We start from the raw sequence: 57,671 nt of genomic DNA, 5'->3' as shown, positions 1-57,671 counted from the left end.
GTCTATGCATTGATGCAAGACAGTGAAGATTACGGTATAGCCGCTGAAAATATTACATTACAATTTGCCAAAGTACAGGCTCGCAAACAAGGTATTGTCGATCAATTGCATCAAGGCGTACAGTATTTGATGCGTAAAAATAAAATCAAAGTGGTACAAGGTAAAGGGCGCGTTATAGGCCCATCGATCTTTTCTCCGCAAAGTGGGGCAGTGGCTGTGGAATATGAAGATGGCGAAATGGAAACGGTCGTTTCCAAAAATCTGATTATCGCTACAGGATCACGTCCTCGTGTACTTCCAGGTCTAGAAGCAGATGGTCAATTGATCCTCAATAGTGATCATGCACTTCAATTGGAATCTTTACCTGAATCCATGCTGATTGTTGGCGGTGGTGTGATCGGAATGGAATGGGCTTCGATGTTAAATGATTTTGGCGTGAAGATTACAGTGGTTGAAGCCGCTCCTCAAATTCTGCCTGCGGAAGATCAAGAAGTCGCTCGCGAATTACGCAAATTGTTAGAACAACGTGGTGTAACGATCTATACGGATGCCACCCTGTTAACAGATACATATGCGCCAGCAGCGGATCAACAGGAGCTATCGATTACGATTCGTCATCAAGAACAAGAGCATGTGTTAACGGTATCCAAAGTATTCGTATCGATCGGTCGTCAAGCGAATGCTGAAAGTATCGGACTTGCGAATACCGATGTACAGATTGTGAACGGATTTATCAAAGTAAACAGCAAAATGCAAACGACAGAATCTCATATTTATGCAATCGGTGATGTGATTGGAGGACTGCAATTGGCTCATGCTGCAAGTCATGAAGGAATTGCCGCAGTCAATCATATCTGCGGAGAAGAAGTCCATTATAATCCGCTTCAAGTGTCTCGTTGCGTGTATACACGTCCAGAAGTCGCAAGTACAGGCATCACAGAACAAGAAGCTACCGCTCAAGGAATCGACGTCAAAGTAGGCAAGTTTCCTTTCAAAGCGATCGGTAAAGCATTGGTCTACGGAGAAAGTGACGGTTTTGTGAAAGTCATTGCAGATCGCAATACCGATGATTTATTAGGTGTTCAGATTATTGGACCACAAGCCACAGACTTGATCAGTGAAGCGGCATTAGCACAATTCCTGAATGCAACGCCGTGGGAAGTGGCTCAGACTGTACATGCTCATCCAACACTTGCTGAAATTTTAGGCGAAGCAATGTTAGCTGTAGATGGCAAAGCGCTCGGAATGTAGTCTGATTTTTACTCTTTTTGACCCTATATACAACGATGCATAAGCGAAGATGGAGAAATCCGTCTTTTCTTTTTGCCCGGGATGTGATTATAATAGGTTTAGGCTCAAGTCTTAGTACCAGGTTTTAAGACAAGCACTAACCTGTACTTGAAGCTTCATTATCCGATTGTTGAATAATCTGTTCCAGTAGCTTAAAATAACTGATCAAGGTTGTTGTAGTGACGGATGCATGTTGTACAATCTTCTATTTTTATCAAAATGACAAGCCATCTCTAATACAGAGCTTGTCTAATTTTAAGGAGGTACCTGCTATGAAAGCGGAAGGTACTATTGACCAACAAACTAGACATGAACAAATTGGATTGACCGACGCTCAAGCGATCGAGATGTACAAATATATGCTTTTAGCACGTAAGTTCGACGAACGTTGTCATTTACTACAACGTGCAGGTAAGATCAATTTCCACGTATCCGGTGTTGGACACGAAGCAGCGCAAGTCGGTGCTGCATTTGCTCTTGATCGGGAAGAAGATTATTTTTTACCGTATTATCGTGATTATGGATTCGTTCTGTCTGTCGGTATGACAGCACGCGAATTGATGTTGTCTGCATTTGCCAAAGCGGAAGATCCGAATAGTGGTGGACGACAAATGCCAGGTCACTTTGGTAGCAAACGTCTACGTATTGTGACAGGTTCCAGCCCGGTAACCACGCAAGTTCCTCATGCGGTCGGCGTAGCACTTGCCGCCAAAATGAAAAAGAAAAAGTTGGTTTCTTTTGTCACGTTTGGCGAAGGTTCAAGTAACCAAGGTGATTTCCATGAAGGTTGTAACTTTGCTGGCGTACATAAATTGCCAGTGATTATGATGTGTCAAAATAACCAGTACGCGATCTCTGTACCTGCACATAAGCAGATCAGTGGTAAAATTAGTGATCGTGCACTGGGTTACGGATTCCCGGGTGTCCAAGTGGATGGTAATGATGTGTTAGAAGTGTACCGTGTAACTAAAGAAGCGCGTGAGCGTGCGATCAACGGTGAAGGTCCTACATTGATTGAAGCGATGTTATATCGCCTTTCTCCACACTCTACATCAGATAATGATCTAGCTTATCGTACTCAAGAAGAAGTCGATGAGAATTGGAAAAAAGATAGCTTGCCTCGTTATAAAAAATACCTGATCGACTGCGGTATTTGGAGTGAAGAGCAAGATGCAGAACTAAGCAAAGAATACGTTCAAATCATGAAAGAAGCTACGGAATATGCGGACAATGCCCCTTATCCGCGTGCTGAAGATACATTACTGCATGTGTTTGCAGGCGATGAGGAGGGTAATCAGTAATGGCGATGATGGAATATATTGATGCCATTCGTCTAGCGATGAAAGAAGAAATGGCGCTGGATGATAATGTATTTGTTTTGGGAGAAGATGTAGGGCTTAAAGGTGGAGTATTTACCACGACCAAAGGGTTACAAGAACAATTTGGCGAAGATCGTGTATTGGATACCCCGCTTGCAGAATCTGCGATTGCAGGGGTTGCGATTGGAGCGGCAATGTACGGCATGAAACCTATTGCTGAAATGCAGTATTCAGACTTTATGTTGCCAGCAACCAATCAAATTATTAGTGAAGCAGCGAAGATTCGTTACCGTTCTAACAATGACTGGAGTTGTCCGATCGTTGTCCGTGCCCCTATTGGTGGCGGTGTATTCGGTGGTCTGTATCATTCACAATGTATGGAGTCGGTATTTTTTGGTACAGCAGGTTTGAAGATTGTAGCCCCTTATTCAGCGTATGATGCTAAAGGTCTACTGAAAGCCGCTGTCCGCGATCCTGATCCAGTACTCTTTTTTGAAAATAAAAAATGCTACAAATTGATCAAAGGTGATGTACCTGATGATGATTATGTGGTGCCGATCGGTGAAGCGAATCTGCTACGTTCAGGCGATGATATTACCGTCATCAGCTATAGCTTACCGTTACACTTTATTATGCAAGCGGCAGAAGAGTTAGAACAAGAAGAAGGCATTACTAGCCATGTTCTGGATCTACGTACGATTCAGCCATTGGATCGCCAAGCGATTATTGATGCAGCTCGTCATACAGGTAAAGTATTGATCGTGCATGAAGATAATTTGACAGGCGGTGTAGGCGGAGAAGTAGCAGCGATTATTGCGGAAGAATGTCTATTCGATCTGGATGCGCCGATTCGTCGCCTTGCAGGGCCAGATACACCACCGATGCCAATTAACCCACCTCAAGAAAAGTTCTTTATGCTCAACAAAGATAAAGTCAAAGTCGCTATGCGTGATCTTGCTTTATTTTAAAATAAACAACGATAGCGCGGATTGATATCTAGCGTATCTATACAAAATGTGAAAAGATGTTTGCCTAGCAAAATATCTAATCCTTTAGGAGTGAAATCATATGTCTGCAAAAGGAAATCCGACAGATGTGGTTATGCCACAACTTGCGGAATCTCTCGTATCTGCAACGATTGCCAAATGGCTCAAACAGCCTGGTGAATCTGTAGATCAATATGAACCGATCTGTGAAGTCATTACCGATAAAGTAAATGCTGAGATTCCTTCTGTATTAGAAGGAATTATGGGCGATATTATAGCATTAGAAGGTCAAGAAGTAGCAGTGGGCGAAGTGATCTGTCAGATCATTACCGAACAAGCTCCATCAGCAGATACCGACCATATTGCACCCGCTTCACCAGAAATCACAGTGCATGATGATCTACCTGCTGAGACAGTAGCTACACCTGCTATGACACCATCTTCGTCACCTGTAGCATCAACACGTCCTGCTGGTTCTGCTCCACGTTCTGCTGAATCTGGAAATGGATCGATGAGTGGACGCTATTCACCTGCTGTACAGTCTCTTGCTGCTGAACATGGAGTGAATCTATCTGGTATTCAAGGTACAGGCGCAGGTGGACGTGTGACTCGTCGTGATGTACTCAAAGCATTAGAAAATGGAACTGCTCATGCTCCTGTAGCATCAGCATCCAATAATAGCAATGCAGCCCAACAAGCACCATCAACACCAAGTAATACGACTGCACCGACAGCGGCAAGTATGCCTGCGGCTTCCACAGAATATCAAGTGCGTCATTCAGGTATTCATTTATCAGAGACACCAGCTATTGCTAAGATCGTGATGGAAGAAGATCAGGCGAATCAATTAGGTCAAAGTGAACATTTGATCAATGTCACGCCACTTCGTAATGCAATTGCACGTAATATGCGTCAAAGTGTATCCGAGATTCCTCATGCATGGACAATGATTGAAGTCGATGTAACGAACCTCGTGATGCTGCGCAACAAAGTAAAAGATGAGTTCAAGCGTAAAGAAGGTATTAACTTAACGTATCTATCGTTCTTGCTCAAAGCCGTTGTGAACGCAATTAAAGATTATCCGATTATGAACTCTGTCTGGGCAGTGGATAAAATTATCGTCAAACGCGATATCAATATTGCGCTTGCTGTAGGTACAGAAGATTCAGTCATGACACCGGTTATTCACAAAGCGGATCAAAAAAATATCGCAGGTCTTGCGCATGAAGTAGAAGATTTGGCACGCCGTACTCGTGATGGCAAGCTCAAATTGGACGATATGCAAGGTGGTACATTTACGGTTAATAATACAGGTTCATTTGGTTCGATTCTGTCGTATCCGATTATTAACTATCCACAAGCGGCGATTTTGACCTTTGAATCGATTGTCAAAAAACCAGTTGTGATTAACGATATGATTGCTGTTCGCTCGATGGCTAATCTATGTCTGTCTTTAGATCATCGTATTCTCGATGGTGTCATCTGTGGACGTTTCTTACAACGTGTTAAAGATAATTTGGAAAGTTATAATACCGATACAAAGTTGTATTAAGAACTTGAATACGGTAAATTAAGATAAAAGGTACACAACAATAGAATAGTCATCAGGGAAGGGACGTGTCTGCATATGAGTAAATTCATTCAAGTCTCCTATACGCCCTCGATGGATTACGCGCAAGCGTGGGAGAAGCAGAAGGAGATTGTTCGCGGGGTTGATACCGGTGAGCAAGAGGAACACCTTCTGCTTCTTCAGCATCCACCGACGTATACTATTGGCTCTCAGCGTCATCCAGAGCATTTGTTATGGAACGAAGAAGAGCTGGCAAAGCGAGGCATTACACTGTTTCAGATTGATCGAGGCGGTGATATTACATACCATGGACCCGGACAGTTAGTCGGTTATCCGATTCTGTTACTGGATGCCGCCAAAGGCATAGATCCACACCGATATCTGAGAACATTGGAACAGGTGATTATTGATTATTTAGCAGAACAAGGCATTGAAGCCGGACGCAAAGAAGAATATACAGGCGTATGGATTGGTGATCTCAAAATCGCGGCGATAGGCATTAAATTTAACAAATGTCGTCATCGTAAAGGGTTTGTTACCAGTCATGGATTTGCGTTTAATATTTCTTCGGGGATTCAAAATGAAGGGTTTAGCGGTATTGTTCCTTGTGGCATTGAACAATATGGAGTGACTTCGCTTGAAGATATTACCGGCCGTACTTTTACCGTTGAGCAAGTGGCACAGGAGATATTGCTACATTTTATGCGCCATTTTGAGTATGCACAGCCGGAAGAACCATTATCCTTATAAAAACGGTTGAATGACCATCAGTAAAGTAGAACCGACCATTGCAATCAACATGATATAAATAAAGACTTTGAACCATTTTTTCTTTTCCATAAGTGTACTCCTTTATGTCTATAAAATAGGGATCGGTCAACAGAACCCATTCTCTTCATCATACCGATTATAAGGCTATTTTGCAAAAGGACTCACTGCAATATGTGTATATTTACGTAAACTCAAAGGAGCGAATATTGTGATATCTGAATCCCGTTTAATTGAAGAATTTAAAGAACTTGTACAAATAGATAGTGAAACCAAACAAGAGCGTGCAATCGCAGATCGTTTGACAGAAAAGCTAATTGCACTTGGATTTACCGTTATTGAAGACGAATCAGCTGCCAAAACAGGACATGCCGCAGGTAACTTGATTGCGACACTACCGGCTAATACCGATAAATCTATTCCTAAATTATTTTTTACTTCTCATATGGATACGGTAAAACCGGGTATTGGAATCGTGCCTGTGATGGATGCAGAAGGTTATATTACCAGCTCAACGGATACTATTTTAGGAGCAGATGACAAAGCAGGCATCGCTGCTCTTTTTGAAATGATTCGAGTGTTAAAAGAACAAAATATAGAGCATGGTCAGATTCAGTTGATTATTACCGCAGGTGAAGAATCCGGTCTGATGGGTGCACGTTCTATGGATTCCTCTCTCGTAGATGCAGATTTCGGTTATGCACTGGATTCTAACGGAACAGTGGGAACGATTGCGGTTGCTGCGCCTACACAAGCACGTATCGTGATGGAGATTTTCGGCAAATCAGCTCATGCAGGTGTCAATCCTGAAGATGGCATTAGTGCGATTCAAGTGGCAGGCAAAGCGATTTCACGAATGAAATTAGGACGAATCGATCACGAGACGACTGCGAATATTGGCAAATTCGAAGGCGGCGAAGCGACCAATGTTATCTGCGACTATGCACGCTTGGAAGCAGAAGCACGCAGTCTGGTGCACGAAAAAGTAGTAGTACAGTTAGCAGCGATGAAAGCATCGCTTGAAAATACATGTGCAGATTTTGGCGCTACAGGTAAATTTCAAAGTGTGATTGTATATCCGGGCTTCAAATTTACAGAAGATGATGCTGTTGTTCAATTGGCGCAACGTGCCGCAAGTAAATTAGGTGTACCGAATGATATTTTCCATACCGGTGGAGGCAGTGACGCTAATATCTTCAATAGCTTTGGAATTCCAACAGCCAATCTAGCGGTCGGTTATGAATTTATTCATACAACAGATGAGCGTATTCATAAAGACGAATTAGTACGTGCGGCACATCTAGTAACTGAAATTGTACGTGAAACATCCCAGTTAACGAAGTGGAAATAAGACGACATAGCATTCAACGATAAATGATACGTGGAGGAATTGAGATGACAGCGAATAAAGCTTTAGACGAGATTACACTATCCACCGAATCGATTTTTGAAGGGAAAGTCATATCTTTACAAGTGGATACTGTAGAACTTCCAAATGGAAATACGAGTAAGCGCGAGATCGTTCGCCATCCAGGAGCGGTAGCAGTACTGGCTATTCATAACGATCGTATGCTTGTAGTAGAGCAGTATCGTCAAGCACTCGGTCGTACCGAAGTGGAAGTTCCTGCTGGCAAATTGGAAAAAGGGGAACAGCCAGAGGAAGCCATCAAGCGTGAACTGGAAGAAGAAACAGGATATCGCTGTGAGCAAGTGACTTTGTTGAACTCTTTTTATACATCGCCCGGCTTTGCGGATGAGATTATCCATCTCTATCTTGCTGAAAATCTACAAGCAGGTGAGCTAAATCCAGATGACGATGAATTTCTAGAAGTGACCGAGATTACACTCGAAGAAGCATATGAACAGATTCGTGAAGGACGTATTAGCGATGCGAAGACGATTATGGCGGTACAAGCTTGGCATCTGATCAAAGTTACAGGAAAACCTAGTCTGTGAGTGAATTGCAATCGATCTATGCTGATCTTCATATTCATATCGGTAGAAGTGAAGATGGACAACCGGTGAAGATCAGTGGTAGCCGTAATCTGACTTTTGCTAATATCGCCAAAGAATCTTCAGAACGCAAAGGAATCGGATTAACAGGAATTATCGATTGTCATTCACCTGGAGTACAACAAGATATTCGTAACTATATTGCCAGCGGTGAAATGGTTGAAATCGCTGGTGGTGGCATTCGTTATCAAGATACTACCATTCTACTCGGTTCAGAAATCGAGATACGTGAGCCGGGTTATCACGAAGCTCATGTGTTGGTTTATTTTCGCGATCTAGCCACAATCACGGACTTTAGTCAATGGATGAGCAAGCATATGAAAAATGTTCAATTAAGCTCTCAACGTCTACATGTGTCTTTTCAGGAACTACAAAAGCAGGTCAAACAACGAAATGGTATTTTTATGCCTGCTCATATGTTTACTCCGCATAAAGGCATCTATGGAAGTACCGTAGCGCAGATGAGTGAAGTATTGGACTTGAATAGCATCGATGGTGGAGAATTGGGACTAAGTGCAGATACGACAATGTCCAGTTATATTAGTGAACTTGATCCGTATCCGTTACTTACCAATTCAGATGCTCACTCGCTTGGCAAAATTGGACGTGAATACAACCTTTTTGCGATGCGTGAAGCAAGCTTTGATGAATGGGTAGCTGTACTTCGAGGAGAAAACGGGCGCCATATTATGGCTAATTACGGACTTGATCCTAGACTTGGTAAATACCATCGTACGTATTGTACCAACTGTAACAGTATTATAGATGATGCTTCTCCTGCAATTGAGCGTTGTCCTTATTGCGGTAGTACCAAGCTTACTATAGGTGTGATGGATCGGATTCTACAGATTGCCGATCGTGAGCAACCTGTTGTGAATGCTCATCGTCCACCGTATCATTATCAGGTGCCATTGTCGTTTATTCCAGGGCTAGGGCCTGCTAAGATGAACCGTTTGCTTGCAGAATACGGTACAGAGATGAATATCTTACATCAGACTTCTATAGAGCAATTAACAGATATCGTAGGTGCTGAAATTGCTTTGTTGATTGTACAAGCAAGAAACGGAGAACTACAGTTAAGCTCAGGTGGCGGCGGAACATATGGCAAAGTTATGGCGAAGCCAGAGAACAGAATATAGACGTTACAAAATCAGGGATTTGCTTTGAATTGGAAGCAAACACACGTGTTCTAAAAAGTTTGACTTTGTCAAAGAATTCCCCCTATAATAATAGAAGTGAGCATTTACACGATGCAGTGATTTCCACAGGGGGAGGTATAGAATGGAAGCACGGATCGATAAGATTAAACAGCAATTACAATCCAAAGGTTATAAATTAACGCCCCAGCGGGAAGCCACCGTTCGAGTGCTTCTTGAGAATGAAGAAGATCATCTAAGTGCAGAGGATGTCTTCATGTTAGTGAAGCAGAAAGCTCCCGAAATCGGTCTTGCCACTGTTTACCGTACCCTTGAACTTCTGAGTGAACTGCATGTCGTGGAAAAAATCAACTTCGGTGACGGTGTAGCGCGTTATGATTTGCGTACCGACACCAGCAAGCACCATCATCATCATCTTATATGCGTGCAATGCGGAAGTATGGATGAGATCCGCGAAGATTGGCTAGGACCACTAGAAGAACGATTGGATAAAGAATTCGATTTCACGGTTCTGGACCACAGACTCGATTTTTACGGAATTTGTTATCGTTGTAAAGACAAAAACGATATCAACAAAGACGAAAAACCTGACAACTAAAATGGATACCAGAGACTCTCGCCCGATATTTGGCTGTTCGGGAGAGAGTCTTTTTGCCGTAACCATTCCTATGAAGGGACCTGATTTCTGATGAATGAACATTTAGAGACATTTATCCGCTATTTGACGGAAGAAAAAGCATTATCTCGAAATACATTAGAATCGTATCGACGAGATTTGAATCAATTTCTGGAATTTGCTAGACAACGTGATTTGCAATTACCCGATCAAATTCGTAAAACACATATCGCCCTTTTCCTAGGAGAAATGAGACAGATGGGCAAAGCATCATCCACGATTACAAGGATGACTGTTTCGATCCGTTCATTCTGCCAGTATCTGGTGAGACAGGGCATGATTCAGCAAGATCCTTCAATACATATGGAAGCGCCCAAAGCAGAAAAGCGTCTACCGAATGTGATGACGATTGAACAAGTCGGACATTTGATTGATGCACCTGATCGCCAGTCACCGCAAGGTCGACGTGATCGTGCGATGCTGGAATTGTTATATGCTACAGGGATACGCGTTTCTGAACTGATTTCGATCAATGTGGACGATGTGCGTCTGGATTTGAAGTTTTTACGCTGTGCGAATAATGCAGGCAAAGAACGGATTATTCCGATTACAGGAGTCACCGTGAAGCGTGTAGGTGAATATATAGAACAGGGCCGTCAGCAACTCATTCGTAATCATCCTGAAGAACTGGCACTCTTTGTGAATCAGCTTGGCACAAGACTTACACGACAAGGCTTTTGGAAAATGATCAAAAAGTATGCTCGTGAAGCTGGGATTGAGGCAGATATTACACCTCATACATTGCGTCATTCTTTTGCGACCCATCTGTTAGAGAGTGGAGCCGATTTGCGTTCGGTACAAGAAATGTTAGGACATGCTGATATTTCCACAACTCAGATTTACACACAGGTATCCAAGAAGAATATGAAAGATGTGTATGAAGCTCATCATCCGCGTGCCAATGTAACCTGATTCATCATCGAATAAGGAGGCATTGATCATGACACAATCAGACACACGTTTTAAACGAATTAGCGTTATCGTGATGGATAGCGTAGGAATTGGCGAATTACCTGATGCATCGAAGTTTGGTGATAAAGGTGCACATACATTAGGTCATATTTTGGAACAAGTTCCAGAGATCCAGATTCCTCATTTGCAACAATTGGGGCTGGCGAATATTACGTCTTTGGCACCCCTTGAGCCAGCAGAACACCCACAAGCTTCTTATGGTAAACTGGCACAGACCTCTATTGGCAAAGATACGATGACAGGTCATTGGGAAATGATGGGTTTGCAAATCAGTTCTCCTTTTAATACGTATCCACACGGGTTCCCTCAGGATCTCATCACTGAGCTAGAGAAACTTACCGGTAGACGTGTAATCGGTAACAAATCAGGTGCAGGGTTAGATATGATTGAACAATACGGGGAAGAACAGATGAAGAGTGGAGCATGGATCATTTATACCTCTGCTGACAGTGTGATGCAGATTGCGGCTCATGAAGATATTATTCCACTGAATAAACTGTATGAAGCATGTAAGATAGCACGTCAACTTACGATGTCGCCTGAACATTCGGTAGCACGTATTATTGCACGTCCTTATCGCGGAGCGCCCGGGCAATTTGTACGGACAGCGAACCGTCGTGACTTTGCTGTCAATCCACCTGAACCTACGGTATTGAATACATTGCAGAATTTTGGATACGATGTTATTTCTGTAGGCAAAATCAATGATATTTTCTCAGGGCATGGGATTACAGCTACCCATCCTACCCGTGGTAATGAAAATGGAATTCAAGTGATGATGGACGTGTTACGCCAAGATTTTAACGGATTATTGTTCACCAATCTGATTGATTTTGATTCGTTATATGGACATCGTCGTGATCCACTAGGATATGCCAAAGCACTGGAACAATTCGATCAAGCGTTACCTGATATATTATCTACTATCGGTGAACAAGATTTGCTGATTATTACCGCAGATCATGGGAATGATCCGGTACACAAAGGAACCGATCATACACGCGAGTATGTCCCTTTGTTAGTCTACAGTCCATCACTACAACAGTCTGTTGATCTAGGCATCCGGACAACGTACAGTGATATCGGTGCAACGATCGCAGATAATTTTAGAACAGGTGGTCCATTGCACGGTGAAAGCTTTTTAGATAAATTAAAGTAAGATTGATCTGACTACGGATTTAAGATATTCATTTTATATAGCATAGATATTCAAGGAGGATACTTTAATGACAACTATTACACAAGCAACGATTCAAGAAGCAGCTGCTTATATTCGCAGTCAAAGTGATATCAAACCAGAGATCGGACTTATTTTGGGATCAGGATTAGGTGTGTTGGCGGATTTGATCGAAGATAGCGTAGCGATTGACTATCATCATATTCCACATTTTCCTGTATCGACTGTAGAAGGTCATGAAGGCGAATTATTGCTAGGTACGATTCAAGGTCGTCCTGTTGTTATGATGAAAGGTCGCTTCCATATGTACGAAGGATACGGCCCTGAAGTAACGGCATTCCCTGTACGTGTGATGAAAGAATTGGGTATTTCTACATTGCTGGTAACCAACGCAGCTGGCGGAGTAAATACTTCGTATGAGCCAGGTGATTTGATGGTATTGAGCGATCATTTGAATATGACAGGTCGCAATCCATTGATCGGACCTAACGATTCGGCTCTAGGTGTACGTTTCCCTGATATGTCAGAAGCGTATAGCCGTCGTCTACGTGCGGTGTTCAAAGAAACAGCTGCACAACAAGGATTAAAAATTCAAGAAGGTGTCTATGCTGGATTGCTTGGCCCAACGTATGAGACGCCTGCTGAGATCGTTATGCTACGTACATTAGGCGCAGACGCAGTAGGTATGTCTACCGTGTCAGAAACGATTGTAGCGCGTCATGCAGGGATTGAAGTTCTCGGTATTTCTTGTATTACCAATATGGCAGCAGGTATTCTGGATCAACCGTTATCTCATGATGAAGTTATGGAGACAGCAGACCGTGTTCGAGATCAGTTTTTGAAATTGGTATTGGCGATTATTCCTCAAATGTAATTGAATGTGGTTGGGTTGAAGATGGCTGTGCTGGGGAGTTAGACCGCTATAGGAAAAGAATTATTCTTGCCGTCGCTGGTGAAATGGAATCCCTTGATTGGACTGCTAGGCAGTCGGGATTCCACTTCAAAGGCGACTTTCAGAACAATTATTTTCCTTTCGCTCCGAGGTGGGAGCACAGTCATAAGATAAACGCCAACTTTTTGGTGGGTTGGCAGGTAGTGCGGTGGGAGTAAATAAACGATATGGTCATGTGAAAAAGCTTCTGAATCCTATAGTATAGGATCGGAAGCTTTTTTCGTTATTGGATGATATGGAAAGGGTGTAGTATTTGAGAGAGTTTGAGTTAGATGGAGAAAATACTGATAAACTTATGATTCTTCTACATCAGGGTCAGGGGCTACGGTGGGTTGATTGGGTACGGACTCTGGTGTAGGTGTTGGAGAAGGGTTGGAATTTTCTGTTGTTATTTCTGTTGCTGGTGATGGAGCGGCAGTGTCTGGACTGGTTAGTGTTAAGGTGTCGTCTTTGTCATTAATATTAACGGCTACGCCTGTAAGCTGACTGATTAATGATGTTGGGACATATACGGTTCCGTCTAGATTTATTGGTGTGCCTTGAAGAGTTGACGATACGCCGTTGATCTCAGCTGCTTTTTGATTCAATGTAAATGTGGCTGTACCGGAAGCGCTGGATGTTGCTGTAATGGTCTGGTTCGCTTGATCCCAGAAAAAAGCAAATCCGTATGGAGTCAGCAAAGGTTTGTATGAGATATACGTGACTTTATTTTGGATAAAAGCAGGGATTTCTTTTTTGACATTGACTCCATCTAAAGTCACATTTAAAGATCGGCGTGACGGATTAGATGGTGGTTGCGTTGGTGTTGTCGGTGAAGCAGGTGTATTTGGATTCTTTTTCAACCAGAGTGAATAGCCTTCTTGCGCAATCCAAAGCCCTACTTTTTTATTGCGTCGCCACTCTTCGTTAAAAGCAGATAGGGGCAAGTTGGTTTCACCTGTTTTGATACCAATTTCCGGTGTAAAAGCAGGTCTACCAAATGTAGTGATAAACCAATCGGTATATCCGCCACCCGAAGGATTATTATTTGGGCGTACTTGGCGATAACCTGTAAACGTAGTAAATATATTAGCCAAACGTTTATCTCGACTTAGATTCTGCGGAAGCGTATGGAAGTTCCAGTACAGAATACGACCGGCTGAATGATACGATACAGCAATTTCAGGATCAATATCGTAGGTGAATGAAGTGGTTGCTTGATTTTCAGCAGTCTGTACAGCAGTGGTTCCTTTATGATTTTTCCAAAATGGATATGGAATATTATCTTCAATCGTGCTCCAATATGCATCATATTGACGATTCGGATCAATACCTTGTGCATTGGCTTTCCAGCGTTTGAAGTTGGTACTACCCCCATTCATTTTGACTAAAGCTTGTCGAACCGAAGCCGGAAAAGCACTTGTTCCTTGTTGTTGCAAAGTTACTCCATCAGGATTAACCATCGGTACAAACCAAATGGTGGTTCGATCTAAAATTTGGCGAGTATTATATCCTTCAAAAGGTCGATTGGCGGTATACGCTATCGCATATTGTTCTAACATGTACATATTGATTGTCGTTGTCATCCATTCACGAGCATGATGAGAACCGTTAATAAATACGGTTGCTTGTCCATGCCCAAGTCCAACTGCCCAGATATCACGACCATACTTGGTTTTACCAATAGATTTGTACTGAATCAAGTCAGGATATTTCTGAGCCAATGACTGAATATGTCGGGTCATGGCTGCATATGTATACGTGACAGACGGGTTAACTACCGTGCTACTTGCTGCTTCAGCTTGGCTTTGGAACAGCAGAGTAGGGACAAATAGTATAAATGCAAGCATAAGACATCCAATCTTTTTCAATGCCATCCTCCTCTAGAAAAATGATATACAATTGTTAGTACCCTAAATGTTTAAAATCCTTGATTTAACGGTATATTAGAGTGTCTCTATCAAGAATAGTAGCATCTTATTTGAAGTAACGTAAATGCTTATTTTTTCCATATGTAAGTACATTAATAAGCGAATCCATTCATTGGAATCTCACATAAAACACAAATGTTCAGCAAAATAGTCCATTCTGCTATAATATGCACAATGGTTATACTGACTATACACTTCAAGTGAATGAACGGAGGACAACAGATGTATTTACATGGAACAAGTCAAATTAATGATCAAGGTCATCTTGTGATCGGTGGTTGTGATACCGTTCAACTTAAAGAACAATATGGTACGCCTTTATATATTATGGATGAGCATTTAATTCGTAGTCGTTGTCAGGAGTATATGCAAGCTTTTCAAGCATCAGGGTTAACTTTTCAAGTGGCGTATGCTAGCAAAGCATTCTGCACGATGGCAATGTGCCGGATTGTAGAAGAAGAAGGATTGTCGATGGATGTAGTATCTGAAGGAGAACTGTATACAGCAATGCAAGCAGGATTTCCTGTTGAACGCATTCATTTTCACGGAAATAACAAAACGCCAGATGAGTTAGAAATGGCTTTGGATGCAGGGATCGGTTGCTTTGTTGTCGATAACTTTGTGGAGTTACAAGTGTTAAATGCGATTGCTGCTTCTAAAAAAATGATGCCTAATATTCTGTTACGGGTGACTCCGGGTGTAGAAGCACATACTCATGAATACATTTCAACCGGTCAAGAAGATTCCAAATTCGGATTCGACGTCGGGAACGGAACAGCTTATCAAGCGGTGAAAGAAGCTCATTCACTGGAACATGTCAAATTACTAGGGATTCATTCTCATATCGGATCACAGATTTTTGAAGTGGATGGTTTTCAAGTAGCCGTTGAACGTGTAGCTGCATTTGCACTTGAAGTACAGCAACAAGAAAGCATTTCATTTACAGTCATTAATCTGGGTGGTGGATTCGGTATTCGCTATACATCCGAAGATACGCCGCTTCAAGTATCTGAATATGTAGAAGCGATCACCACAGCAGTGAAAGAACACTTTTCCAAATTAGAAGGAGCATTACCGCAAATCTGGGTAGAGCCCGGTCGTAGTATCGTTGGGGATGCAGGAACAACGTTATACACAGTAGGTTCTAACAAAGATATTCCCAATGTACGCAAATATGTATCGGTTGATGGCGGTATGACAGACAATCCACGTCTGGCTCTGTATGAAGCGAAATATGAAGCTGTGATTGCCAATCGTGCCACTGATGAAGCAACAGAATTGGTATCGGTCGCTGGTAAATGTTGTGAAAGTGGAGATATGCTCATCTGGGATATTGAACTGGCTTCACCTGTAGCAGGCGATCTGTTAGCAGTGGCGTGTACAGGGGCTTATAATTATTCTATGGCAAGCAATTACAATCGGATTCGTCGCCCGGCAGTCGTATTAGTTAAAGACGGCAAAAGTGATGTGATTGTAGAGCGGGAAACATTTGAAGATATTACAAGCAATGATGTGATTCCAGCTCGTCTAACTCGTACAACAATCACTACGTAGAGACTGAATCTTATTTATATGATTAGTATCTAATGTATGAAAATGTTCATCATGATTGTACAGATGATGACTCTATATATCGGTATCATGAACGGAATACAGCGAAAAAGAAGTGAACATGCCTTTGCGCAGAATCGCTTTTCATAGTAAACTAAAGAGGATGCTGTCCTACAGATCTATTTCTCGCTTAATCGTACTCTGGTGAAGTAGAGGCATGCGTCCTAATTTCTGTTTTTAATTGAGAGGAGATTTATTATATTATGTCTAAACAAGCGAACATCAAACTTGCAAACGGTGGAGAGATCGTTATCGACCTGTTTGATCAAGATGCACCGAATACGGTTGCTAACTTTGAAAAATTAGCAAATGATGGTTTCTACAACGGATTAACATTTCACCGTGTAATCCCTGGTTTCGTAGCTCAAGGTGGATGCCCTAACGGTACAGGTACTGGTGGACCAGGCTACACAATCAACTGCGAAATCAACCCGAACAAACACGAGCGCGGTTCTTTGGCTATGGCTCATGCAGGACGCAACACAGGCGGAAGCCAGTTCTACATCTGCTACCAACCACAACCACACTTGGATGGACAACATACTGTGTTTGGTAAAGTAGTTAAAGGTTTGGAATATGTTGATGCTCTTAAAGGCAGCGACAAAATGGAAACTGTTGCAATTGTAGAAGCGTAAGCTTTTTTCAATAACAATAGCTTCACTTTTTTATCAACAAGAACTTGTTCTCTTTAGAGAGCAGGTTCTTTTTTTATTCATTTTGACTTTATTCCCTTTGATGTGAATAATGGTATGTATCGAAACAATTGGATAAAAAAGGAAGGCGAGCCGATGAATATTAATCATGCTGAACATCCTGTACAGCTTTTAATAGCATGCGATACCGAGGAGAAGCAATCTCAAATCGATCTCAAACTTTTTGTCGTTCGCAAAGAGAAAGAAGCTGACCATTATTACCGGAGCAAAGTGATTACATTAGCAGAAGAAGTCACCAGCTGGTTAAAAGATCAGTTAATTCGTTCTTTTAAAAGCTTTCAGCAACCAGAAGGTGACGAATCTAAGTTTGCGGTCAGTGATTATCATTTGGAAGTACAAAAAAATGAGCAACTGGCTAAGCTAGTGATCCAAGAACAACATAGTACATTGAATGCTCGCAAAAACGGTCTACTGCATGCATTAACAGAAACAGATCAAAGTATTGAAGAACGGGATACCCATTTTCAAATCATACGATTAGATATAGAACAACATAAAGTATATTGTTGTTTTTATCGTAAACCCAAAGTAGGAACCAAAAAGAGAAGATTAGCGATAAAAGACTCCAATGTGTTTCATTTTGTCAGCGATGATTTGTTAGAGTTAGGTGGGAAGATAGATTTTTTTATCTTTAATAATGAGATTTATATTTCAAATCTGTTATCTTTTGAAAATATGTTTGATTATCGTGATCATATTAACGAAGCTAGAGATTATAATCTGCATCAAATTGTGAATCTTCCTTTTTTTGCCGCAGAAGAGTCCAATAAAGACATATTTGAGCAACATTGCAAGCAACATGTGTATTCTAGAAGTCTGGCACAATTGAGCGCAGACAATATAGCAGCGTTAGAGGATAATTTTGAAGAACGATGTGATGAGCTGAAATTAATTAGAAAAAGGTTACCTCGAAATGCTCAAAAAGCAGAAGAATATAGAAAAAAATATGCCGCGATCTGGGACTTATATTCATTTCTGGATCTGGAACATTACAAAATCAAATATGAACCTGATCAAAAACCAACCACTTTAATTCATTTTTTTGCTGATAAAATAAAACAATCTTTTTTAACTAAAAATTTTAGTATTGCTGTAGATATAGATCCATTAGAGAATGATTCATAATTTACAAATTGGAGAAGGAGACTGATAATGTGGTCTAAAAAAGAGCAACTTATTTTATGGATAACCGCTTATTTTCCACTTCTATTTTTAATTGTCGCTGGATTCTTATATGAGAATGATCTTTTACCCTCATGGCTTCAGAAGAAAAATGTAGCGCTATGGTTTGCTCATCAATGGACAGGTGAAGCACTGTTTATCATCATTGTATTGGTGTTGTCTATTGTATTGTACCGGATTGTGATTGTATGGTTGCTGGCTGGTATAGAACAAAAGTTATTGTCTAAAAAGGTCGGAAATCAATATGCTGTGCGCCACTTTGAGAAATTATCGGCTAGCGAATATTCTTTCTTTTTGATCACATTATTATTGCCTCGTATTGCATTAGATTATTCATCGATCATGAATGTAGCTCTTTCTTTATTAGTGATTATTTTTATTATTTCTGTGTATGTCAAAACAGATACGATCTCTTCATGCCCTTTATTTTTTGTATCAGGCAGACAGGTGCTAAAAGGCATCATTTCAGAGCATACATTAGAAGAAGAACGTGAACATCCCGAGTATCGTAAACATGTGATCTGTCTTGTAAAAGAAAAAGATTTGGATTTGTCGACTTCATATAGAGGGCAACATCTAGTGAGCAATATGTATATGATTGCTAAAGAAAACTCTATCAAGTACATTAAATAAATAGATCTATGAAATAAAGGAGAATGATTAATGGCAGGCACATTATTTACACATGGAACATTTGCATTTAGTACTCATCTTCAACCCGATGCAGATGCAATCTACATAGACAATGGCATTATTCAAGCGGTTGGTACCACTTCAGAATTATCACTACAGTTGTCTGGCAAAGACTATCACCAAGTGGATTGGGATGGTGCTCATGTATTGCCCGGATTAACCGATTCTCATATGCACTTGTCGATGCACGGAATGAAGTTATCGATGCTCGATTTCTCAGAAGTGACATCCAAAGAAGAAATGATCAGCCTGATTCGTCAGCGTGTAGCTATGACACCAGCAGGGCAATGGATTGTAGGCTTGAACTGGAATGAAAATAACTTTAACCCACCGATTCCACCTTTACGAATAGAGCTAGATGAGATTACGACGGAGCATCCTATTTACCTGACGAGAACGTGTTTTCATGCTTTTCTAGGCAACAGTCTAGCCTTTGCCAGAGCAGGGGTGACCTCTTCTTCAGCAGATCCTGAAGCAGGCTCCTATGGTCGTGATGAAGCAGGAGAATTAAATGGCTGGATTTATGAAGAAGCTTCAGCGGCTTTTACCGCAGTACAACCAGAACCTGATTATAATACCAAAAAAGAAGCGATTCGGCGCGCTTGTCAGGATGCGCTTCGATTGGGATTAACAGCGTCACATACGGAAGATTTACGGTTTTTGGGAAGTATAGAGACCATGTTGCAGATTTATCGTGAATTGCATGCAGAAGGGCTACATTTCCGAACACATCAATTGATTTTTTATACTCATTTACAAGAAGCGCAAGCATTGGGCTTACGAGCAGGGGACGGAGATGAATGGTTGCGCATTGGAGCAGCCAAATTGTTCTCAGACGGAGCGATTGGTGGACGTACGGCGCTACTCCAACAACCGTATAGCGATGCACCTCACACACGAGGAATGGCAATTCATACAACTGCTCAATTGAATGAAATTACATCGTATGCACGTTCGCTTGGTTATCCGATTGCGGTACATGCGATTGGGGATGGAGCAGCTGACCTTACTTTATCGGCGATGGAAGCTCATCCACTGCAAGGCATTTCCCATTTACCAGATCGATTTATTCATGCTCAAGTATTGGATCAATCATTGCTAAAGCGTATGACTCAATTGCCACTGATTGCAGATATTCAGCCTCGATTTGTAGCCAGTGATTTCCCATGGGTGATGGAACGTGTGGGTGCAGAGCGTACAGATTATTTGTATGCTTGGAAAAAGTTAATAGACGCAGGCGTAATCTGTGCTGGTGGAAGTGATGCACCGATCGAGCCACTTGATCCGATGCTTGGTATTCATGCGGCTGTCACTCGTCGCAAACCTCATAGTGCAGAGCCTGTAGAAGGCTATTTACCACAGGAGCGACTGACTATAGCGGAAGCTGTACATTTATTTACAGTCGGTAGTGCACAAGCGGCAGGCGAAGAACAAGAGCGAGGTAGTATTCAAGTTGGCAAAGCTGCTGATTTTACAGTACTGGATCGAGATATCTCAACAGATTCAGAGTCTTTGTTACAGACTCGAGTTAAGATGACCATTGTTAATGGACATATCGCTTATCAAGCCTAGTAAACTGTAGTTATTCTATTTAGCACATCATGAACTCAAAAAACACCTATACATGATCTGCTTTTTTGGACAGAGCTTATGCATAGGTATTTTTTTATATTGGATTAACGAATAATATAGTGTTGCAAAAAATCTAAAAAGTCTTGTTGCATGGTGCCGAGTGACAAGATTTTTTTGATGATTCGAAACCGCCAGCGTTGACCGTTACTTTGAAATGACCATAAAGCATCCAGCAAACTGCCTGTATTATAATTCTGCTCCTGTAGATCAGTCACTGGAATCTCTAGGGTATGTATGACTTTTGATGAGAAAAAATTAAGAAATAAAATGATTAGCTTATCGTGATTTAGGAGCAATATCGTTTTACTAGAATAGGAGGCAAAACTTTGAGACTGGGCATAACAGATCTGCGTATTGGCTTCTATGTACGGTGTAGTCAGTTTGCGAATAAGCGTTTTGTGGATAAATAGCATCATCAAGCACCTTTCTATGTGAATAATAAAGAACTTACAATGGGCGACAACATACATTATCTAACTATAAAAAAGTCAATTTATTATACAATATTAGTAATAGACAAGTCATGCGATAAGTCATTTTCAAAAGAATAATATTCATAATGACTCTCTACAAAAAAGGTGAAAATGGAGCTTTCTTGATTTTTAATTGTTTCGATGATATGATTTCAGCATCACAGCAAAATCGTGATTATAATTTCATACGTTATCCTTCGGGGCGGGGCGCAATTCCCCACCGGCGGTGTTGAGATCAAGTTTGTATAGGTCTCTAAGTCCGTGACCCGGCTATGTGTTGTATAATCATAGACGGTGGATCTGGTGAGAATCCGGAGCCGACAGTATAGTCTGGATGGGAGAGGGATACAGAAGTCGCTTGCATAGCGATTTCTGAATTAAGATGCACTTATTTGAGTGTATAGTTTACTATTTTCAGGAAGCAATAATCTGTGGATAACAGGTTTATTTGGTCTCTGATGATAGTCTATATATTGAAAATATGTTGATATTGGATCAGTGGATCAAGCTGAGATGATAGTAGATATACAGTTTTGTGCTGTGCATTTACAGACATACGATCGCCATCAAATAAGCACATTCCATTCTTACTCCTATACATGAAGATGTTAAGCCCTGTAAACATTCGGATATTATTCCGGTTTACAGGGCTTTTTGCTTGTCATTGTATCATTTTAACCTTTATAATTTAGTTATTAAATTATGAATAGTAACTAAATATGAGGATACGAATATGTGAAATCATTACCGTATAGATGATCTATTGCATGGTGCGGTATGAAAGACCTATTGTATCGAAGGAGCCCTTAATCATGAACGTAATCAATGATGAATTTTACATGACACTAGCGCTAGATTTAGCAGAAAAGGCTCAAGGGCAGACAGATATCAATCCTGTTGTCGGTTGCGTAGTCGTCAAAGACGGCAGAATTGTAGGGATGGGAGCCCATTTACAACGTGGAACCGGACATGCTGAAGTCCATGCGCTCAATATGGCAGGAGATCAAGCAGAAGGTGCAACAGCGTATGTGACACTAGAGCCATGCAGTCATTATGGCAAAACGCCTCCTTGTAGTGATCGTCTGATCAAAGAAAAAGTGAAGCGAGTTGTGGTGGCAGCAGTAGATCCAAATCCACAGGTAGCTGGTTCAGGTATCGAAAAGCTACGCAGTCATGGGATTGAAGTGGTGACAGGAGTACTGGCTAAGCGATCGGAACGACTGAACGAAACATTTAACAAATATATTACAACAGGGCTACCTTTCGTAACGCTCAAAACAGCTAGTACGTTAGACGGTCGTCTGGCTTCTCGCACAGGAGATAGTAAATGGATATCCAATAGCGATGCTCGTGCGATCGTTCATACGATGCGTCATCGTCATCAAGGCATTATGGTAGGCATTGGTACAGTATTGGCTGATGATCCTGAGCTGACCACACGTACAGAAGTGACAGGTGTTCAGCCGACTCGAATTGTGATTGACTCGCAACTTCGTATTCCTTATACCGCTAAGTTATTAAATACGGAAGTGGCTCCTACGATTATTGTCACAACATATCAAGCGAATCGAGATCGTATCCATGAACTACAAGAACGTGGAATCACAGTCATTATCTGTGGTAGCGGCCCGTATGTGGATCTTCCTTTTGCAATGAAAAAGCTTGGCAAACTGGAGATATCTTCGATTCTGTTAGAAGGTGGAGGTACGCTGAACGGTTCGATGCTTGAAGCTGGATTGATCGATCGAATCACTTTATTTTTTGCTCCCAAAATTATCGGGGGTACATTATCCACTTTTGCATTTGATGGATTTGAAAAAATGAATCAAGCAGTCACTTTAGATGAACTCGAAATAGAGACGTTAGAGGACAATGTCTATATCAGTGGATTACCACGTTATCATCATCTATAACCTTGAAGCAGATCAGCTTTATCGAAAGGAGGATGTCTATCTATGTTCACCGGATTGATCGAAGAAATAGGAACACTGAGACAAAATGGACGACGTGGCGAAACGATGGTATTGGGTATTAACGCATCACGTATTATGGACGGGCTTCAAATTGGAGACAGCGTAGCATGTAACGGGGTCTGCTTAACAGTAACCACGATTGCAGGTTCGATGTTTACAGTAGACGTAATGCCAGAGACCTATCGGTCGTCCAGTCTTAAAGAACTGACGACAGGCAGTCCGATTAATTTAGAGCGGGCGATGATCGCTAACGGACGCTTTGGAGGGCATATTGTACAAGGCCATGTCGATGGAACAGCGCATATTGAGCAGATACAGAGCAACCAGAATGCTGTGATTTTCCAGATTGCACCGACAGATCATGATTTATTTCGTTATATCATTCCCAAAGGATCAATCACAGTCGATGGAATCAGCTTAACGGTAGTATCGGTAACCAGCACTTCGTTTACAATCTCGATTATTCCTCATACTCTTAAAGAAACAGTGCTTGCTTACCGCAAAGCAGGCGACATGGTCAATATTGAATGTGATGTGCTTGGTAAATATGTCGAACATTTATTACAGTACCAATCGAATACAGCTAATGATGCAACCCATCAGAAAAAGCCATCAATCACCAGTCAATTTTTGCAGGAAAATGGATATATGTAAGCGCTTGGCAGTATAAGCGCGAAAGAGTTCAATAAAAAAATGATTTTTGCAAAGCAAAATATCTTACAGTAAGCGCTTGGCAGTATAAGCGCGAAAGAGTTCAATAAAAAAATGATTTTTGCAAAGCAAAATATCTTACAGTAAGCGCTTGGCAGTATAAGCGCGAAAGAGTTCAATAAAAAAATGATTTTTGCAAAGCAAAATATCTTACAGTAAGCGCTTGGCAGTATAAGCGCGAAAGAGTTCAATAAAAAATGATTTTTGCAAAGCAAAATATCTTACAGTAAGCGATTGGCAGTAAAAGCGCGAAAGAGTTCAAAAGGAGGTTATATCAATGAATCATGCATCTACCCACTTACATTCTATCGAAGAAGCGTTAGAAGATTTGAAGCAAGGAAAAGTGATTATCGTAGTTGATGATGAAGATCGGGAAAATGAAGGCGACTTTATCGCTTTAGCTGATCGTGCGACTCCTGAAGTCATCAATTTTATGGTCACTGAAGGTCGTGGTCTGGTATGTGCTCCGATCACGAGTGAGCGTGCGACAGAGCTAGAACTGATTCCTATGGTTGCGCAAAATACCGATTATCATGGCACGGCTTTTACAGTATCTGTAGATCATATCAGTACATCTACAGGAATCTCTGCACAAGAGCGATCCATGACCGTCATCGGTCTGACCGATCCAGAAGCAACAGCATCTCATTTTCGCCGTCCAGGTCATATGTTTCCATTGATTGCGAGTGAAGGCGGTGTATGGCAACGTGCAGGACATACAGAAGCCGCTATTGATTTGGCTCGTTTATGTGATGCTCCACCTGCCGGTGTGATCTGTGAAATTATGAATACCGATGGTACGATGGCACGTTTGCCAGAATTACAGAAGATCGCAACACAACATCAGCTCAAATTGATCAGCATTCAAGCGTTAATTACCTATTTGGAACAGACATCTCCAACGCTTCATACTAACTAATTTATCGAAAAGAGGATGAACACTATGGCTAATATTTTTGAAGGACATTTAATCGCGCAGGATCTTAAATTTGGTATTGTTGTTGGACGTTTTAATGAATTTATTACGACCAAACTTCTAGGCGGAGCACTGGATGCACTCAAACGTCACGGAACCGCTGAAAATGATATTGATGTGGCATGGGTGCCAGGAGCATTTGAAATTCCTTTGATTGCACAAAAGATGGCTGAAAGTGGAAAATACGATGCAGTCATTACACTGGGTACTGTGATTCGTGGTTCTACTACCCATTATGATTATGTATGTAATGAAGTCGCCAAAGGCGTATCTGCTATTAATTTAAAAACAGGTGTACCTGTTATTTTCGGAATTGTAACGACTGAAAGTATCGAGCAAGCGATTGAACGTGCAGGAACCAAAGCAGGCAACAAAGGCTGGGATTCCGCAAATGCAGCTATCGAAATGGCGAATTTAACGAAAATGATGAAATAAGATGTACTGTATAATAATCAAATAGAAAGCAAAAAAAGGGCAGAAACAGGATTTGCCCTTTTTTTGCTGAATATATACTGTGAAAAGTGCGCGATTGAGATACAATAAGAGATGAGAATCTATTGATTAAGAGGAGTGGTCCAGTGACGACTGTACTGTACAAACTGGAAACGTTTGAAGGGCCGCTCGATTTGTTGCTTCATTTAATTGATGAATCCGAAATTAATATCCAGGATATTCCGATCAGCAAAATTACAGATCAATATCTGGAATATCTTCATAGCATGAAAGAATTGGAACTTGAAGTGACCAGTGAATTTCTAGTGATGGCAGCGACATTATTGTCGATCAAAAGCAAGTTGCTATTGCCACGTCCGCCTGTGATAGAGATGGATGATTTTGATTATTATGAGGAAGACGATCTGGACCCGCGTGCAGAGTTGGTACGCAAGCTGGTAGAATACCGTAAGTACAAGGGAATTGCAGTGCATTTACGGGAAATGGAAACCGAGCGTAGTCTGATTTTCACAAAAGAACCGGAAGACTTAACTGCTTTTATGCCGAAAGATGATGTGAATCCAGTAGAAGGACTGCACACGTTAGACTTGATGGAAGCTTTTCGCAAAGCGCTTCGTAAAGTCGTTCGTCGTACACAAGTCACAAGGATTCAGCGCGATGAGATTTCGGTCAAAGATCGGATACGTGAAGTCTCTACCCGTTTTCAAGGATTAGGTAAAGGAGAAAGCTTGTTGTTTTCCAAACTGCTACACCAGGAAATGTATCGTCATGAGATCGTGGTGACTTTTTTGGCTGTGCTGGAATTAATGAAAATGAAGCAAATTTCCTGCTACCAAAGCCGGCTTTTTGACGATATCGTGATGGAGTGGAGAGGTGAAATAAGTAACAATGAAGTCCCAGAAATTGAAGTCGATTATTGAAGGTATGTTATTTCTGGCTGGAGAAGAAGGATTGAATGCGAAGCAAATTTCAGAAGTAACCGATCAACCCGTACAAACGGTACAGATCGCTATCGAAGAATTGCAAGCTGATCTGAAGAAAGCAAGACGGGGGATTCAAGTCGTTAATATTGCAGGAGGGTATCAGTTATCAACGATACGTGCCCATGCGGAATATTATGAACGATTGGCATATTCGCCTTCCCGTTCTTCATTATCTCAAGCCGCACTTGAAACGTTATCTATCGTAGCGTATCGCCAGCCGATTACACGTATCGAGATTGAAGAGATTCGTGGTGTCAAATCAGAGCGTGCGATCTATACGTTAGTGAACAAAGATTTGATTCAAGAAACAGGACGGGCTGAAGCGATTGGACGACCTATTTTATACGGTACAACCAAATCGTTTTTGGATTACTTTGGTCTTGGTAATATTCGTGAACTCCCTGATGCGTCTGCTTTTGAAAATGCAGATGATTTAGAAGGGGAAACGCAGTTATTATTCGATCGTTTGGAAGAGAAAGTGCATAGTGAAGATATAGTAGAGTTAGAAGAATTAGGTGAAGAACTAACTGAAATTGCAGAAGATATTCTTTCAGAATCCATTTCGAGTACAGAGCAATCATCATCAAAAGAGACTACACTACCATCATCCACGTCTTCCAAAGATACATCGATCGAAGACTAAATCGTATATCCTCATAAAAGGATACGATCCGAGCAATATCATCTCATAAACGAAAAAAGCAAAAACGATTTCGAGAATATCCGAAATGGTTTTTGCTTTTTTTTGTTAGGATCTACTTTTTCAATAGCAAATACAGAAAATAAGGAGCTCCGATTAAGGCTACAACGATCCCCGCGGGCAACCCATCAGGATCAGACAGGTTGCGACCGATCGTATCTGCAACCAGTAATAACCATCCACCGATCAGAATAGCTACAGGCACAAACAATTGATGACGTGGCCCGACAAGCGCTCTAGCGATATGAGGAGCCATCAGTCCAATAAAAGCAATACCGCCTGTTACAGATACGGCAGACGCAGCAAGCGCCACAGCAGCTAACATAAGTAAAATACGATCTTTTTGAATCGGTACACCCGCACCAATCGCAGTACCTTCATTTAGCGCTAACAGATTCAGAGAGCGACATTTATACAGTATAAAGGGAGTCAGAATAATCAGCCACGGTAATAGAGCGATGACAAACGGCCAATCGGTTCCCCATACATTGCCAGCTAACCATCTTGAAATAAAATCGACTTTTACCCGATCTACCGAGGAGATCAATACGATCATTACACCGGATAAGGCGAGAGAAAATCCAACACCTGTAATAATAAACTTCATCGGTTGCATGCCTTCTACACGGTTATACGAAAATAGATAAATGAATAACGCTGTAATCAATGCCCCTAAAAAAGCCACGATAGGTAATATGTAGACAAACGTCCCCACTTCAAGCGGTGCAAATAAGAAAAATACAGTAACCCCTAGACCTGCTCCTGCATTAATCCCGATAATACCCGGATCAGCAAGTTCATTACGGGTGACTCCCTGCAATACACAACCAGACAAAGCCAGTGCCATTCCTGCAAGTAAAGTCACCAACATACGGGGTAATCGAATAGAAAAGAGTACAAACTCATCTACAAAAGTACCTTGTCCAAGCAATGTTGGAATCAGCCGATCATACGATACCGAAGAAGACCCAACACTCAAAGCTATTACCATCGTAATCAAAATAACAACGGTGAATACAACAAGAATCATTTTTTGGTAACGGGCAGGTTGTAATTGTTTTATCATAATGATCGCACTCCTTTACGTACAATCAGTAGAAAGAAAGGTAGACCTATAATCGCGACAATCGCTGCTAATGGTGTCTCAAAAGGAGCATTGATCATGCGTGCAAATGTATCTGCAAATACCATAAATGTTGCGCCTGCAATCGCAGATAGTGGCAAAATTGTTCGATAATCGGTACCTGCAATCATACGTACCAGATGAGGAATCATTAGCCCGATAAAAGCTAGATTTCCAACCAATGCGACGGATGCACCTGCAAGTAATGTAATTAATACAAACAACACCATTTTGATCTGTTGCGTTTGCAGTCCTAATCCCACAGCAGTACTTTCATTCAAGCTAAGGATAGTGAGTTGTCTTGAACATAGAATAGCAATCACAATACAGATCACTATAACAGGTGTAATACTTTGAATCTGTCCCCATGTTGTACCGATCAATCCGCCAGATGTCCACATCGTGACACTTTTCGAAATTTTGAATTGTAGACTAACTCCTTCAGCCACAGCAGATAATAAAGCTGAAACGGCTGCTCCTGCTAGCACCATACGTAGCGGTGACATGTTGCGTTTACGAATAGCGGTTAATCCAAATACGAGAAGCATACCTACCGCTGCTCCGATAAAACAAGCGATCATAATACCAAAATATCCAATCGAAGGTAAAAAAACTAAAGCAATAGCAAGTGCTGCATTCGCACCGGAACTTAATCCAAGCAACCCGGGATCAGCCAAAGGATTACGAGTTAATCCTTGCATAATCGCTCCAGCCACAGCAAGTGCTGCTCCTACCAAGACACCTGCAACTTCGCGTGGAAGACGAAGTTCACGAATAATAGAGATATCTCCACCGGTCACTTGAGGATGAAATATCGCATTCCAGATATCAGATAGTGAAATACTTTTAGCACCCACCATAATAGCGATGACGAACACAACAACAAATAACAATATCATCAGTACCAATTTGATAAGAAAAGAACGGAAATGTTTTGCAGTCATATCATTTTTCATTATACGGATCGTTTCCTTCTCTGTATTTAGAAAAGAAGGAACGCTAGGCGCCCCTTCTTTTCATTTGTAATTTAAATTTAAGACTGACCTAGCAACGATTTCGTAATAAAGTCTAACTGATAATCTAAAGATGCCGCATCATTGAAATAGAATCCACGTGCATCGACTTCAAATACATGTTTGTTTTTAACCGCTGGAATATTTTTGTACGTATCTGTATTCTGGAATGAAGCATCTACGCTCGGGTCTTTACTATAGAATACATAATCGCCTAGATATTCAGGTAATACTTCAAGCGATAGATCATAATATCCTTTTTCAGAGGTCATTTCTTTCACTTTATCAGGCATTTTGAGACCCATTGCTTGATAAATGATCTCAGTACCACGTCCCCAAGCACTACCGAATATATAGAGTTGCTTGGAATCGCCTTCCATCACGGTTACAGTAGCATCATCACCAATTTTAGCTTTGATTTCTGTACCTGCTTTTTGTGCACGTTCTTTAAAATCAGCGATCCATGCAGCGCCTTTATCTGCTTGGTTCACCGCTTTAGCGATTTCTTCAACCTGTTTCAAATAATCGACTTTGTTATACGTATAAGCAACAACTGGAGCAATTTTTTTTAATTTATCCATGTTTTTAGTATCGCTTGCAGCAATAATCAAATCAGGTTTGAGTTCAATCATTTTTTCTATATTTTCATCTGATACTTCAGCGACATCTTTTAATTGTTCTGCAAAGTTAGGATCAGCTTTGGTCCATGAATCCACACCAACCAGTGGAACACCAAGAGCAATCAAGTTGCCTGCATAACCTGCTAAAGCAATAACACGTTGTGGGTTAGCTGGAACTTCTACAGGGCCTGTCTCAGATTGATATGTAATGGTACCTGTAGCTGCTGGAGTAGAAATGTTTGTTTCTGAAGAACTTGTATTGCCTGTAGTTGCCTGCTTTTCCGACGCATTACCACATGCGCTTAATACCAACACAATCACCATCATTAATGGTAACAACAATTTTTTCATACGTTAATTCCCCTTTTAGATAGAATGAAATTGATAATCATTATCATACAATGACTCTCAAACTTTAAATCCAAGCGTTTTTTTTGTCAATATTTATTTTAATTATGATCCTAAAATAACGCTTAAATATGGTAAATACTACAGATGAAATACAGATAGCCAAATAGATTGGATAAGCTAGTATATAAAATAGCAAAACGGTGTATTCTATTGCAAACTGCCGTATTTAGTAATGAAATACCGCAACATAGACGTTATAGCATATCAGCCGATTTGCTTCTTAAATCTAGTCGTAGTAAGGTGTACTCATAACCTAATATTGGAAGGATGAATTTGTCTTATGACTAATTTGCAAGCGCTACAATTTCGTCAATCGTTAAAGCAATGGACTTTCAAAGCTATCGATGAATCAGAGTGGTTACCAGCTACTGTGCCAGGGACAGTGCATACTGATTTATTAGATAATGGTAAAATTTCGAACCCTTTTTATGGTACCAATGAGAAAGACGTGCAATGGATTGATAAAAAGGACTGGGAGTACATAACAACAATTGATGTGGAAGAAAATGTGATGAATCATTCGCATATTGAACTTGTTTTTGCAGGTCTGGACACTTATGCAGAAGTATATGTAAATGAACAACATGTATTGTCAGCCGATAATATGTTCCGTACATGGCGTGCAGATGTGAAGCCTTACATCCAATTAGGTGCCAATCATATTCGTATTCATTTCCGTTCCCCGATTATGGAAGACTTACCGAAGCTTGAAGCTTTAGGTTACGGATTACCGGCAACCAATGATCAATCTGAAGTCGGCGAGCTAGGAGACAAAAGAGTTAGCGTTTTTGCTCGTAAAGCGCCTTATCATTATGGATGGGATTGGGGTCCACGTTTTGTTACGAGTGGAATCTGGCGTGAAGCCGAATTAGTGGCATGGTCAGATGTGCGTATCGAAAATGTATATATTCGTCAAAATCAAGTGCATGCTGAATCTGCCGATCTAACAGCAGTTGTGCAAATTTATTCCGAACAAGAACGTCAGGTTAATTTGCGTGTCTATGCTGACGGACAAAATTGGGAGCAGATTGTAACTTTGGCTGAAGGCACAGATGCTGTACAGATTCCTTTAACGTTAAATAATCCTAAATTGTGGTGGTCTAGAGGACTCGGCGATGCTTATCTGTATACGTTTACAGTGGAAGTGTTAGAGCAGAATCAGACACTAGCTGTCAAATCAGAACGCACAGGTATTCGCGCTATTCGTCTGGTTACCGAACCACATCCTGATTATCCAGGAACTTCGTTTTATTTTGAACTGAACGGTGTACCGGTATTTGCCAAAGGAGCTAACCATATTCCAAATGACAGCTTTTCACCACGAGTGACATTAGAGCGCTATCGTCATGAGATTGTGACTGCTGTGGAATCGAATATGAATATGCTGCGTGTATGGGGCGGCGGTATTTATGAAAATGATGAGTTTTATGACCTCTGTGATGAGTACGGTATTCTGGTATGGCAAGACTTTATGTTTGCTTGTAGTATGTACCCGGGGGATGAAGAGTTCTTAGATAGTGTGCAAGCGGAAGCAGAAGATAATATTCGTCGTCTACGCAATCATCCAAGTATTGTGCTTTGGTGTGGTAATAATGAGATTGATTCTGCTTGGTCTCAATATGTTGAAGATGGCGGTTGGGGTTGGAAAAAAGATTATAATGCAGAACAACGTACTCAAATCTGGGCAGATTATGAAGCACTGTTCCATGAGTTATTACCAGAAGTCGTGCAAACCGAACATCCAGGGATCTCGTATTGGCCTTCTTCACCTATAGTTGCAGTGACAAATAACGAAAAACAGCATACCCATGGTATTACAGATTCTGGAGATATTCATTATTGGGGAGTATGGCATAACAGCGAACCATTTGAGCGGTACAATACGTATATTGGACGCTTTATGAGTGAGTACGGTTTTCAATCGTTCCCAGAGTACAAGTCTGTTCGTACGTATGCTGAAGAATCAGATTTGGAATTGGAATCTGAAGTAATGCTACGTCATCAGAAAAATGGTGCAGGTAATCGACTAATCAAAGAATATATGGATAAATATTTACCAGCACCTAAAGAATTCCCTTCCTTCTTATATATGAGTCAAGTTCTGCAAGCCGAAGCGATGAAAACAGCGATTGAAGCTCATCGTCGTCGTAAACCTTATTGCATGGGAACATTATACTGGCAAATGAATGATTGCTGGCCTGTAGCATCATGGTCAAGTATGGATTACTATGGTCGCTGGAAAGCAGTTCAATATTATGCCAAACGTAGCTTTGAAGATATTTTGATCTCGATTGATCAATCGGTCTCAGGCAAAGTTGATATTCATCTAGTTTCGGATCTGATTGCACCCAAGTCACTCACTGTACGCGTGAAAGTACTTGGACTGGATGGAACGTTGTACAAAGAAATGCCGCAATCTCTTACACTTGCAGGTGGAGAAGCGATCAAAGTATTGTCTGTGACGACAGAACAGTTACTTGGAGATGTTCATCCAGCTGAAGCGATACTGGTAGCCGAATTGGAGCATGAAGATCAATTGATTCATGCAGAGATCGCTTACTTTGTGTCTGCGCCTGAGCTATCATTGCAACAGCCACATCTTCAGATCGTAGAAACAGAAGTCGATGGTGTGGTTGCCTATCAATTGACTACTGATGTATTAGCACGTCAGGTCTGGTTATCTAGCGAAAATGAAGGAATCTTTAGTGATAACTTCTTTGATCTGATTCCTGGCGTGACGAAGACTGTTCAATTCAAGAAGTTACAGACACTACAAGAAGTGGAAGAAGCCGCTCATAGCCATGTGGAGTCTAATATTGTGCAGAAACCTGTACCTCATTTACCTCATTTTGTTCCTGCTAAGCCAGAAGGTTTGAAGATTCAATCGATGGCAGATTTTATTCATCTTTCATAAGAAGCGATCTATATGGATTGAATCGACAGTTTTACTTTTAAATATATCCTTTCAAAATCACATGAAACTCCCTAAAATCACAATAAACTTGGGGAGTGTCTTGTGATTTTGTGCATAGATGAGTATCATTAGTGTGAGGTGAATTAACTATTATGGAACGATTGCAAAAAATATTAGCACAAGCAGGTATAGCTTCCCGACGCAAATGTGAAGAGTTAATTGTTGCGGGTAAGGTAACTCTGAACGGCGAAGTAGTAACTGAGCTTGGAACCAAAGCAGATCCAACAGTGGATGAGATTATTGTCAACGGACGATCAATTGCTGCGGAGAAAAAAGTATACATTATGTTCAACAAACCTAAAGGTGTAATTACAAGTGCTTCTGATCCAGAAGGACGTAAAATTGTAGGCGATTATCTTAAAGGTGTTCGTGAGCGTGTATATCCTGTAGGACGACTGGATTATGATTCAGAAGGTCTTTTGATTTTGACCAATGATGGGGAATTAGCTAATCGCTTAACTCATCCAAGACATCATGTACCCAAAACGTATCATGTAACCGTAGAAGGCGTACCACACGGTACAGCACTAGAGAAATTCCGTCAAGGGATTCAATTGGAAGACGGTATGACTCAACCTGCTGAAGCAGATTACTATGATATCGATACAGAGAAGAAACAAGCTACGATACGTGTAACGATTCATGAAGGTAGAAACCGTCAGATTCGTCGTATGTTTGAAGCGTTATCTCATAAAGTAGTGCGTTTGAAACGTATTTCTTTTGGCGAGTTACTGATCGGTAATTTGAAGCGTGGTCTTTATCGCCATTTGACCAAAGAAGAAATTGATAAGTTAAAAAGCAGCGGTAAAGCATAATATAGAGATCATTTATATCCATTGATGACAGCTAGGAGGCTTTAGTGAATGAGTGACCAGATGAATCGCATTTTAGTGGTAGATGACGAAGAACGTATTCGCCGTTTACTACGCATGTATTTGGAAAAAGAAGGTTATGAAATTGATGAAGCGGAAGACGGTGAAGCCGCTTTACGCAAAGCAGTCGCAGAAGATTATGGATTAATTATGCTTGATTTGATGCTTCCCGGCATAGATGGTATTGAAGTATGTAGTCGTTTACGCCAAGTGAAATCAACACCGGTATTGATGCTGACCGCCAAAGGCGAAGAAGTGAACCGTGTGCAAGGATTTGAAGTCGGTGCAGATGATTATGTGGTCAAACCATTTAGCCCGCGCGAAGTGATCTATCGGGTCAAAGCGATTATGCGTCGTTCTTCAGCAACCGCTTATCTGTCTCAAGAAAACAATTCAAGTAATAATATTGTATTCCCGAATTTGATTATTGAGCATGATGCGCATCGTGTCACTGCAAGTGGGCATGAGATTAGCTTGACTCCGAAAGAATATGAATTGCTACATTTTCTAGCGGTATCACCGGATAAAGTCTTTTCACGTGAAGAATTGCTCAAAGATGTTTGGAATTATGAATTTTTTGGTGATTTGCGTACTGTAGATACCCATGTAAAACGGTTGCGTGAAAAACTAAATAAAGTATCACCTGAATCAGCCGCAATGATCACTACGGTATGGGGCGTTGGTTACAAGTTAGAGGTTCCAAAGTAAGTGGACTTCTGGAGAACGCTTGTCGGTAAGTTGTGGCTGACGATTAGCGCATTAGTGGCTTGTGTACTTTTAACACTGGGTTTATTTTTGTTGCCTTATATTGATAGCACATTTACCAATTCCGGTTCAATCAAACGTTTATTTACCTATGTTTCTATCGTAGGATTCTCGATGACTACCTTTTTCGCTCTTTTTTTATTGACCAAAATTACACAACCGATGCAGCAATTAATTCAAGCCGCAGACGGGATTCGCAAAGGAAAGTACAATACACGTGTTTCTTTGCAAACCAGTGATGAAATTGGGCAATTAGCGAGCGCCTTTAATCATATGGCAGAAGAATTGGAAAAGAATATTCAGAATTTACAACTGGAAAAAGAACAAATGGCAAGTATACTCCGCAGTATGGGAGATGCTGTGATTACATTCGATAAATCTGGGAATATGATTCTGCATAATCCGCCAGGCGAAATGATTATGGATACATGGCACAAAGCAGGCTGGGAACGTCAAGAACAAGATGGAATCACAGCTGATACCAAAGTGCCCGAACCACTGTATCCGATGTTCCAGAGTGTGATAAGTGAACGTCAGGATCAAAGTTCGAATATCCATGTCAAACAACAAGTCTGGTCTGTTAATATGGCTCCGTTGTACTCAGGAGATGATGTACGTGGAACGGTATCTGTGCTTCGTAATGTAACTGATGAAGTGAAAGCAGAGAAAATGCGACGTGATTTTGTCGCTAATGTTTCTCATGAGATTCGTACACCATTACAGATGATTCAAGGGTATAGTGAAGCATTGCTTGATGGGATGGCAACATCCAAAGAAGAAAGCGATGAATTGGTGCAGGTCATTTACGATGAATCTCTACGTATGGGGAGATTGGTGCAGGATCTATTGGATCTAGCGCGTATGGAAGCCGGACATATCGATATGAACTTCGATCAGATTGATCTGAATGAATTGATGGATCGAGTATATCGTAAATTTACAGTGCGAGCCAAAGAACGAGAGCTCAAGCTGAACTTTGTACGGGACGATTCTCTACAGTTGTATGCAGATGTTGATCGGTTAGAGCAGATCTTCACCAACTTGCTAGATAATGCTTTTCGTCATACTTCTGCCGGTGGCATCATTACAGTAACTGCTCATAAAGAAAAAGAAGTGATTCGTGTCGTATTCCAAGATACAGGTGCAGGGATACCGATTGATGATCTTCCTTTTATTTTTGAACGCTTTTACAAAGCAGACAAAGCTCGTGTACGCGGCGAAGCTGGCGGTACAGGTCTAGGTCTTGCGATTGTACGTAATATCGTAGAAGCCCATCATGGAAGTATTACAGCGGATAGTATATTAGGTAAAGGTACTGAATTTACATTATTACTTCCGATTAAGCATCCTGATGAAGTCTAATCAGATTTGATTTTGAGTATCATCCCCTCCCAGTAGACAGTGAAAAAAGAGATATTATTCAATGATCTCAACGCTGAAAGCTAGAAGGGGATTTTTTGTATATACAAAACAAGCACTGTTTAAGATAATGGACAAAATAAAAAAGCTGCTCGATACAATAATATCTTGTATCAAGCAGCTTTCTTTTATTTAGACTATAAATTATACCAATACCACTTCTTGTGCTTTGTTCAAGTTAGGTAAGTCGACAAGTGCAGATAATACATCTTTGTTAACATCTTTATCTACCGTCAAGATCATAATTGCTTCGCCGCCTTCTTGCTTACGTCCTACTTGCATGGATGCAATATTGACATCTTTTTGACCGAGTAGTGAACCCACATTACCGATAATACCTGGCTTATCGGTATGAGAGATAAGAATTTGGTGACCGCTTGGCAATACATCGACAGAATAATCATTAATACGCACGATGCGCTCGCCATAACCAGCTAACAATGTACCGGCAACACGAGGTTCTTCGCCGTTTTGTCCTTTTAGGCTCACCGTAATCAAGTTAGTAAAACCTTTCGTCGATGGAGCACTTGTAATGATCACGTTGAGATCTCGTACTTTAGCAAGGTGCATCGAGTTCACGATATTTGCTTCGTCTCCCATATGACGGGAAAGAATACCTTTTAGAATATAACGAGTCAACGGTTGAGTATCGACTTCAGATAGGTCACCTGCATAATCAATACGAATTTCTTGAATCGCTTGTGTTGCCATTTGAGCCGCAAAGCTACCTAATTTCTCACCGAGGGAGAAGTAAGGTTGCAATTTGTTCATCACACTTGCTGCGACTGGAGGCATGTTAACAGCATTTTTGAAAGGCTCATCACGCAAAATGTGCAATACTTGCTCAGATACATCAATCGCTACATTTTCCTGTGCTTCAATCGTAGATGCACCTAAATGTGGAGTTACGATAATTTGAGGATGACTCAAAAATGGATGATCGGCTTGAGGAGGTTCGCTTTCAAATACGTCAAAAGCAGCACCAGCTACAATACCTTCATTCACAGCTGTAATTAAAGCCGTCTCATCAATAACCCCACCACGTGCACAGTTAATAATACGCATGCCTTTTTTCATGACCTGGAATTGAGCAGTAGAGATCATATGTTTTGTTTCTGGCGTTAACGGTGTATGTACCGTCATAAAATCAGCATTGCGGATAATTTCGTCTACACTGGCTAAAGTTACACCCATTTTATCTGCACGTTCTTGCGTTAAGAATGGATCGTATCCCAAAATTTCCATCCCGAATGCTTTGGCACGCTTCGCCACTTCGCTACCGATGCGACCCATACCGAGTACACCTAACGTTTTGTTACGAAGTTCAACCCCGAGGAAAGATTTACGATCCCAAGTACCGCCGATAGTTTTGGCATATGCTTGAGGAATATGACGAGCTAGAGCCATCATCATTGCAAAAGTATGTTCACAGGTAGTGATTGTATTACCGTCTGGTGCATTGATAACAATGATACCGCGTTCTGTTGCAGCATTCAGATCAATATTGTCTACGCCTACACCTGCACGTCCAACGACTTTGAGCTTGGTGGCAGCGTCCATTATTTTTTTAGTGACAGTTGTTTGACTACGTACAAGTAAAGCATCGTAGTCGCCAATAATAGCCACTAATTCATCTTCGCTAAGTCCAGTCTGCTTATCCACAATAATATCTTGAGCGTCTACCAATTGCTGAATTCCTAGATCACTAATCGGGTCTGATACCAATACCTTAAACATAATTTCTTTCCTCCTCCAAAATGGTCAGTCTCTGTACAATCGTTATTTGTCATTTATATAAACACTCGCATCTGCTGTCAGCGCTGAAAACAGCTATGCTATGCTAATATCTATCGTACACATTCTTTTTGGCGAGTTCAATGAGTGAACGCACTACCGCATGAAAGTGAAAATCATACAAAAAAAGCACCCATCCGCACACTACTACTGTAGCAAAGGGACGAGAGCTGTCGTGGTACCACCCTAATTCGCTGTTCTTTCACAAGAATCAGCCTTATGGTCAATGTATTGACCGGATCGCTAACGGGATCAACCGACTGTACCTACTTGAGTTCAATACAGTGACTCAGGATCGCTCAAAGATAACATTTGGCTTACCGATTTGCACCAACCATCGGCTCTCTGAAAACCATCATGTACCTTTTTTCCTTCATAGACGTTAGAATCATTTAATTTTTCATAATGTAACATGGGTTACATATCATGTCAATACAGCAAAGTGAGAAAGTCATAACAAAAGTCCAAAATGAATTTTATCTGAAACGACAAATGTATTCGAACGTAAAGATGTGAGATAATACAATCGTAAATAATTAGGAGCAGAGATAGAAGCTTGTATCCGATAAAATGATATAATAGACAGATACACTATTTTACGTAGCTAAAGGATTGTGATTATGAAAAAAAGCAAGTTTCGTTCATTCAAGATCAAACGAGTACAACCTGAACAATTAACCGATAAATTATTATTGATTAATTTGTATTTAACTCAAGGATTAACACTACTTGTGGGACTGATATGGATATGGTTACAAGGTCGTAATCCATTCACATTGTTAAAGTTACCACAAGAGCTTACATTTATTTTTTGGGGATTAGGACTTGCAGCGCTAATGCTAATTGTTGATCTGTTTATTTCCAAAGTCGTGCCTGAAAATAGTATGGACGATGGCGGAATTAACGAAATGATCTTCAAAAATCGTCCAATCTGGCATATTATTATCATTACACTACTGGTAGGGGTCTGCGAAGAGATTTTGTTTCGGGGAGCTATTCAATATGCAGTAGGTCCTTATTGGACTAGCATTATATTTGCAGCTATTCATTTCCGTTATCTACGACATTGGATTCCTACAGCTTGGGTATTCGTCAGTAGCTACGCACTTGGGTATATATATATTGAATCCGGAACATTGTGGGCACCTATATTATGTCACTTTGCGATTGACCTGATATCCGGTCTAATTATTTCATTGCGGAGGGAAAAATGAGCGAGCGCCTAAGTAGGTTAGAACGTTATAGCAATACAGCAACAACACGAGAAACAAAACAATCCAGTAGAGTAGCCAAATACAGTAGTGGCGAAGAAGGACTTCTTACAGGAGGCCGTATTCGTTTACCAGCAGGTCGTAAAAAGAATGCTGCACATACCGTTCGTAGAGCTGTAAATGAACAAGGGGTATTGACACGATCTAGAACAGGCGAAGTTAGCGAAACCGATGAAGAAGAGAACGAAAAAGATAAAGAATATGTACCTCGAAGTACAATTTATCCCTCTCGAAAAATCAAAATTGCTAAGTTTTTTTATGGTTATCTTATTTTCTTGTTTGTTGCCTTGACGATTATGTTGTTATGGTGGGGGATTAAGCTATCTGGCTTTATGCCGAATTGGTATTGGCTTCAGAATTTAGCAGGTCGTTCTGGTCTATAACATCATTGCTGTGGAACACATTAATTCATCCAACAAAAAAAGCAAGAGTCGCAGTTATTACACTGTAACTCTTGCTTTTTCATTATTCGTTCAAAAGGATGATATTAACGCGCTTTAGGCTCAATCGCATTCGGATCAACAAAAGTATATCCTTTAGCTTCAAGTTTGGTTAATAGTTCATCCAATGCTTCAACAGTCCATGGCAATTCATGCATCAAAATAATACTGCCTGAATGTAATTGATCCATTACGTTAGAAATCACAGCATCTGGATCTTTTTGATTTACCCAGTCCAGTGAACCTACAGACCAGTTCATATACAGCATATTATGTTTTTTCGCTAAGGCATGCACAGTATCATTGGTAGCACCATTTGGAGCACGAAGGAAGCGCGGTGATTCATCAATTGTATCTTCGATCAGCTTCTGAGTGTCCTCGATTTGTTGAGTAACTTTGGCTTTGGATTCATGTTTGAGCACGATATGATCTTGTGTGTGATTACCGATAATTCCACCACGATCATGAATCAATTTCAGCAATTCAGGATGAGTTTTGATTCGATAGCCGTTAACGAAGAAAATCGCTTTAGCATTATGTTTGTCTAACGTATCCATCATGCTGTCGATCATTTTTTTCTCTTTCGGACCATCATCGAAAGTTAAAAGAATCACTTTTTTAGGCGTTTCTTTTGATTCTTTGTTAGGTACGATATCATAATTTTTGTTCATATGATATGTATATTCAGCAGGAGCTGTAGCTTCGCTGTCTTTGGCAGATGTACTTTCAGAAGATTGTCCAGTTGTCGTTCCTTCTGTAGAAGTCGCAGGAGTTGCCGGAGTCTCTGATGTAGCTGTCTCGCTACTTTCAGGTGTTGTTGCCGCTGGAGTGCTAGTATTACTTTGTTCTGTGCTTGTGGTAGGTGTTTCTGTAGTATTTGCCGGTGCTTGATTGCTACAAGCAGACAATATAATCACAGATAACAACAACCAACTTGCTGTTTTTTTAAACATACATTCACGCTCTTTTCTGTCTGAATTGTGAGAAAATAACATCATCAAAAACACGGTGGTGCAAAATACCGCATATGTAAATTAAATCCTTAAACCCTGTGCAAGGTCAACCACAAATATAAAACAATAAGTTACAATCTAGCTATAAATAGGACAAGACCTAAAAAGCACAAACTATTCTTTAAACAAAATAGGTAGTCACTGAAACATTTTTGAGACAAAATAGTCTACCCTATGTATTATTCGTAATCAAGCGTTTTAGTGCGTGCATTTAAGGATAATAAATGGTAACATACCTAATATAGCATTGCTATATTTATCATCGATATGAATAGGCAGTGACATAACCTATACTAATATAGCGGTTATGACCTATGTTTTCCAAGGGGGATCCTATTATGAAAATAGAACGATTGAGCTCAGACAAAATACGGATTTTCCTTACGTTTGATGATCTCACTGAGCGTGGAATTCAAAAAGAAGACATGTGGCAGGAAATTCCTAAAGTCCATGATCTTTTTACGGAAATGATGGATCAAGCGTATAGCGAGCTTGGATTTGATGCTACCGGTCCGCTTGCAGTGGAAGTATTTGCACTTCCTGCACAAGGAATGGTTGTTATCGTGACGCGTGGCAAGTATGACCAACACTTGGGCACGATCAATGAAGAAGATATGGCTGACGAAATATATGAAATGGAAGTTACGCTTGAAGAAACTGATTTTATAGCGTACTCTTTCAAAGATTTTGAAGTTCTTATTGAAGCAGCTCATACTCTCTCCAAAAATGTCACTGAAGCCGGACGGCTGTACCATTATAAAGATAAATGGATTTTGACGATGGATCCAGCTGATGTTGATCTAACAAAACACGCTGCATTGATCGCTGTATTGGCTGAGTTTGGTGATACAACATCATTAACAGAAGCTGTTTTAGAAGAATACGGCAAAGTCGTCATGGCTGAAAATGCAATCGCAACAATCTGTGAACATTTTGATCGTAACGACTAAGCCTTATATAAAGGCACTTCAGGTATATCCTTCGTATGTATAGCGTGAACCGACCGGAAGGAGTTCCTAATCGTATCAGCATTTGGCACAACGTCGGACAGGGTTTACGCAAGAATGGAGGGAGAATATCGAGTGTCTTTATTTTCGATCATGATGGCAGCAATAGCTCCGGGTATTGCTCTGTTGATCTATTTTTACCTCAAGGACAGATATGAACCAGAACCACTCCATTTGGTGATCAAATTTTTTTTCTTGGGCGTAGCTATCGTATTTCCTCTTATGATCATACAACGTACTATGGTGCTTGGACTCGGCGATAGTCCTTATGTATTTTCATTTTTAACGTCAGCAGGAGTCGAAGAATTCGCCAAATGGTTTATTATCTATCATATTTTGTATAACCATACAGAGTTCGATGAACCTTATGATGGAATACTCTATACTGTCGCACTATCACTTGGTTTTGCGACATTAGAAAATGTACTATATGCCTTATACAATTCCATGTCAGTCATGTCTTTACTATTAAGAGGATTACTTCCTGTTTCCGGACATGCTTTATTTGGAGTGATTATGGGCGATTATATCGGCAAAGCCAAATTTACGACAACAAAGCGTAAACGTAATATATTCCTTGCTTTAGGATTAATACTTCCTATTTTCTGGCATGGACTATATGATTTGATTTTGCATATGATGAGCCAATACTGGTTATGGTACATTATTCCATTGATGATTGTTCTCTGGTATGGAGGAATGAGTAAGATCACAAGAGCAAGTAACCGTTCACCTTTCCGCTTTATCAAACGTGAGGAAGAAGTTAACTTGTAGTATTTTCATAAAAAGTAATCAATCGATCTGTTGCTATAGTGCAGAGAAGGTTGATTGCTTTTTTTTGTGTAAAGTGGCAAATTAATACGTATCATTTATAGCGCAAAATGGTATAATTCGTATAACTATAAACGGTGTTGATCACATCAGGGTATCATTAGAAATGGTTGGATATTGTTCAAGGAGGAAGAAGGTATGTCGGTTCAATCGGGGGATATTATTTATTTTCAATTTCAAGCGGTAGAAGGAGATCAGACAGAGATTTATCAAGCGATCGTAGGACGTGTAGATGATGATTCTTTGTATATCGGACAGCTCAGTCACAAAAAGTCTTCTTCTGTTAAAAAATTAGTCTTAGGTGAAGAGTTGTATGCTTATTATTTGATTGATAATGAGATCAAACATTATTTTAGCACCATCGTAACAGGCTTCGATTCCACCTCTTCATTCAGTCGTATTCGCAAACCTCATCAAGAAGAAATTTCAGTGGTTCAAAGACGGCAATATTTGCGTGTTAAAGCTCAAATCGAAGTTGCAATCAAAAAAGAAGATCATCGCTTTGTAGCTATTACGGACAACGTAAGCGCAGGCGGTCTTTCTTTTACAACAGATGTCATGAATAAAATACAGAAAAATGATCTGCTAGAATGTTGGTTATTGCTTCATATGAAAAATGGCAAGATTGATCATATTCCTTTAACAGCCAAAGTGATGAGTGTGATTGATTCTACATCGCTGACTCCTAGATATTTAGCAGAGTACACTGTGATATCGGAAATGGATCGACAAAAAATGATACGGTATTGTTTTGAACGTCAATTCGATTTTAGAGTGCTTTAAATGACGTATGGTTTTTGCATGTTATATTGTACTGTGGTATAATTTGCTTGTCGCAGGCAATGCCTGCTTTTTTAGTGAGTTGTAGTATGAAGTGTTGAGGGGGATTCCCGATTGGTGCGCCAAGGATTAGAACATAGCGGGAAAATGAACATTGCGATTGACGGTCCTGCTGGGGCTGGTAAAAGTACAATAGCCAGGTTGGTAGCTAAACGTCTCGGTTACGTATATGTGGACACCGGTGCAATGTACAGAGCAGTAACATGGCATATGTTAGAACGAAATATCGATCCAGAAAATACTGTAGAAGTGCTTCAAGAGGCACAAAATCTGGTGATTGAATTAATACCGGATGAAGAAGGGCAAAAAGTCCTTGCTAATGAAGTAGACGTTACAGCAGATATTCGTAGCCTTGCCATAAACCGGATTGTTTCACGATATGCGCAAATCGAGGGGCTGAGAGTGAAGCTTGCAGCTTTACAGCGGCAAATGGCTTTGCGTAAAGGCGTTGTGATGGATGGACGCGATATCGGTACTCATGTGCTTCCGGATGCAGAAATCAAAGTTTTTATGACTGCTACTGTACAAGAAAGAGCAAGACGCAGATACGCAGAAATGAATGCTTCGGAAAGTATTACATTAGAGCAACTTGAACGTGAAATTGCAGCGCGTGATCAATTGGATGAACAGCGTGAATTTTCTCCGCTCGTTTGTGCAGAAGACGCCACAGTGCTTGATACTACTTTCATGCCTATTGAAGAAGTGGTCGAGAGTATTATTGCAATGGCACAGAGTGTGCAGTCAGGGAGAGTCTGATTCATGGTATATACCATCTGTAGCACCATTTTACGCATCTTGTATGTTTTTCTATTTAGACTTAAAGCTGTAGGTAAAGAGCACGTTCCCGAGCAAGGTGGAGTATTACTTTGTTCTAATCATATTAGTAATTTGGATCCGCCTACTGTAGGCATTCTGCTAAACCGTAAAGTTCGCTTTATGGCAAAGGAAGAGTTATTCAAAGTTCCTGTTCTGGGTCCATTGATTAGACAGCTCGGTGCTTATCCTGTCAAACGTGGCGGTGTAAGCAAAGAATCGATCAAAACATCCCTTTTGATTTTACGTGAAGGCGGTGTATTGGGGATTTTTCCTGAAGGTAGTCGTAATGCAGGAGATGCTGCTGCCAAAAATGGCGCTGCAAGCTTTGCACTACGAACCGATGCAGCAGTAGTACCTGTCGCTATTGTAGGTCAATACAAGCTGTTCGGCAAAACGAAAGTCGTCTATGGTCCACCTATTAATCTCGATGATTATCGGGGTAAAGGGGCAATAGGTACTGTAGATGAAGCAACAGACAAGATTATGCTAGCGATACGCCAATTAATTCAAGAAAATCAATAATGTTTAATGAAGTTTTGAACCCTGCATTTTGCGGGTTTAAATAAATGGGGTTTGAATTGAGGAGGGCATTGACATGTCGGAAGAAAATAATAACCAAGAAACTACCGAAGTTACAAACCAGGAGGCGCTTGATCAGTTCGTCTCACTGAACAAAGGTGACACTGTCACAGGAACGATCGTCAAAATTGAAGATAACCAAGCTTATGTAAGCATCGGATATAAATATGACGGTATCATTCCGATCCGTGAACTTTCTTCACTACAAGTAGACAATGCTTCTGCAGCTGTTGAAGTAGGACAAGAAGTAGAATGTAAAGTTGTAAGTATCGACGATGAGAAAGAGAAATTGGTTCTTTCCAAACGTGCGATTGACAGCGAAAATGCTTGGGAAGTTCTTGAAAAGAACTTTGAATCAGGCGAAATATTTGAAGTGACTGTATCAGACGTGGTTAAAGGTGGCGTAGTTGCTGATGTTGGCGTACGCGGTTTTATCCCGGCTTCTATGGTAGAACGTCATTTCGTAGAAGATTTCAGCGATTACAAAGGACGCACATTGCGCGTTAAAGTAAAAGAATTGGATCGCGAAAACAACAAAGTCATTCTTTCACAAAAAGATGTATTGGAAGCTGAATACGAAGCTAACAAACACACAGTGATGGAAAGTCTTAAAGAAGGACAAGAATTGACAGGTACTGTACAACGCTTGACTCAATTCGGTGCTTTTGTAGACGTTGGCGGCGTAGACGGTTTGGTTCACGTATCCGAGATCGCTTGGAATCACGTAGACAAACCATCTGATGTATTGTCTGAAGGCGACGAAGTAAAAGTAAAAGTACTTCGTGTTGACCCTGAAAAAGGTAAAATCAGCTTGAGTATCAAAGCTGCTCAACCAGGACCTTGGGATTCAGCTTCTGACAAATTCAACATCGGTGATATCGTAGCTGGTGAAGTTAAACGTCTTGTGAACTTTGGTGCTTTCGTTGAGATCGCTCCAGGAGTAGAAGGTTTGGTTCATATTTCTCAAATCTCTCACAAACACATCGGTACTCCACAAGAAGTTCTTGAAGAAGGACAAACGGTTTCTGTTAAAGTGCTTGATGTTAACACAGAAGAAAAACGTGTTAGCTTGAGTATCAAAGAAACAGAAGAAGCTCCTGCACAATCTGCTAAACCAGAACGCAGCAACAACCGTGGTGACAGAGCTCCTAAACAAGAAGAATTGAACAACCCTAACGTATCTCTAAGCAACCAAGGATTAAGCATCACTCTTGGCGAACGTTTCGGTGACAAATTAAGCAAATTTAAGTGATCATGAGCGAGTGATTTCCTCGCTTAAGCAAACATTAACATTTTAATAATGTTTGCACTGTTTTGAACTTCAAAACGATAGCGAGTGATTTTCTCACTTCATTATTTAAATCATAGTACGGGCTTTTTATGGACGGTCCATTGATAGTCAAGCGACCGCCTTTCTAGTAAAAGTCACTCAATCAATCGGCGAATCCGCAATGGATTCGTCGATTATTGGTTTTAAAGGAATAAATGAAACAGTCGTAAAGTTCATCATAATGTTAGCCAAGTGCAATGTTTTTTGCTATGATGAAAAGCGGAAAGAATGAACAGGAGGAATGGATCGTATGGCAAGACCTGTAGTTGCAATCGTGGGCCGCCCGAATGTGGGGAAATCCACAGTATTTAACCGCATGATCGGTGATCGGCTAGCTATTGTTGAAGATAAGCCTGGTATTACGCGTGACCGTATCTATGGAACATCTGAATGGAATGGTAAAGCATTCAGTGTGATTGATACCGGAGGTATCGAATTAGATGGGGAAGATATGATGCTGAAGTCGATTCGGATGCAAGCTGAACTTGCGATCGAAGAAGCAGATGTTATCGTATTTATGTGTGATGTCAAAAGCGGATTGACTCAATCCGATGAAGAAGTAGCTGGAATACTCTATCGTTCAGGTAAACCGATTATTGTTGCTATTAACAAAGTAGATAACATGGGTCGTATGAATGATATTTATGAATTTTATAATTTAGGATTTGGCGAGCCAATCGGAATCTCAGGAAGTCACGGTAGCGGTATGGGTGATTTGCTAGATGCTGTAGTGAAAGAATTGCCTGAAACTGTTGATGATGAGTATGGCGATGATGTAATTCGTGTAGCTCTAATCGGTCGTCCTAACGTAGGTAAATCTTCGTTGGTCAATGCGATTTTGGGTGAAGAACGTGTTATCGTAAGTAGTGTAGCAGGTACAACACGTGATGCGATTGATACTCCTTTTGAGCGTGACGGACAACGTTATGTATTAATTGATACAGCAGGTATGCGTAAACGTGGTAAAGTATATGAGAATACAGAAAAATATAGTGTCATGCGTGCGATGAAAGCGATTGAACGTGCAGATGTAGTGTTAACGGTTATCAATGGTGAAGAAGGTATTATTGACCAGGATAAACACGTAGCAGGTTATGCACATGAAGCAGGAAAAGCAGCTATTTTCGTAGTAAACAAATGGGATGTTGTAGAAAAAGATGACAAAACCATGCGTCAATTTGAATCCAATATCCGTGATCATTTCTTATTTATGAGTTATGCTCCTGTTGTATTCTTGTCTGCATTGACGAAGCAACGTGTTCACAAATTATTACCGGTTGTGCAACAAGTAGCTGAGCAACATGCACTACGTATTCCAACTCATTTATTAAATGATGTAGTCTCTGATGCGATTGCTATCAATCCTCCACCGACAGATAAAGGGAAACGGATGCGTATTAACTATGTAACTCAGGTTGCAGTTAAGCCACCAACAGTGATTGTCTTTGTGAATGAACCTGAAATGATGCACTTTTCGTATGAGCGTTATTTGGAAAATAAAATTCGTGCGGCGTTCGACTTTATTGGTACACCGATTCGAATATTTACACGCCGAAAATCAGCATCAGATAATTAAGGAGAGAAGCATGTGATTTTATCAGTCGTGGCTATTATTATTAGTTATCTGATTGGTTCGATCAGCTTTAGCGTACTTATTGCTAAATGGCTGAAAGGAATCGATATCCGTGATCACGGAAGCGGCAACGCCGGAGCAACCAATACATTGCGCGTACTAGGCAAAGGACCTGCTATATTTGTACTTTTGTTAGATGCGCTCAAAGGTGTGGCAGCTATTTGGCTTGGCGTTTGGTTCAGTATCGGGCTATCCGGACATACGATGTACTGGGTTCCTGCTTTATGCGGAATTGCAGCTATTTTGGGGCATAACTGGCCGATCTATTTCCGTTTTCGCGGAGGTAAAGGAATTGCAACAACGATTGGTGTTCTCGCCACGTTATGTATTGTTCCAACATTGATTGCAGGTGTATTCGCTATTGCATCGATTGTGATCACTCGTTATGTATCATTAGGTTCGTTAATTTTTGTTACGTTAACGCCTATTGTATTACTGATTCAAGGATATTCTGCACCGATTGTTACAGTCAGTGTAATTATCTGGTTGCTTGCAGTATGGCGCCATCAGACGAATATTGTCAAAATATTCAAAGGCACTGAAAACAAAATCGGATCCAAAGCAGACAAGGGAGGAAACAAAGTTGTCTGAAAAAGTGACCGTTCTAGTAGCTGGTAGTTGGGGAACTGCGCTTGCTTCTGTGCTTGCAGACAATGGTCTACAAGTAACCGTATGGGCGCGTAGTGAAGAGCAAGTTGCCGAGATGAATCAACAGCACACCAATACAAAGTATTTACCAGATGCAGTTCTGTCCACTCAAATTACAGCAACTTCTGATCTTGCTGCTGCAATGGATGGAACAAAAGCAGTTGTGATTGTTGCCCCTTCCAAAGCAATGCGTCAAGTATGTAGTGATCTTAAGCCTTATTACCATCCTGATATGCTCTGTATTCATGCGACCAAAGGGTTTGAAACTAAGACACTGAAACGCATGTCTACTGTCATCAGCGAAGAACTAGGCTGTTTAGAGTCAGATGTGGTTGTTCTATCTGGCCCTAGTCATGCCGAAGAAGTGGTGAAACGTCTACCGACTACGGTAGTGGTTGCTTCTCACAATGCCAAAGCAGCAGCGGCGGCACAGTCTTTATTTATGAATGAAGATTATTTCCGTGTCTATACCAATCTAGATCTAGTTGGTGTAGAGCTTGCAGGTGCACTTAAAAACATTATTGCGCTAGGCGCAGGAATGGTCGACGGTCTTGGATTTGGTGATAATGCCAAAGCCGCTTTGTTGACTCGTGGACTTGCTGAAATGGTACGTGTGGGTAGTGAAATGGGTGCGAATCCATTAACCTTTTCAGGACTTGCCGGGATTGGTGACTTGATGGTCACAGCTAGTAGCCAACATAGTCGTAACTGGAGAGCAGGCTATATGTTAGGTCAAGGCAAATCACTCGATGAAGTGATGGCTTCGATGAATATGGTTGTTGAAGGTATACGTACGACGGAAGCAGCACGGGATATCTCTTTAAAATACAATGTACAAATGCCGATAGCTGAGCAATTGTATCATGTGTTATTTGAGCAGAGTGATCCTCGTACAGCAGTAGAAACGTTAATGGGACGTAATCCCAAAAATGAAATGGAAGTCATGAAGCTAGAAACATGGCAACAATGGCATTCCTAAAAAAAGAAATAGGCAGGAACGACGGGGTAGATATCATCCTTTCGTTCTTTTTGCACAGGAAGGAGTAGGAAATCATGGTGGAAACGCAGCAGCAGGTACAGCAGAAAAAAGAGCTGATACCTTCTCTGGAGCAGCTTGTTCGTCTGCTTCAACCTTTGGAGGAGCAATCTCCATGGTTGCTTGGTGGAAGCTGTGGTCTTTTACTGCATGGTGTGAAATTAGACAAAGCTCCACGCGATATTGATTTATATACCGATGAGATTCGGATAGATACGCTTCACAAACAATTGTCGAGTGAGTTCTCTATTTTGGATGAACCAATACTTGACGAGACAAGAACCTATCGCTCAACATTAAGCCATTATCAGTTAGGTACTTATACGATCGAATTGGTAGGTGGATTTGAAGTTCGAGCCAGAGAATCCTATTATCGTGTGCATGTAGAGCCTGTGCTTTATCCTGCTGCTCCTGTATATACGCTAGAATCAGGTGGTAGTATTCATTTGATGCCTTTAGCCCATGAATTGATTTTTAACCTATTGCGTGATCGACCGGATCGTTACGAACCTATTAGTGAGCGTATTCGTGAGCAATCACAGGATCATGCAACACTGATTGAACAGATCATTCAACATAATGGATTTCACCCTCAATTTATGCAGCGTATACGTAGATTAGCTGGAATAAACGGTTAAAAGGAGAAAATAATGTCCAGAACAGACAAAGCTCAAGTCACCTTTTTGCCATCTGGTAAGTCAATACAGGTCAGTTCAGGAACCACAGTACTTACAGCCGCACGTAAAGCAGGCGTTCATATTGCTGTGCGTTGCGATGGCAAAGCCGCTTGTTTGATGTGCAAAGTGAATATTGCTCATCCGTATGATGAGGAGAATCAATCATGTATTTCAACAGCAGAACCTGCCGAAACACGTAAATTAGGAGTTTTGATCGGTCAAGGTGTACGATTGTCATGTCAAGCCAAAGTGATCGGTGATTTGACGGTAGAAGTTCCAGAAGATCGGCTGAAAGCCGCGATTCGCAAACAAATGGAGCAACAAAACGAAGATCTGAGTGATTGGTAGATAAAAAAGCGTAAAATGCTTGAAATTAAAGGGTGAGTATATTACTATAGGTTTGTTCCGCCTTCTGCGCTCTATAGGCAGTTGGTGATATTTTCGAAAATTCCGCGGTGTTTACGTATATTTCGTGCAAACGAAAAACCTAGCAGCAAGTGGAGCAATCGATACAAATACTTTAGGAGGTGAAACATATGAACAAATCCGAATTGATCGCGCAAGTATCAGAAACAACTGATTTGCCGAAAAAAGACGTAACTAAAGCAGTTGATGCTGTTTTTGAAGCTATCGCTGGTGCACTACAAAGTGGTGATAAAGTACAATTAGTTGGATTTGGTAACTTCGAAGTTCGTGAGCGTTCTGCACGTAAAGGACGTAACCCACAAACAGGTGAAGAGATCGATATCGCAGCTAGCAAAATCCCGGCTTTTAAACCTGGTAAAGCATTGAAAGATGGAATTAAATAAGTTATTACATATTCCATGTGCAGGAAAGACCGTGACGATCATGTTCACGGTCTTTTCCATATCTGATCTACGTTGAATACGAAAAGGGGATAACATTTATGGAATCACCAGACAATAATTATACCAATAGTGACTATATTGTGATCAAAGCGAAAGATAACGGAGTACAGGTAATTGGCTTGACTCGTGGACGTGATACTCGTTTTCATCATACAGAGAAATTGGACAAAGGCGAAATTATGGTTGTTCAATTTACAGAGAATACATCAGCGATTAAAGTGCGTGGTAAAGCGGAAGTCATGACTAAACATGGCTCTATGGATACAGAAGTATAATCAATATGGCATCTAATCTTGAATACGTAATGTACTTAAATACTGGCTTCCTCATGTTTAATAGTTGATTAAGGTTGAGGAAACCAGTATTTTTCTATGTCATGAATGAACTTACAAATCTTCACTAGCCCTGTCTTGTCAAAAAAACATATGGTATAATGAACTGAAATGGCTGAAAAGATATCTTTTAGGCTATACTATGTTTGTGAAAATAAAGACTTGCACTATAAAGGCGTCGGAGGCTGAGATGAAACCATACCGTTTGTTGGAAACATCCCGAAAATACACAGAATACGATATGATTCAAAAGCATACAGGAGTTCCCGAGTTTCCAGACACTCGTGTACATTTACTTCATGCCTTTTTGAATATGAAAGATCAGGATGATACTGTCTCACATCGTGGAGAATTATTCCCCCTTGTAGCAGGTATTGTACAGATGGCAATGGATACCCATGATATGATCGATACACTGGCTGTTCATCAAGAAGAAGAAGCGATGCGTGCTAGACAGTTAAATGTGTTAGCAGGTGACTTTTTCAGTAGTCGTTTTTACGAATTGTTGTCCAAAGCAGGCGAGATTGAAATGATCTCATTACTAAGTGCAGCTATTTGTGAAACAAATCGTCTTAAGATGAATCTGTATCACAATGTTCAAAGTGAACAATTTACAGCAGAGCAATATGTAGAGTCGCTGACACAGCTTAAAATGGAGCTGTTTATTTTGTTTACACCGTATATTCCTACAGAAGTAGCTGAATTATGGCAAGCATTATTGGTTGATTTTAGTCGTGCAGAGATACTAGCTAATGAATTGACACGCGCACATGGAGAACAAGGGCCTTTTGGTAGCTATGCTCTGTATAAAGTGATTGCACATGTACAAGAGCAGAATAAAGAGAATCTGATGAGTGATGCCGTCACTACAGACCATTGGAATAAATGGGATCAGACGTATCAGATCAATGAACATCTTCGTTCAGAATTAAATGCTGTGTTGACAGATATTAAGCAACGTCTAGCGCAAGCCGGTTATGCTGAATTGCAGACTGAAATTGTACAGCTGACAGAGGCTTATCAGGATATAGCATCGACTAAAAATCGCTAAGCCTTTTAGTTAAAATCATAATATTCCCAAAGTAGTTACTTTAAAATGAGGTGATTGTATCGTGAGTAAACCAGAAGCTGTCAAACCTAAAGAGCAATTTGTACAATCTGTTTTTGAGTCTATTGCTCCAAAATACGATATGATGAATGATTTGCTCAGTTTCCGTCGCCACAAAGCTTGGCGCAAATTTACAATGAAAAAGATGAACGTGCAACCAGGGACTTCGGCGCTGGATGTATGTTGCGGAACATGTGATTGGACACTAAGTATTGCTGAAGCTAGCGGTACCGGTCAAATCAAAGGGCTAGATTTCAGTCCAAATATGTTGAAAGTTGGTCAGCACAAAATCAACCGTGATGGTTGGAAAGATAATATTACGTTGACTCAAGGGAATGCAATGGATCTTCCATACGAAGATAATTCTTTTGATTATGTCACAATAGGGTTCGGATTACGTAATGTACCAGATCTGGTTCAAGTGTTAAAAGAAATGCAGCGTGTTGTGAAACCTGGGGGTATGGTAGTTTGTTTAGAATTATCCAAACCCACATGGCAACCATTTAAAGGGCTGTATTATTTCTATTTCCAAAACTTATTGCCACTTATGGGCAAACTTGTAGCCAAACATTACGAGCAATACAAATGGCTGCCTGATTCACTCAAGCTGTTCCCGGGACGTGCAGAACTGGCGCAAATTTTCCGAGATGTTGGGCTAGATAATGTTCAGGCGTACCCCTTAACAGGTGGTATTGCGGCACTTCATATTGGGATCAAGGAGAAGTAGAATGTTTAAGAAATTTAAAGTATTTTTAGAAATGATTAAAATAGAGCATACGCTATTTGCGTTGCCTTTTGCTTTTATGGGAGCAATCTTAGGATCCTATGTGATTAATGGTCATTTGCCTTTATGGTCACAGATTGGATGGATTTTGTTAGCGATGATCGGAGCACGTACAGCTGCGATGAGTCTTAACCGTCTCATAGATCAGGTATTTGATGGCAAAAATCCACGTACAATGATGCGTGCGATTCCAGCAGGTCTGTTGCGCTCAAGTGAAGTGGTATTATTTACACTGATTTCATTAGTGATCTTTTTCTGGGCAGTGACACAGTTAGATCCGTTAGCGTTGAAATTATTACCGATTGCTATCTTCATGCTGGTGATCTATTCCTACACCAAACGTTTTACATGGCTTTGTCATGTGATACTGGGTATGACGCTGGGTCTAGCTCCATTAGGTGGATGGATTGCAGTAACCGGTCATTTTAGCTGGACAGCGATTGTGTTTTATATTGCAGTTACATTTTGGACAGCTGGTTTTGATGTGATTTATGCTTGTGCAGATGAAGAATTTGACCGTGAAGAAGGGTTATATTCGATTCCAAGTCGCTTTGGTATTGCTAGAGCGCTCAAAATTGCACAAGGATTCCATGTGATTACAGCAGTCGGTCTGATTGCGATTGGTATTATGGCAGGATTGGGTTGGTGGTATTTCGCCGGCGCTGTAATTGCACTTGCTATCTTATTCTATCAACATTATATTTTGACACCTAAAGATTTAAGTCGTTTGCAGACTTCATTCTTTACATTAAATAGTACGCTGAGTCTGATCGTATTTGTATTTACATTGATCGATCTGGTGGTGAAACAGTGGTGGTAAATTCTACAGAACATACAGCGAATCAACGCTATATTGTAGGAATTACAGGTGCTAGTGGTTCGATATATGGCATTCGACTAACCGAGGTATTATTATCCCTCGGTTATACTGTTCATCTAGTGATCTCCAATGCGGGTTGGCGCGTACTTAAAGAAGAGATGGACTGGGAAGCCTCAAGCCGGGAAGAAATGCTAGAGCAGTATTTCAGTACATGGTCAGCACAATTAGTCTATCATTCCTTTGCAGACATCGGAGCTACGATAGCGAGTGGATCATTTCGGGTCAAAGCAATGATCATTGTTCCTTGTTCGATGGGCACTCTGGCGAATATTGCAGGGGGAATGTCTGCTAACTTAATGACACGAGCAGCAGATGTGGTGCTTAAAGAGGAGCGTAAACTGGTTATAGTACCAAGAGAGACTCCGCTTCAAGCGATACATTTAGAAAATATGTTAAAACTAGCACGTATGGGCGTGAGTATTGTTCCGGCTATGCCTGCTTTTTATTATCGTCCGAAAACGTTGGATGATACGGTCGACTTCATGGTTGGCAAGGTGCTCGATATTCTGGACATCGAACATCAATTATTTGAACGATGGGGGAATGGTCGTGAAAAGTTTTGAACAGCCTTTCAAAATTGGTAAAATAGAATATACAAACGATTGGCCGGTGTATCATCATTTTGATCCGTCGGCTCTATCCTTGCCCGCAGAGATTCATAGCGATCTTCCTGCTAACTTGAATCGTGGTTTGTTAGAAGAAACATTGTATCTTACCCCTGTGTCCTCATTTGCTTATGGTACGCGTTCATCTGATTTCTGGTTATTGCCTGATCTATCAGTGAGTGCTAAAAATGCAGTCGGATCGATTCTTCTGTTTTCCAGAAAGCCTATTGCGGAACTGGGAAATGGAACGATCGCACTGACCAATACGTCAGCTACTTCGATCAATCTACTCAAAATTATTCTGCATAAACGTTATCAATTGACACCAGAATATATTTCGATGGATCCAAGCTTGGATGAAATGATGGAACAAGCAGATGCAGCATTATTGATTGGCGATCATGCTATTGCAGCGGCACAAAAAGAAACAGGTTATATTGTGACCGATCTAGGGCAAGAGTGGAAGTCATGGACAGGACTCAGTATGACTTTTGCTGTATGGGCTGTTAACAAGAAATTTGCAGCTACATATCCTGAGTTTGTAACCGAAACAGCGCAACAATTGGTGAAAAGTAAACAACGTTCTATCGCTGATCTGAATCCAGTGATTCAAGAAGCTCAGCAAAAAATGGGCGGCGATCATGCGTATTGGAAACATTATTTTCAGCAATTATGGTATGATTTTGGAGAAAAAGAGCAACAAGGTCTAGCATTGTATTTTAAATATGCGTATGAACTCGAATTATTAGATCATGAAGTACACATGGAATTATGGACTGACAATACACTGATACGGGTGAACGAATGAAACTACTGGATATTTTCGGGACACTAAAAAAAGATATGAATGTGATAGAAAGACAGCTTAGTCATAGTATAGACAGTGAACATCCTTTATTGAATGAGACATCACTGCATCTGCTCAAAGCGGGAGGCAAACGACTTCGTCCCGCTTTTGTGTTGCTTGGAGGCAAGTACGGTACGTATGATCTAGATCGTCTTAGTAATGTCGCTGTAGCTTTGGAATTGATTCATATGGCTTCACTGGTACATGATGATGTGATTGATGATGCAGATACACGTCGTGGTCAGCCTACTGTCAAATCCAAATGGGATAACCGGATAGCGATGTATACAGGCGATTATATTTATGCCAAAGCATTGATGATTGTTGCTCGTCTGGAAAATCCTCAAATTCATCAGGTATTATCTAAAGCGATGGTACAGATGTCGATTGGTGAGATGGAACAGATTAGAGACTTTTTCAATACAGGGCAAAGTATTCGTCGCTACTTACTGCGTATTCGTCGTAAAACAGCGCTATTGATTGCGATCAGTTGCCAATTAGGTGGAATTGCAGCGAATGCACCCAAAGAAGTCACTCGCGAGTTGTATCGTTATGGCTACAACGTAGGCATGGCTTTTCAGATTCGTGATGATGTACTTGATCTGTGTGGTACCGAGAAGCAATTAGGTAAACCACCGGGTAGTGATTTGCGCCAAGGCAATATTACGATCCCTGTTTTGTATGCTCTTCAAGATGAATCACGTAGAGAACCGCTACTTGCTGAAATTACAAGAATTCATAACGCTAACGGCGAGACAGATGTAACAACAGCAGTACGTATGGTACGTGAAAGTCAGGGTATTCAAGAAGCTGAATTATTAGCTGATCGTTATATTCAAAAAGCAATGCATGCACTGAGTCAATTGCCAGCGGGTAGAACCCAAAAGCATTTGCAAGAGATTGCTAAATTTGTCGCTAATCGTTCACATTAACCTACAACAATGTTCGACAATTTAATGTTTTATGGCACAATATAGAAGATTGTGTAAAATAAAAGTCTTTTGGATACGTAAAATATTTCTTAATCACTAATAGAGTGGGATCATACGGTCGATATATACATTACAAAGCATATTGAATAGCGGTTCAAATCTATATTTTGTTCAAATATTCGATATGTCCAGTAATGTATGCTACTCAGGTTTGAGTACAATCAGAAAATGTCGAAAATTGCTATGAAACGCTTCCTTTCTGTAAACAATGGTTTCTGTTAGAATACACAGGTGGGCATAATTACCAATCGTGTCCAATGCAGATCACATTGTAGATAATGGGAGAGTGAACTAATGGAACGCACATTTTTGATGATTAAACCTGATGGTGTGCAGCGGGGGTTAATAGGACGCATTGTCAGTCGTTTGGAGGACAAAGGCTTTAAGCTGGTAGGTGGCAAATTCGTAACCGCAACAGAGCAACAGGCAAAACGTCATTATGCTGAGCACGAAGGCAAAGCATTCTATGATAATTTGATTAGCTTTATTACTTCAGGTCCGGTATTCGCTATGGTCTGGGAAGGTGATGATATCATCACAATCTCTCGCATGGTTATCGGCAAAACTAAAGTAACTGAAGCACAACCTGGAACGATTCGTGGTGACTTTGCTAATCATACTCCACTCAATCTGATTCACGGTTCCGATTCAGTTGAAAGTGCTGAACGGGAGATTGCTAATTTTTTTGACGAGAACGAACTAAGCGTTTACGACAAAAATATTTCAGCATGGATCTAAACATACCCTCGCATGGACTGCACTTATAATGATGATCAAGGAAGTGATCCCATGCTTATTAATGATACTATTCATTCAGATTCGGATTATGTAGGTTTTATAAAAAAAGTAAAAGATAATACTGGAATCGATTTGTCTCAATACAAAGAAGCTCAAATGAAGCGTCGTCTGACCACATTACGTACCAAAAATGGTTTTTCTACATTTAGCGCTTTTTTCGATGCGATGTTAAAAGATAAAACGTTATTTTATGAATTTTTGGATCGTATGACGATCAACGTGTCTGAATTTTGGCGTAACCCAAACCGTTGGGAAGTATTGCGTGATTCCATTTTACCGCAATTGCAAAAAAACAACGGTAAAAACTTGAAAGTATGGAGCGCAGCATGTTCTACAGGTGAAGAGCCATATACATTGTCTATGATCCTTGCTGACAAAAATCTGTTGTCCAGTACAACTTTACATGCTACGGATATTGATGATGGCGCATTGGAAAAAGCTAAAAAAGGAATGT

Annotated in this window: 58 protein-coding genes, 1 riboswitch and 1 other annotated feature (2 of these 60 cut by a window edge); of the genes, 50 read left to right on the top strand and 8 right to left on the bottom strand. The window is 40.7% G+C overall.

Translation table 11 applies throughout. The annotated features are described in order from the left end of the window. The 5 genes from lpdA to lipB form a co-directional block, all read left to right on the top strand. A protein-coding gene (gene lpdA, locus PO903_RS19630) for a dihydrolipoyl dehydrogenase (protein ID WP_137220663.1) crosses the window boundary here: on the top strand, positions 1–1,251 show its 3' portion. Its footprint begins 174 nt before the window's first position; only the last 1,251 of its 1,425 coding nucleotides appear in the window; the start codon falls outside the window, past its left edge; its stop codon occupies positions 1,249–1,251. A 311-nt stretch (positions 1,252–1,562) separates the two neighbouring features. After that, a complete protein-coding gene (locus PO903_RS19625) occupies positions 1,563–2,591 on the top strand; it encodes a thiamine pyrophosphate-dependent dehydrogenase E1 component subunit alpha (RefSeq protein ID WP_069327869.1) in 1,029 nt (342 codons plus the stop codon). After that, positions 2,591–3,577 (top strand): alpha-ketoacid dehydrogenase subunit beta, encoded by a 987-nt coding sequence (locus PO903_RS19620; protein ID WP_069327870.1) that lies wholly within the window; start codon positions 2,591–2,593, stop codon positions 3,575–3,577. The genes PO903_RS19625 and PO903_RS19620 overlap by 1 nt, the downstream gene beginning before the upstream one ends. A gap of 100 nt (positions 3,578–3,677) precedes the next feature. After that, a complete protein-coding gene (locus PO903_RS19615; RefSeq protein ID WP_273594355.1) occupies positions 3,678–5,147 on the top strand; it encodes a dihydrolipoamide acetyltransferase family protein in 1,470 nt (489 codons plus the stop codon). A gap of 75 nt (positions 5,148–5,222) precedes the next feature. Then, positions 5,223–5,915, top strand: a complete 693-nt coding sequence (gene lipB / locus PO903_RS19610) for a lipoyl(octanoyl) transferase LipB (RefSeq protein WP_273594354.1) — start codon at positions 5,223–5,225, stop codon at positions 5,913–5,915. On the opposite strand, the gene prli42 is transcribed toward lipB, so the two are convergent. Beyond that, entirely contained in the window at positions 5,910–6,005 is a 96-nt protein-coding gene (gene prli42 / locus PO903_RS19605) for a stressosome-associated protein Prli42 (RefSeq protein ID WP_137220660.1), read from the bottom strand. The two genes, lipB and prli42, sit on opposite strands and share 6 nt — an antisense overlap. Before the next feature lie 139 nt (positions 6,006–6,144). Here prli42 and PO903_RS19600 point away from each other — a divergent pair, with 139 nt between their 5' ends. From PO903_RS19600 to PO903_RS19570, 7 genes are all read left to right on the top strand, one after another. Beyond that, positions 6,145–7,284, top strand: a complete 1,140-nt coding sequence (locus PO903_RS19600) for a M20/M25/M40 family metallo-hydrolase (RefSeq protein ID WP_069327873.1) — start codon at positions 6,145–6,147, stop codon at positions 7,282–7,284. 44 nt (positions 7,285–7,328) lie between these two features. After that, positions 7,329–7,889: an NUDIX hydrolase gene (locus PO903_RS19595; protein ID WP_137220659.1), complete on the top strand. Its 561-nt coding sequence runs from the start codon at positions 7,329–7,331 to the stop codon at positions 7,887–7,889. Continuing rightward, positions 7,886–9,085 (top strand): endonuclease Q family protein, encoded by a 1,200-nt coding sequence (locus PO903_RS19590; RefSeq protein ID WP_273594353.1) that lies wholly within the window; start codon positions 7,886–7,888, stop codon positions 9,083–9,085. The genes PO903_RS19595 and PO903_RS19590 overlap by 4 nt, the downstream gene beginning before the upstream one ends. 142 nt (positions 9,086–9,227) lie before the next feature. After that, positions 9,228–9,701: a ferric iron uptake transcriptional regulator gene (gene fur, locus PO903_RS19585; RefSeq protein ID WP_069327876.1), complete on the top strand. Its 474-nt coding sequence runs from the start codon at positions 9,228–9,230 to the stop codon at positions 9,699–9,701. A 90-nt stretch (positions 9,702–9,791) separates the two neighbouring features. Beyond that, positions 9,792–10,691 (top strand): site-specific tyrosine recombinase XerD, encoded by a 900-nt coding sequence (gene xerD, locus PO903_RS19580; protein ID WP_069327877.1) that lies wholly within the window; start codon positions 9,792–9,794, stop codon positions 10,689–10,691. Between the two features lie 28 nt (positions 10,692–10,719). Further along, a complete protein-coding gene (locus PO903_RS19575) occupies positions 10,720–11,910 on the top strand; it encodes a phosphopentomutase (protein ID WP_273594352.1) in 1,191 nt (396 codons plus the stop codon). Positions 11,911–11,977: 67 nt separating this feature from the next. Beyond that, on the top strand, positions 11,978–12,802 hold the full coding sequence (locus tag PO903_RS19570; protein ID WP_069327879.1) for a purine-nucleoside phosphorylase: 825 nt from the start codon (positions 11,978–11,980) through the stop codon (positions 12,800–12,802). A 371-nt stretch (positions 12,803–13,173) separates the two neighbouring features. Here PO903_RS19570 and PO903_RS19565 read toward each other — a convergent pair whose 3' ends face one another. Continuing rightward, complete coding sequence (locus PO903_RS19565; RefSeq protein ID WP_273594351.1) at positions 13,174–14,730, bottom strand: M14 family zinc carboxypeptidase; 1,557 nt, start codon at positions 14,728–14,730, stop codon at positions 13,174–13,176. A gap of 282 nt (positions 14,731–15,012) precedes the next feature. On the opposite strand from PO903_RS19565, the gene lysA reads away from it, so the two are divergent. From lysA to PO903_RS19540, 5 genes are all read left to right on the top strand, one after another. Then, entirely contained in the window at positions 15,013–16,344 is a 1,332-nt protein-coding gene (gene lysA, locus PO903_RS19560) for a diaminopimelate decarboxylase (protein ID WP_273594350.1), read from the top strand. Between the two features lie 260 nt (positions 16,345–16,604). Further along, positions 16,605–17,036 (top strand): peptidylprolyl isomerase, encoded by a 432-nt coding sequence (locus PO903_RS19555; protein WP_069327881.1) that lies wholly within the window; start codon positions 16,605–16,607, stop codon positions 17,034–17,036. Between the two features lie 153 nt (positions 17,037–17,189). Beyond that, a complete protein-coding gene (locus PO903_RS19550; protein WP_273594349.1) occupies positions 17,190–18,239 on the top strand; it encodes a Kiwa anti-phage protein KwaB-like domain-containing protein in 1,050 nt (349 codons plus the stop codon). A gap of 27 nt (positions 18,240–18,266) precedes the next feature. Beyond that, positions 18,267–18,929 (top strand): KwaA family protein, encoded by a 663-nt coding sequence (locus tag PO903_RS19545; protein ID WP_273594348.1) that lies wholly within the window; start codon positions 18,267–18,269, stop codon positions 18,927–18,929. A 30-nt stretch (positions 18,930–18,959) separates the two neighbouring features. Beyond that, the gene (locus PO903_RS19540; protein ID WP_273594347.1) at positions 18,960–20,561 is read left to right on the top strand and encodes an amidohydrolase; all 1,602 of its coding nucleotides are present in this window, start codon (positions 18,960–18,962) and stop codon (positions 20,559–20,561) included. A 104-nt stretch (positions 20,562–20,665) separates the two neighbouring features. Here PO903_RS19540 and PO903_RS19535 read toward each other — a convergent pair whose 3' ends face one another. After that, entirely contained in the window at positions 20,666–20,836 is a 171-nt protein-coding gene (locus PO903_RS19535; RefSeq protein WP_273594346.1) for a hypothetical protein, read from the bottom strand. Between the two features lie 447 nt (positions 20,837–21,283). Further along, a riboswitch (FMN riboswitch) is annotated at positions 21,284–21,444 on the top strand. Positions 21,445–21,906: 462 nt separating this feature from the next. On the opposite strand from PO903_RS19535, the gene ribD reads away from it, so the two are divergent. The 6 genes from ribD (at position 21,907) to scpB (ending at position 26,833) form a co-directional block, all read left to right on the top strand. After that, on the top strand, positions 21,907–23,007 hold the full coding sequence (gene ribD, locus PO903_RS19530) for a bifunctional diaminohydroxyphosphoribosylaminopyrimidine deaminase/5-amino-6-(5-phosphoribosylamino)uracil reductase RibD (RefSeq protein ID WP_273594345.1): 1,101 nt from the start codon (positions 21,907–21,909) through the stop codon (positions 23,005–23,007). Between the two features lie 42 nt (positions 23,008–23,049). Continuing rightward, a complete protein-coding gene (gene ribE / locus PO903_RS19525; RefSeq protein ID WP_137220648.1) occupies positions 23,050–23,721 on the top strand; it encodes a riboflavin synthase in 672 nt (223 codons plus the stop codon). 334 nt (positions 23,722–24,055) lie between these two features. Continuing rightward, complete coding sequence (gene ribB, locus PO903_RS19520) at positions 24,056–24,697, top strand: 3,4-dihydroxy-2-butanone-4-phosphate synthase (protein WP_273594344.1); 642 nt, start codon at positions 24,056–24,058, stop codon at positions 24,695–24,697. A gap of 24 nt (positions 24,698–24,721) precedes the next feature. Next, positions 24,722–25,189 carry a 6,7-dimethyl-8-ribityllumazine synthase gene (gene ribH / locus PO903_RS19515; RefSeq protein ID WP_069327887.1) on the top strand — a complete coding sequence of 156 codons (468 nt, stop codon included), beginning with the start codon at positions 24,722–24,724 and terminating at the stop codon, positions 25,187–25,189. A gap of 143 nt (positions 25,190–25,332) precedes the next feature. Further along, the gene (locus PO903_RS19510) at positions 25,333–26,127 is read left to right on the top strand and encodes a segregation and condensation protein A (RefSeq protein WP_069327888.1); all 795 of its coding nucleotides are present in this window, start codon (positions 25,333–25,335) and stop codon (positions 26,125–26,127) included. Next, positions 26,096–26,833: an SMC-Scp complex subunit ScpB gene (gene scpB, locus PO903_RS19505; protein WP_137220646.1), complete on the top strand. Its 738-nt coding sequence runs from the start codon at positions 26,096–26,098 to the stop codon at positions 26,831–26,833. Before PO903_RS19510 ends, scpB begins: the two co-directional genes overlap by 32 nt. A gap of 112 nt (positions 26,834–26,945) precedes the next feature. Here scpB and PO903_RS19500 read toward each other — a convergent pair whose 3' ends face one another. From PO903_RS19500 to PO903_RS19490, 3 genes are all read right to left on the bottom strand, one after another. Continuing rightward, positions 26,946–27,956, bottom strand: coding sequence for a FecCD family ABC transporter permease (locus PO903_RS19500; RefSeq protein WP_273594343.1), 1,011 nt, complete (start codon positions 27,954–27,956; stop codon positions 26,946–26,948). Further along, positions 27,953–28,969: a FecCD family ABC transporter permease gene (locus PO903_RS19495; RefSeq protein WP_273594342.1), complete on the bottom strand. Its 1,017-nt coding sequence runs from the start codon at positions 28,967–28,969 to the stop codon at positions 27,953–27,955. The genes PO903_RS19500 and PO903_RS19495 overlap by 4 nt, the downstream gene beginning before the upstream one ends. Before the next feature lie 77 nt (positions 28,970–29,046). After that, positions 29,047–29,997 (bottom strand): iron-hydroxamate ABC transporter substrate-binding protein, encoded by a 951-nt coding sequence (locus PO903_RS19490; RefSeq protein ID WP_273594341.1) that lies wholly within the window; start codon positions 29,995–29,997, stop codon positions 29,047–29,049. Between the two features lie 340 nt (positions 29,998–30,337). On the opposite strand from PO903_RS19490, the gene PO903_RS19485 reads away from it, so the two are divergent. The 4 genes from PO903_RS19485 (at position 30,338) to PO903_RS19470 (ending at position 36,030) form a co-directional block, all read left to right on the top strand. Next, a complete protein-coding gene (locus PO903_RS19485) occupies positions 30,338–32,971 on the top strand; it encodes a beta-mannosidase (protein ID WP_273594340.1) in 2,634 nt (877 codons plus the stop codon). A gap of 152 nt (positions 32,972–33,123) precedes the next feature. Beyond that, positions 33,124–33,846 (top strand): pseudouridine synthase, encoded by a 723-nt coding sequence (locus tag PO903_RS19480; RefSeq protein ID WP_069327892.1) that lies wholly within the window; start codon positions 33,124–33,126, stop codon positions 33,844–33,846. 48 nt (positions 33,847–33,894) lie between these two features. Beyond that, positions 33,895–34,611 (top strand): response regulator transcription factor, encoded by a 717-nt coding sequence (locus PO903_RS19475; RefSeq protein ID WP_069327893.1) that lies wholly within the window; start codon positions 33,895–33,897, stop codon positions 34,609–34,611. Further along, positions 34,612–36,030, top strand: coding sequence for a HAMP domain-containing sensor histidine kinase (locus PO903_RS19470; RefSeq protein ID WP_069327894.1), 1,419 nt, complete (start codon positions 34,612–34,614; stop codon positions 36,028–36,030). It abuts the gene before it with no gap. Between the two features lie 201 nt (positions 36,031–36,231). Here the strand turns inward: PO903_RS19470 and serA are convergent, their stop codons facing one another. Then, positions 36,232–37,824, bottom strand: a complete 1,593-nt coding sequence (serA, locus tag PO903_RS19465; RefSeq protein WP_069327895.1) for a phosphoglycerate dehydrogenase — start codon at positions 37,822–37,824, stop codon at positions 36,232–36,234. A 213-nt stretch (positions 37,825–38,037) separates the two neighbouring features. After that, positions 38,038–38,267, bottom strand: a binding site (T-box leader). Between the two features lie 234 nt (positions 38,268–38,501). Between serA and PO903_RS19460 the strand changes: the two genes are divergently transcribed. Together PO903_RS19460 and PO903_RS19455 are read left to right on the top strand one after the other, a co-directional pair. Further along, the gene (locus PO903_RS19460; protein ID WP_069327896.1) at positions 38,502–39,095 is read left to right on the top strand and encodes a type II CAAX endopeptidase family protein; all 594 of its coding nucleotides are present in this window, start codon (positions 38,502–38,504) and stop codon (positions 39,093–39,095) included. Beyond that, entirely contained in the window at positions 39,092–39,535 is a 444-nt protein-coding gene (locus PO903_RS19455; protein WP_069327897.1) for a hypothetical protein, read from the top strand. Before PO903_RS19460 ends, PO903_RS19455 begins: the two co-directional genes overlap by 4 nt. Positions 39,536–39,639: 104 nt before the next feature. On the opposite strand, the gene PO903_RS19450 is transcribed toward PO903_RS19455, so the two are convergent. Next, positions 39,640–40,545 carry a polysaccharide deacetylase family protein gene (locus PO903_RS19450; RefSeq protein WP_137220640.1) on the bottom strand — a complete coding sequence of 302 codons (906 nt, stop codon included), beginning with the start codon at positions 40,543–40,545 and terminating at the stop codon, positions 39,640–39,642. 398 nt (positions 40,546–40,943) lie between these two features. Between PO903_RS19450 and PO903_RS19445 the strand changes: the two genes are divergently transcribed. The 21 genes from PO903_RS19445 to PO903_RS19345 form a co-directional block, all read left to right on the top strand. Next, positions 40,944–41,555, top strand: coding sequence for a genetic competence negative regulator (locus tag PO903_RS19445; protein ID WP_069327899.1), 612 nt, complete (start codon positions 40,944–40,946; stop codon positions 41,553–41,555). 132 nt (positions 41,556–41,687) lie between these two features. Beyond that, positions 41,688–42,386 (top strand): glutamic-type intramembrane protease PrsW, encoded by a 699-nt coding sequence (prsW, locus tag PO903_RS19440; protein ID WP_069327900.1) that lies wholly within the window; start codon positions 41,688–41,690, stop codon positions 42,384–42,386. Between the two features lie 195 nt (positions 42,387–42,581). Continuing rightward, positions 42,582–43,226: a flagellar brake protein gene (locus PO903_RS19435; RefSeq protein WP_273594339.1), complete on the top strand. Its 645-nt coding sequence runs from the start codon at positions 42,582–42,584 to the stop codon at positions 43,224–43,226. A gap of 111 nt (positions 43,227–43,337) precedes the next feature. After that, a complete protein-coding gene (gene cmk, locus PO903_RS19430; RefSeq protein WP_371748177.1) occupies positions 43,338–44,039 on the top strand; it encodes a (d)CMP kinase in 702 nt (233 codons plus the stop codon). A gap of 3 nt (positions 44,040–44,042) precedes the next feature. Further along, a complete protein-coding gene (locus PO903_RS19425) occupies positions 44,043–44,621 on the top strand; it encodes a lysophospholipid acyltransferase family protein (protein ID WP_137220638.1) in 579 nt (192 codons plus the stop codon). A 73-nt stretch (positions 44,622–44,694) separates the two neighbouring features. Continuing rightward, complete coding sequence (gene rpsA, locus PO903_RS19420; protein WP_273594338.1) at positions 44,695–45,930, top strand: 30S ribosomal protein S1; 1,236 nt, start codon at positions 44,695–44,697, stop codon at positions 45,928–45,930. A 328-nt stretch (positions 45,931–46,258) separates the two neighbouring features. Next, positions 46,259–47,584 carry a ribosome biogenesis GTPase Der gene (gene der / locus PO903_RS19415; protein ID WP_069327905.1) on the top strand — a complete coding sequence of 442 codons (1,326 nt, stop codon included), beginning with the start codon at positions 46,259–46,261 and terminating at the stop codon, positions 47,582–47,584. A gap of 12 nt (positions 47,585–47,596) precedes the next feature. Beyond that, entirely contained in the window at positions 47,597–48,232 is a 636-nt protein-coding gene (gene plsY, locus PO903_RS19410; RefSeq protein WP_137220637.1) for a glycerol-3-phosphate 1-O-acyltransferase PlsY, read from the top strand. Further along, the gene (locus tag PO903_RS19405) at positions 48,225–49,268 is read left to right on the top strand and encodes an NAD(P)H-dependent glycerol-3-phosphate dehydrogenase (protein WP_069327907.1); all 1,044 of its coding nucleotides are present in this window, start codon (positions 48,225–48,227) and stop codon (positions 49,266–49,268) included. The genes plsY and PO903_RS19405 overlap by 8 nt, the downstream gene beginning before the upstream one ends. Positions 49,269–49,342: 74 nt before the next feature. Next, entirely contained in the window at positions 49,343–49,963 is a 621-nt protein-coding gene (locus PO903_RS19400; RefSeq protein WP_069327908.1) for a hypothetical protein, read from the top strand. 12 nt (positions 49,964–49,975) lie between these two features. After that, on the top strand, positions 49,976–50,350 hold the full coding sequence (locus PO903_RS19395) for a 2Fe-2S iron-sulfur cluster-binding protein (protein ID WP_069327909.1): 375 nt from the start codon (positions 49,976–49,978) through the stop codon (positions 50,348–50,350). A 188-nt stretch (positions 50,351–50,538) separates the two neighbouring features. After that, positions 50,539–50,811 (top strand): non-specific DNA-binding protein Hbs, encoded by a 273-nt coding sequence (gene hbs / locus PO903_RS19390; protein WP_069327910.1) that lies wholly within the window; start codon positions 50,539–50,541, stop codon positions 50,809–50,811. Positions 50,812–50,909: 98 nt separating this feature from the next. Further along, positions 50,910–51,146, top strand: a complete 237-nt coding sequence (mtrB, locus tag PO903_RS19385; RefSeq protein ID WP_069327911.1) for a trp RNA-binding attenuation protein MtrB — start codon at positions 50,910–50,912, stop codon at positions 51,144–51,146. A 247-nt stretch (positions 51,147–51,393) separates the two neighbouring features. After that, a complete protein-coding gene (locus PO903_RS19380) occupies positions 51,394–52,254 on the top strand; it encodes a heptaprenyl diphosphate synthase component 1 (RefSeq protein WP_273594337.1) in 861 nt (286 codons plus the stop codon). Between the two features lie 61 nt (positions 52,255–52,315). After that, complete coding sequence (locus PO903_RS19375) at positions 52,316–53,038, top strand: demethylmenaquinone methyltransferase (RefSeq protein ID WP_273594336.1); 723 nt, start codon at positions 52,316–52,318, stop codon at positions 53,036–53,038. A gap of 1 nt (position 53,039) precedes the next feature. Next, a complete protein-coding gene (locus PO903_RS19370) occupies positions 53,040–53,915 on the top strand; it encodes a UbiA-like polyprenyltransferase (protein WP_069327914.1) in 876 nt (291 codons plus the stop codon). Then, positions 53,906–54,538, top strand: coding sequence for a UbiX family flavin prenyltransferase (locus tag PO903_RS19365; protein WP_371748179.1), 633 nt, complete (start codon positions 53,906–53,908; stop codon positions 54,536–54,538). Before PO903_RS19370 ends, PO903_RS19365 begins: the two co-directional genes overlap by 10 nt. Continuing rightward, complete coding sequence (locus PO903_RS19360; RefSeq protein ID WP_137220857.1) at positions 54,519–55,388, top strand: menaquinone biosynthesis protein; 870 nt, start codon at positions 54,519–54,521, stop codon at positions 55,386–55,388. The genes PO903_RS19365 and PO903_RS19360 overlap by 20 nt, the downstream gene beginning before the upstream one ends. Beyond that, positions 55,385–56,359 (top strand): polyprenyl synthetase family protein, encoded by a 975-nt coding sequence (locus PO903_RS19355; RefSeq protein ID WP_137220633.1) that lies wholly within the window; start codon positions 55,385–55,387, stop codon positions 56,357–56,359. Before PO903_RS19360 ends, PO903_RS19355 begins: the two co-directional genes overlap by 4 nt. 354 nt (positions 56,360–56,713) lie before the next feature. Continuing rightward, complete coding sequence (gene ndk, locus PO903_RS19350) at positions 56,714–57,157, top strand: nucleoside-diphosphate kinase (protein ID WP_273594335.1); 444 nt, start codon at positions 56,714–56,716, stop codon at positions 57,155–57,157. Between the two features lie 51 nt (positions 57,158–57,208). After that, positions 57,209–57,671 carry the 5' portion of a CheR family methyltransferase gene (locus PO903_RS19345; protein ID WP_069327918.1) on the top strand. 341 nt of this gene lie beyond the right edge of the window, so 463 of the gene's 804 nt are visible here — the first part of the coding sequence; the start codon lies at positions 57,209–57,211; its stop codon lies off the right edge, out of view.

Source organism: Paenibacillus sp. PK4536 (genome assembly GCF_028594455.2).
Classification (GTDB): domain Bacteria; phylum Bacillota; class Bacilli; order Paenibacillales; family Paenibacillaceae; genus Saccharibacillus; species Saccharibacillus nuruki.
The sequence above is the reverse complement of the archived record's forward strand: the minus strand, read 5'-3'. Positions and strand labels throughout refer to the sequence as shown.

Bases quoted from the DNA above. Each gene is read 5' to 3' on its own strand.
- PO903_RS19625 (WP_069327869.1), top strand. From the start codon at position 1,563: ATGAAAGCGGAAGGTACTATTGACCAACAAACTAGACATGAACAAATT.
- PO903_RS19620 (WP_069327870.1), top strand. From the start codon at position 2,591: ATGGCGATGATGGAATATATTGATGCCATTCGTCTAGCGATGAAAGAA.
- PO903_RS19615 (WP_273594355.1), top strand. From the start codon at position 3,678: ATGTCTGCAAAAGGAAATCCGACAGATGTGGTTATGCCACAACTTGCG.
- lipB (WP_273594354.1), top strand. From the start codon at position 5,223: ATGAGTAAATTCATTCAAGTCTCCTATACGCCCTCGATGGATTACGCG.
- prli42 (WP_137220660.1), bottom strand. From the start codon at position 6,005: ATGGAAAAGAAAAAATGGTTCAAAGTCTTTATTTATATCATGTTGATT.
- PO903_RS19595 (WP_137220659.1), top strand. From the start codon at position 7,329: ATGACAGCGAATAAAGCTTTAGACGAGATTACACTATCCACCGAATCG.
- fur (WP_069327876.1), top strand. From the start codon at position 9,228: ATGGAAGCACGGATCGATAAGATTAAACAGCAATTACAATCCAAAGGT.
- xerD (WP_069327877.1), top strand. From the start codon at position 9,792: ATGAATGAACATTTAGAGACATTTATCCGCTATTTGACGGAAGAAAAA.
- PO903_RS19575 (WP_273594352.1), top strand. From the start codon at position 10,720: ATGACACAATCAGACACACGTTTTAAACGAATTAGCGTTATCGTGATG.
- PO903_RS19570 (WP_069327879.1), top strand. From the start codon at position 11,978: ATGACAACTATTACACAAGCAACGATTCAAGAAGCAGCTGCTTATATT.
- lysA (WP_273594350.1), top strand. From the start codon at position 15,013: ATGTATTTACATGGAACAAGTCAAATTAATGATCAAGGTCATCTTGTG.
- PO903_RS19555 (WP_069327881.1), top strand. From the start codon at position 16,605: ATGTCTAAACAAGCGAACATCAAACTTGCAAACGGTGGAGAGATCGTT.
- PO903_RS19550 (WP_273594349.1), top strand. From the start codon at position 17,190: ATGAATATTAATCATGCTGAACATCCTGTACAGCTTTTAATAGCATGC.
- PO903_RS19545 (WP_273594348.1), top strand. From the start codon at position 18,267: ATGTGGTCTAAAAAAGAGCAACTTATTTTATGGATAACCGCTTATTTT.
- PO903_RS19540 (WP_273594347.1), top strand. From the start codon at position 18,960: ATGGCAGGCACATTATTTACACATGGAACATTTGCATTTAGTACTCAT.
- ribD (WP_273594345.1), top strand. From the start codon at position 21,907: ATGAACGTAATCAATGATGAATTTTACATGACACTAGCGCTAGATTTA.
- ribE (WP_137220648.1), top strand. From the start codon at position 23,050: ATGTTCACCGGATTGATCGAAGAAATAGGAACACTGAGACAAAATGGA.
- ribB (WP_273594344.1), top strand. From the start codon at position 24,056: ATGAATCATGCATCTACCCACTTACATTCTATCGAAGAAGCGTTAGAA.
- ribH (WP_069327887.1), top strand. From the start codon at position 24,722: ATGGCTAATATTTTTGAAGGACATTTAATCGCGCAGGATCTTAAATTT.
- scpB (WP_137220646.1), top strand. From the start codon at position 26,096: ATGAAGTCCCAGAAATTGAAGTCGATTATTGAAGGTATGTTATTTCTG.
- PO903_RS19500 (WP_273594343.1), bottom strand. From the start codon at position 27,956: ATGATAAAACAATTACAACCTGCCCGTTACCAAAAAATGATTCTTGTT.
- PO903_RS19495 (WP_273594342.1), bottom strand. From the start codon at position 28,969: ATGAAAAATGATATGACTGCAAAACATTTCCGTTCTTTTCTTATCAAA.
- PO903_RS19490 (WP_273594341.1), bottom strand. From the start codon at position 29,997: ATGAAAAAATTGTTGTTACCATTAATGATGGTGATTGTGTTGGTATTA.
- PO903_RS19485 (WP_273594340.1), top strand. From the start codon at position 30,338: ATGACTAATTTGCAAGCGCTACAATTTCGTCAATCGTTAAAGCAATGG.
- PO903_RS19480 (WP_069327892.1), top strand. From the start codon at position 33,124: ATGGAACGATTGCAAAAAATATTAGCACAAGCAGGTATAGCTTCCCGA.
- PO903_RS19475 (WP_069327893.1), top strand. From the start codon at position 33,895: ATGAGTGACCAGATGAATCGCATTTTAGTGGTAGATGACGAAGAACGT.
- serA (WP_069327895.1), bottom strand. From the start codon at position 37,824: ATGTTTAAGGTATTGGTATCAGACCCGATTAGTGATCTAGGAATTCAG.
- PO903_RS19460 (WP_069327896.1), top strand. From the start codon at position 38,502: ATGAAAAAAAGCAAGTTTCGTTCATTCAAGATCAAACGAGTACAACCT.
- PO903_RS19455 (WP_069327897.1), top strand. From the start codon at position 39,092: ATGAGCGAGCGCCTAAGTAGGTTAGAACGTTATAGCAATACAGCAACA.
- PO903_RS19450 (WP_137220640.1), bottom strand. From the start codon at position 40,545: ATGTTTAAAAAAACAGCAAGTTGGTTGTTGTTATCTGTGATTATATTG.
- PO903_RS19445 (WP_069327899.1), top strand. From the start codon at position 40,944: ATGAAAATAGAACGATTGAGCTCAGACAAAATACGGATTTTCCTTACG.
- PO903_RS19435 (WP_273594339.1), top strand. From the start codon at position 42,582: ATGTCGGTTCAATCGGGGGATATTATTTATTTTCAATTTCAAGCGGTA.
- PO903_RS19425 (WP_137220638.1), top strand. From the start codon at position 44,043: ATGGTATATACCATCTGTAGCACCATTTTACGCATCTTGTATGTTTTT.
- rpsA (WP_273594338.1), top strand. From the start codon at position 44,695: ATGTCGGAAGAAAATAATAACCAAGAAACTACCGAAGTTACAAACCAG.
- der (WP_069327905.1), top strand. From the start codon at position 46,259: ATGGCAAGACCTGTAGTTGCAATCGTGGGCCGCCCGAATGTGGGGAAA.
- PO903_RS19400 (WP_069327908.1), top strand. From the start codon at position 49,343: ATGGTGGAAACGCAGCAGCAGGTACAGCAGAAAAAAGAGCTGATACCT.
- PO903_RS19395 (WP_069327909.1), top strand. From the start codon at position 49,976: ATGTCCAGAACAGACAAAGCTCAAGTCACCTTTTTGCCATCTGGTAAG.
- hbs (WP_069327910.1), top strand. From the start codon at position 50,539: ATGAACAAATCCGAATTGATCGCGCAAGTATCAGAAACAACTGATTTG.
- mtrB (WP_069327911.1), top strand. From the start codon at position 50,910: ATGGAATCACCAGACAATAATTATACCAATAGTGACTATATTGTGATC.
- PO903_RS19380 (WP_273594337.1), top strand. From the start codon at position 51,394: ATGAAACCATACCGTTTGTTGGAAACATCCCGAAAATACACAGAATAC.
- PO903_RS19370 (WP_069327914.1), top strand. From the start codon at position 53,040: ATGTTTAAGAAATTTAAAGTATTTTTAGAAATGATTAAAATAGAGCAT.
- PO903_RS19360 (WP_137220857.1), top strand. From the start codon at position 54,519: ATGGTCGTGAAAAGTTTTGAACAGCCTTTCAAAATTGGTAAAATAGAA.
- PO903_RS19355 (WP_137220633.1), top strand. From the start codon at position 55,385: ATGAAACTACTGGATATTTTCGGGACACTAAAAAAAGATATGAATGTG.
- ndk (WP_273594335.1), top strand. From the start codon at position 56,714: ATGGAACGCACATTTTTGATGATTAAACCTGATGGTGTGCAGCGGGGG.